Origin of the sequence: Rothia sp. HMSC061E04, from assembly GCF_001813685.1 — a bacterium.
Taxonomy (GTDB): Bacteria; Actinomycetota; Actinomycetes; order Actinomycetales; family Micrococcaceae; genus Rothia; species Rothia mucilaginosa.
In genome coordinates, this window is record NZ_KV813706.1 from 57678 (window position 1) to 115348 (window position 57671).

The 57671-nt window shown below is 60.3% G+C and carries 45 protein-coding genes and 1 tRNA gene (1 of these 46 only partly in view); 29 read left to right on the plus strand and 17 right to left on the minus strand.

Annotated elements, in window-relative coordinates:
• Nucleotides 1–41: 41 nt before the first annotated feature.
• Entirely contained in the window at nt 42–1328 is a 1287-nt protein-coding gene (hemW, locus tag HMPREF2927_RS07135) for a radical SAM family heme chaperone HemW (protein ID WP_070686748.1), read from the plus strand.
• Between the two features lie 641 nt (nt 1329–1969).
• Here hemW and HMPREF2927_RS07140 read toward each other — a convergent pair.
• Together HMPREF2927_RS07140 and HMPREF2927_RS07145 are read right to left on the minus strand one after the other, a co-directional pair.
• A complete protein-coding gene (locus HMPREF2927_RS07140) occupies nt 1970–2389 on the minus strand; it encodes a DUF4870 domain-containing protein (protein WP_070686750.1) in 420 nt (139 codons plus the stop codon).
• A gap of 265 nt (nt 2390–2654) precedes the next feature.
• A complete protein-coding gene (locus tag HMPREF2927_RS07145) occupies nt 2655–3524 on the minus strand; it encodes a DUF3097 domain-containing protein (RefSeq protein ID WP_070686752.1) in 870 nt (289 codons plus the stop codon).
• A gap of 217 nt (nt 3525–3741) precedes the next feature.
• Here HMPREF2927_RS07145 and dnaJ point away from each other — a divergent pair, with 217 nt between their 5' ends.
• The 12 genes from dnaJ to HMPREF2927_RS09350 all read left to right on the plus strand — a co-directional run bounded on the left by dnaJ (nt 3742) and on the right by HMPREF2927_RS09350 (nt 17228).
• Nucleotides 3742–4878, plus strand: a complete 1137-nt coding sequence (dnaJ, locus tag HMPREF2927_RS07150; RefSeq protein WP_005508690.1) for a molecular chaperone DnaJ — start codon at nt 3742–3744, stop codon at nt 4876–4878.
• Between the two features lie 162 nt (nt 4879–5040).
• The gene (locus HMPREF2927_RS07155) at nt 5041–5820 is read left to right on the plus strand and encodes a 16S rRNA (uracil(1498)-N(3))-methyltransferase (protein WP_070686753.1); all 780 of its coding nucleotides are present in this window, start codon (nt 5041–5043) and stop codon (nt 5818–5820) included.
• Nucleotides 5821–5946: 126 nt separating this feature from the next.
• The gene (locus tag HMPREF2927_RS07160; protein ID WP_070686755.1) at nt 5947–7074 is read left to right on the plus strand and encodes a PhoH family protein; all 1128 of its coding nucleotides are present in this window, start codon (nt 5947–5949) and stop codon (nt 7072–7074) included.
• Between the two features lie 3 nt (nt 7075–7077).
• Entirely contained in the window at nt 7078–7599 is a 522-nt protein-coding gene (ybeY, locus tag HMPREF2927_RS07165) for an rRNA maturation RNase YbeY (protein ID WP_070686757.1), read from the plus strand.
• Nucleotides 7600–7608: 9 nt separating this feature from the next.
• Nucleotides 7609–9063: a hemolysin family protein gene (locus tag HMPREF2927_RS07170; protein ID WP_070686759.1), complete on the plus strand. Its 1455-nt coding sequence runs from the start codon at nt 7609–7611 to the stop codon at nt 9061–9063.
• Between the two features lie 125 nt (nt 9064–9188).
• Nucleotides 9189–10346 (plus strand): GTPase Era, encoded by a 1158-nt coding sequence (locus HMPREF2927_RS07175; RefSeq protein WP_210399831.1) that lies wholly within the window; start codon nt 9189–9191, stop codon nt 10344–10346.
• Between the two features lie 82 nt (nt 10347–10428).
• Nucleotides 10429–11868 carry an LCP family protein gene (locus tag HMPREF2927_RS07180; protein ID WP_070686761.1) on the plus strand — a complete coding sequence of 480 codons (1440 nt, stop codon included), beginning with the start codon at nt 10429–10431 and terminating at the stop codon, nt 11866–11868.
• Nucleotides 11869–12269: 401 nt separating this feature from the next.
• Nucleotides 12270–14018: a 2-isopropylmalate synthase gene (leuA, locus tag HMPREF2927_RS07185; protein ID WP_070686762.1), complete on the plus strand. Its 1749-nt coding sequence runs from the start codon at nt 12270–12272 to the stop codon at nt 14016–14018.
• A gap of 269 nt (nt 14019–14287) precedes the next feature.
• A complete protein-coding gene (locus HMPREF2927_RS09310) occupies nt 14288–14548 on the plus strand; it encodes a hypothetical protein (protein WP_246827382.1) in 261 nt (86 codons plus the stop codon).
• A 233-nt stretch (nt 14549–14781) separates the two neighbouring features.
• Complete coding sequence (locus HMPREF2927_RS07195; RefSeq protein WP_070686765.1) at nt 14782–15630, plus strand: undecaprenyl-diphosphate phosphatase; 849 nt, start codon at nt 14782–14784, stop codon at nt 15628–15630.
• Between the two features lie 157 nt (nt 15631–15787).
• Nucleotides 15788–17104, plus strand: a complete 1317-nt coding sequence (gene mshC, locus HMPREF2927_RS07200) for a cysteine--1-D-myo-inosityl 2-amino-2-deoxy-alpha-D-glucopyranoside ligase (RefSeq protein WP_070686767.1) — start codon at nt 15788–15790, stop codon at nt 17102–17104.
• 1 nt (nt 17105) lies between these two features.
• Nucleotides 17106–17228: a hypothetical protein gene (locus tag HMPREF2927_RS09350; RefSeq protein WP_256370591.1), complete on the plus strand. Its 123-nt coding sequence runs from the start codon at nt 17106–17108 to the stop codon at nt 17226–17228.
• 108 nt (nt 17229–17336) lie between these two features.
• Here the strand turns inward: HMPREF2927_RS09350 and HMPREF2927_RS07205 are convergent, their stop codons facing one another.
• On the minus strand, nt 17337–20501 hold the full coding sequence (locus HMPREF2927_RS07205; protein WP_070686769.1) for a type ISP restriction/modification enzyme: 3165 nt from the start codon (nt 20499–20501) through the stop codon (nt 17337–17339).
• Between the two features lie 7 nt (nt 20502–20508).
• The gene (locus HMPREF2927_RS07210; protein ID WP_070686771.1) at nt 20509–20709 is read right to left on the minus strand and encodes a hypothetical protein; all 201 of its coding nucleotides are present in this window, start codon (nt 20707–20709) and stop codon (nt 20509–20511) included.
• Nucleotides 20710–20982: 273 nt separating this feature from the next.
• Between HMPREF2927_RS07210 and HMPREF2927_RS07215 the strand changes: the two genes are divergently transcribed.
• From HMPREF2927_RS07215 to HMPREF2927_RS07280, 13 genes are all read left to right on the plus strand, one after another.
• Entirely contained in the window at nt 20983–22092 is a 1110-nt protein-coding gene (locus tag HMPREF2927_RS07215; RefSeq protein ID WP_070686773.1) for a tRNA (adenine-N1)-methyltransferase, read from the plus strand.
• Nucleotides 22093–22223: 131 nt separating this feature from the next.
• Nucleotides 22224–24050, plus strand: coding sequence for a proteasome ATPase (gene arc / locus HMPREF2927_RS07220; RefSeq protein ID WP_070686775.1), 1827 nt, complete (start codon nt 22224–22226; stop codon nt 24048–24050).
• Between the two features lie 117 nt (nt 24051–24167).
• A complete protein-coding gene (gene dop, locus HMPREF2927_RS07225) occupies nt 24168–25979 on the plus strand; it encodes a depupylase/deamidase Dop (protein ID WP_070686776.1) in 1812 nt (603 codons plus the stop codon).
• A gap of 196 nt (nt 25980–26175) precedes the next feature.
• Nucleotides 26176–26370: a ubiquitin-like protein Pup gene (locus HMPREF2927_RS07230; RefSeq protein ID WP_005506016.1), complete on the plus strand. Its 195-nt coding sequence runs from the start codon at nt 26176–26178 to the stop codon at nt 26368–26370.
• 29 nt (nt 26371–26399) lie between these two features.
• Entirely contained in the window at nt 26400–27872 is a 1473-nt protein-coding gene (gene pafA, locus HMPREF2927_RS07235; RefSeq protein ID WP_070686778.1) for a Pup--protein ligase, read from the plus strand.
• 160 nt (nt 27873–28032) lie between these two features.
• Nucleotides 28033–29076: an FKBP-type peptidyl-prolyl cis-trans isomerase gene (locus HMPREF2927_RS07240; protein WP_070686780.1), complete on the plus strand. Its 1044-nt coding sequence runs from the start codon at nt 28033–28035 to the stop codon at nt 29074–29076.
• A gap of 102 nt (nt 29077–29178) precedes the next feature.
• Nucleotides 29179–29574 carry an FKBP-type peptidyl-prolyl cis-trans isomerase gene (locus HMPREF2927_RS07245; protein WP_005508667.1) on the plus strand — a complete coding sequence of 132 codons (396 nt, stop codon included), beginning with the start codon at nt 29179–29181 and terminating at the stop codon, nt 29572–29574.
• Nucleotides 29575–29710: 136 nt separating this feature from the next.
• Entirely contained in the window at nt 29711–31963 is a 2253-nt protein-coding gene (locus HMPREF2927_RS07250) for a helix-turn-helix transcriptional regulator (protein WP_070686782.1), read from the plus strand.
• 437 nt (nt 31964–32400) lie between these two features.
• Nucleotides 32401–32637: a Sec-independent protein translocase subunit TatA gene (tatA, locus tag HMPREF2927_RS07260; RefSeq protein ID WP_070686784.1), complete on the plus strand. Its 237-nt coding sequence runs from the start codon at nt 32401–32403 to the stop codon at nt 32635–32637.
• Between the two features lie 133 nt (nt 32638–32770).
• A complete protein-coding gene (gene tatC, locus HMPREF2927_RS07265; RefSeq protein WP_083311231.1) occupies nt 32771–33652 on the plus strand; it encodes a twin-arginine translocase subunit TatC in 882 nt (293 codons plus the stop codon).
• Between the two features lie 284 nt (nt 33653–33936).
• Complete coding sequence (locus HMPREF2927_RS07270) at nt 33937–37014, plus strand: DEAD/DEAH box helicase (protein WP_070686786.1); 3078 nt, start codon at nt 33937–33939, stop codon at nt 37012–37014.
• A gap of 245 nt (nt 37015–37259) precedes the next feature.
• Nucleotides 37260–38438, plus strand: a complete 1179-nt coding sequence (locus HMPREF2927_RS07275; RefSeq protein ID WP_070686788.1) for an amidohydrolase — start codon at nt 37260–37262, stop codon at nt 38436–38438.
• A gap of 135 nt (nt 38439–38573) precedes the next feature.
• Nucleotides 38574–39308 (plus strand): polyprenol monophosphomannose synthase, encoded by a 735-nt coding sequence (locus HMPREF2927_RS07280; RefSeq protein WP_070686790.1) that lies wholly within the window; start codon nt 38574–38576, stop codon nt 39306–39308.
• Between the two features lie 227 nt (nt 39309–39535).
• Here the strand turns inward: HMPREF2927_RS07280 and HMPREF2927_RS07285 are convergent, their stop codons facing one another.
• The 6 genes from HMPREF2927_RS07285 to HMPREF2927_RS07310 form a co-directional block, all read right to left on the minus strand.
• Nucleotides 39536–39874: an RNA polymerase-binding protein RbpA gene (locus HMPREF2927_RS07285; RefSeq protein WP_005506034.1), complete on the minus strand. Its 339-nt coding sequence runs from the start codon at nt 39872–39874 to the stop codon at nt 39536–39538.
• A gap of 190 nt (nt 39875–40064) precedes the next feature.
• Nucleotides 40065–41060 (minus strand): SPFH domain-containing protein, encoded by a 996-nt coding sequence (locus tag HMPREF2927_RS07290; protein ID WP_070686792.1) that lies wholly within the window; start codon nt 41058–41060, stop codon nt 40065–40067.
• Between the two features lie 80 nt (nt 41061–41140).
• Nucleotides 41141–41590 (minus strand): NfeD family protein, encoded by a 450-nt coding sequence (locus tag HMPREF2927_RS07295; protein ID WP_070686795.1) that lies wholly within the window; start codon nt 41588–41590, stop codon nt 41141–41143.
• Nucleotides 41591–42138: 548 nt separating this feature from the next.
• The gene (trpD, locus tag HMPREF2927_RS07300; RefSeq protein ID WP_070686797.1) at nt 42139–43212 is read right to left on the minus strand and encodes an anthranilate phosphoribosyltransferase; all 1074 of its coding nucleotides are present in this window, start codon (nt 43210–43212) and stop codon (nt 42139–42141) included.
• Between the two features lie 113 nt (nt 43213–43325).
• Nucleotides 43326–43679, minus strand: a complete 354-nt coding sequence (locus HMPREF2927_RS07305; protein ID WP_005506039.1) for a HesB/IscA family protein — start codon at nt 43677–43679, stop codon at nt 43326–43328.
• Nucleotides 43680–43926: 247 nt separating this feature from the next.
• Nucleotides 43927–45321 (minus strand): M20/M25/M40 family metallo-hydrolase, encoded by a 1395-nt coding sequence (locus tag HMPREF2927_RS07310; RefSeq protein WP_070686798.1) that lies wholly within the window; start codon nt 45319–45321, stop codon nt 43927–43929.
• A 126-nt stretch (nt 45322–45447) separates the two neighbouring features.
• On the opposite strand from HMPREF2927_RS07310, the gene HMPREF2927_RS07315 reads away from it, so the two are divergent.
• Nucleotides 45448–46077, plus strand: coding sequence for a DUF3043 domain-containing protein (locus HMPREF2927_RS07315; RefSeq protein ID WP_070686800.1), 630 nt, complete (start codon nt 45448–45450; stop codon nt 46075–46077).
• Nucleotides 46078–46367: 290 nt separating this feature from the next.
• Here HMPREF2927_RS07315 and HMPREF2927_RS07320 read toward each other — a convergent pair whose 3' ends face one another.
• The 6 genes from HMPREF2927_RS07320 to HMPREF2927_RS07345 form a co-directional block, all read right to left on the minus strand.
• Nucleotides 46368–47456, minus strand: coding sequence for a quinone-dependent dihydroorotate dehydrogenase (locus HMPREF2927_RS07320; RefSeq protein ID WP_070686802.1), 1089 nt, complete (start codon nt 47454–47456; stop codon nt 46368–46370).
• Between the two features lie 69 nt (nt 47457–47525).
• A complete protein-coding gene (locus HMPREF2927_RS07325) occupies nt 47526–48317 on the minus strand; it encodes an isoprenyl transferase (RefSeq protein ID WP_070643285.1) in 792 nt (263 codons plus the stop codon).
• A gap of 175 nt (nt 48318–48492) precedes the next feature.
• Nucleotides 48493–49344, minus strand: a complete 852-nt coding sequence (gene recO / locus HMPREF2927_RS07330) for a DNA repair protein RecO (RefSeq protein ID WP_070686804.1) — start codon at nt 49342–49344, stop codon at nt 48493–48495.
• A gap of 214 nt (nt 49345–49558) precedes the next feature.
• The gene (locus HMPREF2927_RS07335; protein ID WP_070643281.1) at nt 49559–49837 is read right to left on the minus strand and encodes a hypothetical protein; all 279 of its coding nucleotides are present in this window, start codon (nt 49835–49837) and stop codon (nt 49559–49561) included.
• A 387-nt stretch (nt 49838–50224) separates the two neighbouring features.
• On the minus strand, nt 50225–51184 hold the full coding sequence (locus HMPREF2927_RS07340) for an L-lactate dehydrogenase (RefSeq protein ID WP_070686806.1): 960 nt from the start codon (nt 51182–51184) through the stop codon (nt 50225–50227).
• 275 nt (nt 51185–51459) lie between these two features.
• Complete coding sequence (locus tag HMPREF2927_RS07345) at nt 51460–53079, minus strand: amidohydrolase (RefSeq protein ID WP_070686808.1); 1620 nt, start codon at nt 53077–53079, stop codon at nt 51460–51462.
• Between the two features lie 339 nt (nt 53080–53418).
• Between HMPREF2927_RS07345 and HMPREF2927_RS07350 the strand changes: the two genes are divergently transcribed.
• Complete coding sequence (locus tag HMPREF2927_RS07350; protein WP_070686811.1) at nt 53419–54504, plus strand: 2,3-butanediol dehydrogenase; 1086 nt, start codon at nt 53419–53421, stop codon at nt 54502–54504.
• Between the two features lie 192 nt (nt 54505–54696).
• On the opposite strand, the gene HMPREF2927_RS07355 is transcribed toward HMPREF2927_RS07350, so the two are convergent.
• Nucleotides 54697–54782: transfer RNA gene (locus tag HMPREF2927_RS07355), tRNA-Leu, on the minus strand.
• A 222-nt stretch (nt 54783–55004) separates the two neighbouring features.
• Here HMPREF2927_RS07355 and pepN point away from each other — a divergent pair.
• Nucleotides 55005–57671, plus strand: the 5' portion of a protein-coding gene (gene pepN / locus HMPREF2927_RS07360; protein ID WP_070686813.1) for an aminopeptidase N. It continues 6 nt past the right edge of the window; only the first 2667 of its 2673 coding nucleotides appear in the window; its start codon is at nt 55005–55007; its stop codon lies off the right edge, out of view.

Genomic DNA, 57671 nt, shown 5'->3' on the forward strand with positions numbered 1-57671 from the left:
CCCCCCCCCCCCGACCTCTACACCTAGTTCCAGGAGGCAGAATGCCCGCCCAGCCCACCGGCGCCCCCGCACCCCGCGACGGGCGCATCCCCCCCACCAGCGCGGCAGGATGCGAAACCCGCGACTTCAGCCTCTACGTACACATCCCCTTCTGCTCCGTACGCTGCGGCTACTGCGACTTCAACACCTACGCCACCGAAGACTTCGGCGACGGCATCGGCCTCGGCACCTACGCCGACGATGCCATCGCAGAAATCCTCTTCGCCGCCCGTACCCTCGAAGCATCCGGCGTCGCAAAACGCCCCATGCACACCGTCTTCTTCGGAGGCGGCACCCCCACCAAACTGCCCGCCCGCGACCTCGTGCGCATCCTGCAGGCAGCCATCGACGTATTCGGCCTCGTCGAAGGCGCAGAAGTCACCACCGAAGCGAACCCCGACTCCGTAACCCGCGAAGACCTGCAGACCCTCAAGGACGGCGGCTTCACCCGAGTATCCTTCGGTATGCAGTCAGTCGTCCCCGAGGTGCTACAGGTACTCGACCGCACCCACACGCCGTCGAACGTGCCGAAGGTCGTCGCCTGGGCTAAGGAGGTTGGCCTGCAGGTGTCCGTGGACCTGATTTACGGTTCGCCGGGGGAGAGCCTGCATCAGTGGGAGCAAAGTGTTCGCGCCGCAATTTCCTACGAGCCGGACCATATTTCGGCGTACTCGCTGATCGTGGAGGACGGCACCAAGCTCGCCGCGCAGATCCGCCGCGGCGAATACACCATGCCCGACGAAGACCTCATGGCGGACATGTACCTGCTCGCCGAGGAGCTGCTCACCGAAGCCGGCTACAACTGGTACGAGGTCTCCAACTACTCGCGCAGCGAGGACACCCGCAGCGACCACAACCTCGCCTACTGGCGCAACCAGGACTGGTGGGGCATCGGTCCCGGCGCGCACTCGCACGTCAACGGTACCCGCTGGTGGAACGTGAAGCACCCGGTACCGTACGCGCAGAAGGTGCGGGCGGGGGAGTCCCCGGCGGCGGCACGTGAGGTTCTGGACACCGCCACTCGTGCTTTTGAGACGATTATGCTCATGATCCGTGTGCGTGAGGGCTTGGCGATGCGCGAGCTGCTCGCCGTGCACGACGAGGCGCAGCTGGGTGCCTCCCTGCGTTGGCTGGTTTCTCAAGCTCTGATTGAGCCTGATGCTTTGAATTCTCAAGCTGAACCTGACCCTGAAGCTCACGTGCACCTGACCCTCAAGGGCCGTCTACTGGGCGATGCGGTCACCCGTGAGCTGCTCCCGGAGGTCCCTGAAGAGCACGAGGAGCACTAAGAAGCATTGGTCTGACAAGGGGCTTTTCAATCGGGGCGACGTTCCGGTTCTGGTCTGTCGCAGCTCCACTTGATGCTTTTCTCTAACGCTGCCTGCGAATGGCGTGCGCCCCGGCATTGCCGTAATATTTCGGTGATTTCGGGGTGTTTTTGCGGGTCTCAAAAAACTTTTAAAAAAATTTTTCGGGGCTGTTTGGAGGGGCTTTGGGGGAGCATCACACCTTACACCGGTGTGCTAATTGTTCGCATTTGTACTGGACTAGCCAAAAGAATTTTCCACTCTGTCATACCACTTTTAGAGTGCGTATTTTTCGAATACTTTCCTGAGAAAAAATTCTCTAAAACACCCAATTTCAAGTTGTGGTTGAAGGTTACGCTGTGCCATAATAGGTCATGGCAGGACGGTATATGTCTAACAGCGTGTTCTCGTCTTTGCTGAAGTTGAGTGAATACGGTTGTGGGCTCCTGGCAACAGGGGCCCACGATCGTTTAACAAAGATTATCTACAGCACCATTCGGTAGAGTTTGCAGTAATTCACGCGCACTAGGCAAAGAAGCCCCACTTAAACGTAGAACGCCCCGCACACAACGTGCGGGGCGTTCATCGTAAAAGCTATCAGCGCGGTTCTGAGACAGCGCGGTTTAGGACTCTGCGGATTCTGCGTTCTCGGTGGAGTAGAAGCGGTCCAGCAGGCGCGGGTTCACGCGGTAGCTGTACGGCTCACCGCGGTTCACCTCAATACCGGCACGCAACGACGCAATAGCCATGAATAGCCACACGAGCGCACCCAGAACCATGGCAATGTTTCCCATGCCGGGCAGGAACGACACAACCCACAGCGTCACCAGAGCAATGGAGGGCAGGAGGGTGAAGTTCATTGCCTCGCGAGCTTCCTGCTCAGCGAAGGGTGCGTTATTGCGGCTGACGTAGAAAACCGCAGCGGAAGGAATGATGCCGAGAATACCGCCGAAATGCGCGAGAGTCGCACGGTTGCGGTCCTGAATCACGCTAATCTTACGGGTTTTCTGAGGCCCGGTTGCCGGGCGAACATCGTTAGTCACGAAAATCCTGGTTCGATAGAAGTTTCTTGTGGTGATCACCTAAGCCGGTGGATATACCCTCCGAAGAGGCAAATCGTTTGAGCGGTGGTGACCTAAGAGTGTAGTGATGGTGCAACATAAACCCACAGAGGCAATGCCACACGCTCAACTATTGTACCGCTTTAGGGGACAAAACCCACAGGATAATGCCCTCGAGGGAAAGGTTCTGAGCAAATTCACACCTGCGCTCGCAGACGGGGGGCGCAATAGCGGGTCTCGGGTGCGGTTAGGCACCCGGCTCGGTGAGAAAATCGATGAGCGATTCGACCGGACCGAGCAGCGTCGGATCCAGGTCAGCGTAGGAGTCAACGCGGGAGAGAATATGCTTCCACGCCTGCGCCACATCCGCCTGCGTTTCGTGCGGCTGACCCAGACGACGCAGCGTGCCCTTCTTGAAGTCCTCACCGCGCGGCACCTGTGGCCACGCCTTCAAACCCAGCACCGAGGGCTTGACCGCCTGCCAAATATCGATGAACGGGTGGCCCACGATTTTCACGTGCCCGGCGGCACCCGGCACAGCCAGCGCATCCGCAACAATGCGCTGCTCCTTCGTGCCCTCAATCAGGTGGTCGACCAGAATACCCAGGCGGCGGCCTGGGCCCGGCGCGAACTCGCGAATAGCACCGGCGAGATCATCCACGCCGTGCAGCGGCTCCACGACAATGCCCTCAACGCGCAGATCGTGGCCCCAGACCTTCTCCACGAGCTCGGCGTCGTGCAAACCCTCAACCCAGATGCGGGAGGCGCGCGCCACCCGAGCCGGGGCGTTCTTCACCGCAATAGATCCGGAACGAGAAATCGTGCGCTTCGGCTCCTTCGCAGCCACCGGGGCGACAATCTCAACGGGCTCGCCCTCAATCAGGTAGCCAGGACCCAGCGGGAAGTTCTTCACGCGACCCTTCGCGTCCTCGAGTCCGAAGAAGAGGGCACCGCCGATGCGTTCAGCCTTCACGACCTCACCCACCCAACCGTTAATGTCCTCAATGAGCAGGCCGCGGCGCAGCGGTACTTTACGCGGGGCCGGCGCCTGGCGGCTCATGCGGGCGGCGTTTAGATCCTGGGCACCCCAGCCGTAGGGGGAGTGGTGGGTACTCAACGTATTCTCCTTTGGGGCGGTAGGGGTGAAAATCGCAATAGGACTACGGAGCCGATTTCAGGGGCACAGGCACCGCAGATTAAGCGGATAGCGGGAGCGACCCCCATTCAGCCTAGCCATTGTATCGGGTCGGGGGTAGTATCCCCTAGAATTGATACGACCATTGTTGGCGGTGCACTCATCGAGCACCGCCATCGTCTCGAGAGGAAGGAAACGCATGAGCCACTACGATACTCTCGGCGTATCGAACGACGCCAGCCCCGAAGAGATCAAGAAGGCGTACCGAAAGAAGGCACGCCAGCTACACCCCGACGTGAACCCCTCCGAGGACGCAGCCGAAGAGTTCAAGCGCGTCACCCTCGCCTACGAGGTGCTCTCCGACCCCGAAAAGCGCCGCAACTATGACACAACCGGCGACGAACAGGGCCGCGCAGGCTACCCCGGAGGCGGCGGCTACCCGGGCGGCGGATTCAGCGGCTTCGGCGGTTTTGAGGACCTGCTGAACATGTTCACCGGCGGCGCGGCAGGTGCCCGCGGCCCCGCATCCCGCATGCGTCAGGGCCAGGATGACCTGATTACCGTCTCCATCAGCCTGCAGGACGCCGTGTTCGGCGTTGAGAAGACCATTGAGCGTCGCTCCGCCGTGACCTGCAAGTCCTGTAACGGCGAAGGCACCGCAGAGGGCACCCAGCCCGAAACCTGCACCACCTGCTCCGGTCACGGTTTCATGCAGCGCCGCGTGCAGTCCATCCTCGGTACCGTCATGCAGCAGGTTGAATGCCCCGACTGCCACGGCTACGGCACCGTCATCAAGACCCCCTGCCCTGAATGCCACGGTCAGGGCCGCGTACGTGAAGACGTGCCGCTGACCTTCAACGTTCCCGCCGGCGTGCACGACCAGGCGCGTATCCGCCTGCGCGGCAAGGGCGAAGCAGGCCTGTACGGTGGCCCCAACGGCGACCTGTACGTTGACCTGAACGTCAAGCGCGACAAGTACTTTAGCCGCGAGGGCGACAACCTGGTCACCACCGTGAACATCCCCATGGTCGCGGCGGCACTGGGCACCACCATCCCGCTGAAGACCTTCGACGGCGACCAGGAAGTTGCGATCCCCGCAGGCACTCAGAGCGGTGACGTAATCACCCTCAACGGCCTGGGCGCAACCGTGCTCGGCACCGAGCGTCGCGGCGACCTGCTGGTACGTATCCAGGTGGTCACCCCCACCGACATGACCGAAGAACAGCGTGAACTGCTGCGCCAGTTCGCTGCCCTGCGCGGTGAATCCCTCACCGAAGGTTCGCAGGTCAAGCACCGCGGCGGTCTCTTCTCCCGCCTGAAGGACCAGTTCAAGTAGGATCCCTACACCAAGCTGAGGATGTGGCGGGTGCGGTACTCACCCCGCACCCGCCGCTTTCCTGTCAGCACTGCGCTGCATGCGCCCGCGCCAAGCTGCGCACCTATTTCACACACCAACCGCACACTACCCACGCTTTCAAACCGCACCTCAAGGAGAACCATGAGCGCCCCCATCTTCTACATCAGCACGGAAGAATACGACGCACTCACCCCCGGCGCCACCTGCGCGCTCAGCGGCTCCGAAGGCAAGCACGCCCTCGTCAAGCGCCTTGAGCTCGGCGAACGCATCGACCTGGGTGACGGCACCGGCCGCCGCGCACTCGGTACGGTCGCCTCCATTAACGCGGACGGCGTGAGCGTGCAGGTGCAGGAGCTACGCGAGGAACGCAGCGTGCCCTCCATCTACCTGGTGCAGGCCCTCGCGAAGGACGGCCGCGACCTGCTCGCCATCGAAACCGCCACCGAGCTGGGCGTGTACGGTGTGCTTCCGTGGAGCGCGGACCGCTCCATCGTGCGTTGGAAGGGGGAGCGCGCCTCCAAGGCACACACCAAGTGGCAGAACACCGTCACCGCCGCCGCGAAGCAGTCGCGCCGCGCGCTCATTCCCGAAGTGTACGACCTGTACAGCACCGCCGACCTGGTCGAACTCATTGAAGAAGTTGCCGGGGAGGGTTCTGAGCAGTCCGCCGCCGTGTTCATCCTGCATGAGCAGGCGACCGAACGCCTCAGCGCCCTGGCGCGCAAGCTTGTAGAGGCAGAGAACCTGCCCGAAGAAATCTACCTGCTCGTCGGCCCCGAAGGCGGCATCAGCGACCGCGAAGTGCAGCTCTTCACCGACGCTGGCGCGCAGCTGGCACTACTCGGTGACGAGGTGCTACGTTCCTCCACCGCCGGCTCTGCCGCCATGTGCACCCTGAACGTGGTGCTGGGCCGCTGGTAGAGCGCCCGCTACTGGATTTCCTCCGGTAGCACCCCTCTGCTAGAACCCAGCTGACAGGCATCCACCGGGGCGTGGTGCATCACGCGCATCTATACTTGTAAATACATCACTAGCCAAGGAGCCCATATGACTACCTCCCGACCTCTCTCGACCGCGCGCACCGTATCCTTCAAGAGCGCCGCAGAAATGATCGCCGTGCTCGGCCCGCAGGACGCGCACCTGGCAATTATCGAGGACTACTTCGAGCAGATTAGCCTGCGCCCCAAGGACCTGGACGTACTCATCACCGGCCCTTCCGAGGCAGTCAATACCGCCGCAAAGCTACTGAACGAACTGCGCGTGCTCTCCAGCCACGACACGCAGATTACCGTGCAGGTTATTCACCGCCTCATGGGCATGCTCGGTGACGAACTGAGCAACCCGGCGCACTCGCTGTCCGCCAGCATCCTCTCCACCCGCGGCACCACGATTCGCCCCAAGACTATTAACCAGAAGAAGTACGTGGACGCTATCGACGCGAACACCGTCATCTTCGGCATCGGCCCGGCGGGTACCGGTAAGACCTACCTCGCCATGGCGAAGGCTGTGCAGGCGCTGCAGAGCCACGAAGTGAACCGCATTATCCTCACCCGCCCCGCCGTGGAGGCTGGCGAGCGTCTGGGATTCTTACCCGGCACCCTCAACGAGAAGATCGACCCGTACCTGCGCCCGCTCTACGACGCACTGCACGACATGCTCGAACCCGAAACCATCCCCAAGCTCATGGAGGCGGGCACCATTGAGGTCGCACCGCTGGCGTACATGCGTGGCCGCACCCTCAATGATGCGTTCATCATCCTTGACGAGGCGCAGAACACCACCGCCGAGCAGATGAAAATGTTCCTGACCCGACTAGGCTTCGGCTCGAAGATGGTCATTACCGGTGACATCACCCAGATCGACCTGCCCGGTGGAGCGGCATCCGGTCTGAAGCAGGTGCGCAACATTCTGCAGGGCGTGGAGGATATTCACTTCAGCATCCTGGAATCCTCCGACGTGGTTCGTCACACCCTGGTGTCGAACATTGTGTCCGCCTACGACCAGTGGGGCGAAGACCAGAAGGCAATGGAACGCAAGCGCAACCGCAAGGTCAAGCGCGCCACCATCGAGGCCGCAGCAGAGAAACTGCTGGACCGCGCAGGCATCAACGGCGGCTCCGAAAAGAACGCCGAGAACAACTCCGACAACGCACAGACCACCCCGGAAGGACGCTAAACGGTGGCAGAGATCGAATTCGACTGTGAAGAACCCGCAACCGGTGCCGACCCGGCAACCGACGCCTTCATCCGCGAATCTTTCGAAGCGGTAGACACCGAGGTGCTGACCCGCCTCGTCGAGCACGCCTTCAAACGCATGCACCTTGCCGATGACACCTACCTGTCCATCGCCATCGTGAACGAAGACGAAATGGAACGCGTGCACATTGAATGGATGGACCTGCCCGGCGCAACCGACGTGATGAGCTTCCCCATGGACGAGCTGGAACCGGGAACCCCTGAAAACCCCTCCAGCGGCATGCTCGGTGACATTATCCTCTGCCCGCCCGTCGCCGCACGTCAGGGCGCAGATGCAGGTCACAGCACCCTCGATGAGCTGTACCTGCTCACCACCCACGGCATTCTGCACTGCCTCGGCTACGACCACGGCACCGCCGAAGAGGAAGCTGAAATGTTCGGCATTCAGCGCTCCATCCTCGAAGAGTTCCTGGGCCGCCCGGCACCGGTCGAAACCCGACACTAGGGGAGCGGCGTGGACATTCTACTCACAGCCCTCCTCGCCGTTCTCGCGCTCTGCCTGACCGTGGTCGCGGCAATCGCCGAAACCGCATTCACCTACTTGCCGCACAACGAGGCTGAGGAAGCGGTGGAGGCACACCCGGACACCCTCGGCGCCCGCGTCCTGCAGCGCACCCTCGACGGTGACTCCGAGGCGTACACGCACCCGCTGCGCCTGACCCGCCTCATTGCGGCAGCCGCCGCGGTGCTCGCCACCATGACCTGTCTGCTAAGCCTGGTCGAGGTGCACGCGCTCGCCGTAGTGCTGACCCTCGTGATTGTTGCGCTGGTGGGCTACCCGATTCTGCATATGCTGGCGCGTGCTCTGGGACGTAACTGCCCGGTCGCGTCGATTCGTGTGCTGGCGCGCCCGGTGCACTACCTGTCGGTTCTGCTGAGCCCGGCGACCGGTCTGCTCGATAAGCTCAGTGTGCGCCTGGCGCCGGAACGTTCGGCTGAGGCCCCGGTGGGCGTGTTCGATGAGGAGGAGCTGCGCGAGTTCCTGGACCGCGCCTCCGACGCTGAAACCATTGAGGATGACGAGGCGCAGATGGTGCAGTCTGTCTTTGAGATGGACGATACCCGCATCCGTTCGCTCATGGTTCCGCGTACCGACATGCTCACCGCCAGCCGTGACACCCCTCTGCGTGAGGCGCTGAGCCTGTTCCTGCGTTCGGGTTATTCGCGTATGCCGGTGATTGGTGATTCGAGCGATGAGATTTTGGGCGTGCTCTACCTGAAGGACGCGATGCGCGCCTTCATCCTGCACGGTGAGGCTCCCGAAGGTACCGCCCTGCCGACCGTGGTTGAGCTGATGCGCCCGGCTCGTTTTGAGCCCGAGTCGAAGCGCGCCATGGACCTGCTGCGTGAGATGCAGCGCGAGTCCACGCACGTGGCGATTATTGTTGACGAGTACGGCGGCACCGCCGGTCTAATCACGCTTGAGGACCTAATCGAGGAGCTGGTCGGCGACATTTCTGATGAGTACGACCATGAGCGCCCCGATTACACGCTGAATGACGACGGCACGTTCCGTCTCTCTGCCCGTCTGGGTATTGATGAGCTGGGCGAGATTTTCGGTCGTGAACTCGAGGATGAAGATGTTGATACGGTGGGCGGTCTGCTCGCTAAGCATCTGGGCATGGTGCCGATTGTTGGTTCTGAGATTGAGATTGACGGTATTCATATTCGTGCGATTGGTTCGTCGGGCCGCCGCCACCAGGTGGATATGCTGCAGGCGTGGTATGAGCCGCCTCGTGATGAGCAGCAGAATACTGAAGGTTCCTCGGAGCCTAATTCCGCGGAGGTTGCTGACATCCTCACCGTGGATACGGAGCCGCCCGCTGTGGCTGAGCCGCATGCGCATCCTGATCTTCCGGGAGATATTGCAGAGGCTGAACCGGCAACCAATCAGCACGGCAACCGCTAGATATCGAACATAGACGCCGCATTTTCCCTAACACACTTTGAGCCGGCCGCCCCGCCCCGGAAGGCGCAGGCAGATGAGGCTGGCACCCCATACACCCCGCACGGGGTTTGACAAGGAGAAACACAATGGACCAGGAGTACACCCCGCTCGATTTGAGCACTCTGGACTTGAGCACCCCGCTGCCGACCTACCCGGAGAATTTCCGTTCGGGCTTCGCTTCGCTGGTGGGCCGCCCGAATGCGGGTAAGTCTACTCTGACGAACGCTATGGTCGGTCAGAAGGTGGCTATCACCTCAAACCGTCCGCAGACGACCCGCCACACAATCCGCGGTATTGTGCACAAGGACGAGTACCAGCTGATTCTGGTGGACACCCCGGGTATTCACCGCCCCCGCACTCTGCTGGGTGAGCGTCTGAACGACCTGGTGGCAAGCACCCTTTCGCAGGTGGATGTGCTGGGCTTCTGCATTCCGGCGAATGAGAAGATCGGTCCGGGTGACCGTTACATTGCGTCGCAGCTGGTGGCGTCGAGCAATAAGCCGGTGGTTGCTATTGTGACGAAGGCTGACACTGTGAGCTCTGAGGAGCTGCGTGAGCAGCTGCTGGCTGTTGAGGCGCTCGGCGAAGAGGTTATGAGCGCTGAGCGTGCGGCTCGTGCTAAGCGTGCCGAGCATCGTGCGAAGCAGAAGGGTAAGGGCCCCAAGGGTAAGGGCGGCAAGAATGATGCTGTGCCTTTCGCGAAGGGTTCGGGCCCTGCGGCTACGCGCCGCGCCGGTGAGGTTGCTGAGCCGATGCCGGTTGACGGTAAGGGTGGCTGGGCTGCGATTATCCCGGTGTCTGCTGTGAAGCATTTCCAGGTGGATGCGGTTGCTGACCTGCTGGCGCAGTACACTCCGCTGTCGCCGCCGCTGTACCCGGAGGGTGAGCTGACCGATGAGCCGGAAGCAACCCTCATCGCGGAGCTGGTGCGTGAGGCTGCTCTGGAGGGTGCGCGTGAGGAGCTACCCCACTCGATTGCTGTGACGGTTGAGGAGATGGAGTTCCGTGAGGGCCGCCCGGCGGATAACCCGCTGCTGGATGTGCACGTGAACCTATATGTGGAGCGTGAGTCGCAGAAATACATCATTATCGGTAAGGGCGGCTCGAATCTGCGCAAGATTGGTACGAAGGCTCGTGAGCAGATTGAGGCGCTGCTCGGTACCCGCATTTATTTGAATATTCATGTGAAGGTTGCGAAGGAATGGCAGTCTGACGCGCGTGCGTTGAACCGCCTGGGATTCTAGTAGCTTTCCTACTCATTCGGCGCTCATAGGGAAGAGTGTTACTCTGAGAAAGCACTTGCTCACCGGCAGAAAGAGAAAAGGTATGCCCCAGGCACCTCGTTTACGAAGCACCGGTCGTCATATGCGCACGACGGTGATGACTTCAAACCGCAATAAGTGGATTGCTCTGCTTACTGCTTGCATGCTCGTCATTGTTGTTGGCTTTGGTGGCGTGTTGGCTCTGCGTATGCGCAATAATCTGCATACTCAGGAGCTGAACATCAGCAATTACAAGAACGGCCTGGAGAACGGCGCCTTGGACATTCTCGTGATTGGCTCCGATACCCGTAAGGGTAATAACGGTGCGTACGGTGATGAGGATGACCGCAATTCTGAGGCTCGCGCGGACGTGATGATGCTGCTGCAGATCAGCAAGGACCGTAAGAACGTGAGCGTGCTGTCGTTCCCGCGTGACCTGATGGTTGATGTGCCGCAGTGTACTGATCCTGAGAGCGGCACCGTGTACCCGGCTGAGGAGAACGTTCAGATTAACGAGTCTCTGTCTCGTGGTGGCCCCGGTTGTACTGTGGCAACCATTAGCAAGCTGACCGGTGTGAATATTGACCACTTCATGTTGGTGGACTTTAATGCTGTGAAGGAGCTGTCGAAGGTTGTTGGCGGCGTTCAGGTGTGTGTGGACGCTCCGATTGATGACGAGTACAGTGGCTTGAAGCTTCCTGCCGGTACTTCTTCGGTTGAAGGTGAGCAGGCTCTTGCGTTCTTGCGTAGCCGCCACGGCTTCTCGGATGGTTCCGATATTGGTCGTATTCAGGCTCAGCAGGGCTTCTTGTCTTCGCTGTTGCGTAAGGTGAAGAGCGAGGGTACTCTGTCGAATCCGAGCCGTCTGATTAACATTGCTGAGGCGATTACTCAGAACGTGACGGTGGATAAGAACCTGGGTAATATCAGCACTCTGGTGGGTGTTGGTGCGGCTCTTGGTGGCGTGGATCTGTCGAATGTTGTGTTTGCGACCGTGCCGACTGAGCCGTGGAGCCAGGATGAGAACCGCCTGCAGGTTTCTGCGGATGCTGCGAACGTGTTCCAGCGTCTGCGTGACGATAAGTCGCTGAAGGAAGAGAAGGCTCCGGAGGCACCGGCTACTGCTGCCGCTCCGGTTCAGCTGGACCGTACGGTTCCGGTGAACGTGTACAACGCGACCGGTCTGGATGGTCGCTCGGCTACAATCGCTTCGGTGATTGAGGGCCTGGGCTACACGAATGTTACTCCCGGTACTTCGGCTAACCCGACGAACTTCACCACGGTGTTCTACTCGACCGGTTATGAGGCGGAGGCGAAGGAAATCGCCGCAAAACTGAACGTAACCCGAGTGGTGGCGACTGAAGAGGTTCTGGGAGTGTCGGTGACGATTGGTACTGACTTCCCGTCCGGTGAGGCGATGGAGAAGCAGGATGCTGCGATTGCGGGTAACGCGACCGGTCAGACTGCTGATCAGCACAAGTGCCAGACTGCTTTCGCCTACTAGGTTGTAGCTAGGGCATAGCGAAGATGCGTGAATTTTGAATAAGGGGGCGTAGCGCCAGAAATGGTGGCTGCGCCCCTTTGCCGTTAATTCTTTCCAGATGATGGACGGCTTCCCGGGTGCCCTGCCGCCGCCTCCGACCCCTGTGATAGCGTGGAGGCATGACTATTGACGGTGAGAGTATGCGCGGGGTTACCCGCCAGGCAGTGAACCTGCTGCTTATTCGCCGGAACGGGGCACGCTAGAATCTGCCGCAACCGTTCCGGCTTTTTGACGCGGCATCTCACCTTTGCATCCTTTCTGATGCACCGCCTTGACCACGGCTGCCGGGGACCGATACCCGGCACGGTACGAGCCCCACACTTTGGGTAGAGCGAGACGGACCAACCAACAGGAAATTCATCATGAAAAACCACCAGAAGCCCAGCCCCATGCCGGTACACAAGTACCGCCCTTTCCAGGAGCAGATTGTTGTTGACCTGCCGGACCGCACCTGGCCGGATAAGGTCATTGAGAAGGCTCCGCGCTGGTGCGCAGTGGATCTGCGTGACGGCAACCAGGCGCTGATTGACCCCATGGACACCGACCGTAAGCTTGCGATGTTCAAGCTGCTGGTGAAGATGGGTTACAAGGAAATTGAGGTTGGTTTCCCTTCGGCGTCGCAGACTGACTTTGATTTTGTGCGCACTCTCGTTGAGGACGGCCACATTCCTTCGGATGTGACCATTCAGGTTCTGGTGCAGGCGCGTGAGCACCTGATTGCCCGCACTTTTGAGGCGATTGAGGGCGCACCGCAGGCGATTGTGCACTTCTACAACTCGACCTCCGTTCTGCAGCGTCGCGTGGTGTTCAACCAGGATCAGGAGGGCGTGCTGGATATCGCCCTGCAGGGTGCGCGCCTGTGCCGCAAGTACGAAGAGCAGATGGTCTCTGATACTAAGGTCATCTACGAGTACTCGCCCGAGTCTTTCACCGGCACTGAGCTGGAGTACGCGGCTCGCGTGGTGAACGCTGTGGCTGAGGAGCTGGAGGTTGGTCAGAACGGTCGCGAGCTGATTGTGAACCTGCCCGCTACCGTTGAGATGGCTACCCCGAACGTGTACGCCGACTCTGTCGAGTGGATGCACCGCAACCTGAACCACCGCGAGCACATTGTGCTGTCGCTGCACCCGCACAATGACCGCGGTACCGGTGTGGCTGCTGCTGAGCTGGGTTACCTGGCGGGCGCTGACCGTATTGAGGGTTGCCTCTTCGGTAATGGCGAGCGCACCGGTAACGTTGACCTGGTGACTTTGGGTCTGAACATGTACACCCAGGGTATTGATCCGCAGATTGATTTCTCTGATATTGACGGTATCCGTAAGACTGTTGAGTACTGCAACCAGTTGAAGGTGCACGAGCGTTCGCCGTATGGTGGCGACCTGGTGTTCACTGCGTTCTCTGGTTCTCACCAGGACGCTATTAAGAAGGGCTTTGAGGCTCTGGAGCGTACCGCTGCTGAGGCGGGTAAGACTGTGGATGAGGTGTATTGGGAGGTTCCGTACCTGCCGATTGATCCTCGCGATTTGGGTCGTACCTATGAGGCGATTATTCGTGTGAACTCGCAGTCCGGTAAGGGTGGTATGGCGTACCTGCTGAAGCAGGATCACGGTCTGGACCTGCCGCGTCGTGCTCAGGTTGAGTTCTCGAAGATTGTTCAGGCTCGTACTGACGCTGAGGGCGGCGAGATGACCAGCCAGAAGCTGTGGAACATCTTCGCGGATGAGTATCTGCCGGCTCCGGATCCGCAGAACCGTTGGGGTAAGTATCGTATTGAGTCGATTAATATTGATTCGGCTGATACTGGTGCGACCACTCTGCGTGTTGGTCTGAATATTAATGGTCACACGTACACTCGTTCGGCTTCGGGTACCGGTCCGGTGGACGCTCTGCAGAACATCCTGTCGGGCGAAGGCGTGGATATTCGCGTGATGGATTACTCGGAGCACACCATGTCGTCTTCGTCGACTGCTAATGCTGCCTGCTATGTTGAGGCTGCTGTTGGTTCTCGCGTGCTGTGGGGTATTGGTGTGGACAGCTCGACGACTCGTGCAGCTTTGAAGGCGATGATTTCGGCTGTGAACCGTGCGCTGCGTGATGAGCGTCAGGCGTAGGCGATAGCCGTACATGCTTTGTGCAAGGTTTGCGGGTGACCGCTGGCTGATGACCGTTGACCGTGCATGATGTGGGGGCGGGATGCATACTGGGAGTATGTATCCCGCCCTTATGCGTTTAATGTGCGCCGTCCCGGTGAGCATCGTGGTGAGGAGGAGAGCTTCAGCGCCTGGGCTTTGGCTAATCGTCAGCAGCCGCTGGATCGTAAGCTTGCTCTTGTGGGGTGGGTTCCGACGATGACCCGAATGCCGGTAAGGCCCCGAGTGATGTGTTTGAGAATGTTGACCCGCAGACTGGTTATCTGAGTCCTTTCGATTGGGACACGGAGGATTCGGCGTGGTTTGAGTGGGCAAAGCCGCTGATTGTGGTGGGTACTCACCTGGGCGGTACTCATTTTTATGCGCAGAGCCTGTCGGATGGTCTGACGGCTCGTTATATTGAGTTCGATGAGTTTGATGTGCTGAATTTTGGATGCGGTAGCGCTGTTTTTGATTTTGAGACTGGTGTTTTTGACTGGTCGTGCGGCTAGTACGCTTGCGCCGGAGAACGCGCCGTTGACGCACCTTCGACGCGCCGGAGAGCGCGCATTTGAGGTGTTTGCGCGGCCTCCTTGAACCGTGCATGAGCCTCGGATGCACCGCGGTGTACCTCCTGAAACGGCACCCTGAGCGTTTCACAGTGTGGACGGGGCGGTTTGCGGAAGTTCCACATCACCTTCGGCGAACCGCCCCGGGTGGGTGCGCCTCCTGTATCCTTGAATGCGTGGAATGGATTCAAGCAATTATTTTGGGCTTCGTTCAGGGCCTTACCGAATTTCTGCCGATTTCATCATCGGCGCATCTGAACATTGTTGGTCAGATCCTGCCGGAGAGGGCTGACCCGGGCGCCGCGTTTACCGCAATCACCCAGCTGGGTACTGAGACTGCGGTTCTGATTTTCTTCTGGCGCGATCTTGTTCGCATCCTGAAGTCCTGGTTCGGATCCTTGACCGGCCGCGTACCGCGCAACGACCCGGATGCCCGCATGGGTTGGCTGATTATTCTCGGCTCCCTGCCCATCGGTATTCTGGGCTTGCTGCTGGAAGACTACATTGACACCCAGTTCCGCAGCCTGTGGGTTGTGGCGACCATGCTGATTGTCTTTGCGGTGTTCCTGGGTCTTGCGGACCGTTTTGGTCGTGAGCAGCGTGAGCTGAAGGACCTGACTTTCCGTCACGGTATTCTGTACGGTTTCGCGCAGGCGCTGGCACTGATCCCGGGTGTTTCCCGTTCGGGCGGTACGATTACTGCGGGTCTGTTCATGGGTTACACCCGTGAGGCTGCGGCTCGTTACTCGTTCCTTCTGGCTCTGCCGGCAGTGTTCATGTCTGGTCTGTACAAGACTTTCAAGGTGTTCACTGGTGCTGAGGCGACCGGCTACTACGGTATCCCCTCGACTATCGTGGCGACTTTGGTCGCGTTCGTGGTGGGTTACCTGATGATCGGCTGGTTCTTGAAGTACGTGTCTTCGAAGTCCTACGGCGTTTTCATTTGGTACCGCATTGCGCTCGGTATCCTGATTTTCGTTGGTCTGGGCACTGGCGTTCTGAACGCTACTTCTTCGGCGTTCTAAGGCTTTAGCCCTCAGCGTGATATGACATACCCGCCCGTGAGAAACTCACGAGCGGGTATTCTTATTGGAGTAGATTTTTTGGCACCCGCATGCCTTGAGGTTGGGCAGCGGTGTGGCGCGTCCACCGGTTGTGGGCGTTTTTACGGAAAGGAAACCCATGCGAGCTTGGGATGCCCCCGCCTCTGTGACTCTGCCCGGTCAGGCTGCGTTGCCGCGTATTTTTGATACTGCGGCTGGTGAGATTGTTCAGGTTCAGGAGGATAAGGCGGCGAGCCTGTACGTTTGCGGTATCACCCCGTACGACGCGACGCATATGGGTCACGCCTCCACCTATGTTGCTTTTGACTTGCTGCACCGCGCCTGGCTGGATGCGGGCGTGCCGGTGACGTACGTGCAGAACGTGACCGATGTGGACGACCCGCTGCTTGAGCGTGCGACCGCGACGAATGTTGATTGGCGTGAGCTGGCTGAGGATCAGACGGAACTGTTCCGCACCGACATGAAGGCGCTGAACGTGATTCCGCCGGCGCACTATGTGGGTGTGGTGGAGTCTATTGAGTGGCTGTTCCCGCTGATTGAGGATTTGCTGCGCCGCGGCCTGGCGTACCGCGTGCCCGGTTTCACGGACGAGCAGGGTGTGGTGCATCCTGACGGTGACGTGTACCTGGATTTGAAGGCTGTGCGTGAGCTGCCCGCGAATGCCGAGGGCTACTCATGGGCACCGGGCGAGGTCTGCCACTTGACCTGTGATGAGATGCTGGAGATTTTCGCTGAGCGCGGCGGCGACCCGAACCGTGCCGGTAAGCGTGACGCACTGGATCCGCTACTGTGGCGTGTTGAGCGTGAGGGCGAGCCGAGCTGGGATGCCGGCGAGCTGGGCGCGGGCCGCCCGGGCTGGCATATTGAGTGCACGATGATTGCCCGCCGTTTTGTGGATGGTTCGCTGACCGTTCAAGCAGGCGGTAACGACTTGACGTTCCCGCACCATGATTTGGGTGCGGGCCATTCGTGGGCTGTGTCTGCACGCCCGCACGCGAAGCATTACGCGCACACCGGCATGGTCGGTTTGGACGGCCACAAGATGAGTAAGTCCCGCGGTAACCTGGTGCTGGTTTCGCGTCTGCGTGCGGCCGGTGAGGATGCGAACGCGGTGCGTCTGGCGATTATGGGTCAGCATTACCGTTCGGATTGGTTCTGGACTGATGAGCTGCTGGAGCACGCGAAGGCTCGCCTGGATACGTACCGTCATGCGGTGTCGGTGGCTGAGGGCCGTGAAGGTTCCGAAGGTGTCACCGATGAGGCGGCTGTTGAGCTGCTGACCACTGTGCGTGAGGCACTTGGCGAGGACCTGAACGCTCCGGCGGCGTTGGCGGCTGTGGATGCGTGGGCTGTGAAGGCTCTGGCGGACACCACCGTTGGCGGTGGCGCGCTGGTGCGTGACATCCTGGCGGCACGCCTGGGCGTGGTCCTCTAAGATGGCTTCATCGGTCATGGAGGAGCTGTACGCTTTCCGCCCGTATGACCGTGAGGCGGTCGATGCGCTCGCCGCAGAGATGTTAGCTGAGGTGCGCGCGTACGAGGCGCAGAAGGAAGCGTAGGGCTTCTGATAGCAATATGAGCCCAACAAAGGGGTGGGTGATCCTGGACTATTCCAGGATCACCCACCCCTTGCGTTTAACCGCCTGATACCGGCAGCTATTGAGCGGCTAGTCTTCGGTGTCTACAAACTCCTCACGGAAAATCTGTTCACCGGCGAGAACCTCATCAAGGAGCTTCTCCTGAGCGGGTTCCAGATGCACCAGGTGCGTAAGAGTGTAGAGCAACCGCTCATACTCTTCGCTCCAAGCTTCCGGCCATTCTCGCTGAACAATATCGTTGAGCGAGGAGCTACGGCGCACTACCGGCTTCTTGAGGCGGTATTTAGCCCATAGACCCAGTACTTGGTTACCACCGACGGTGTAGTCGAAGACACGCTTCTCCACGTTCTCACAACGTGCCTGACCGAAGGAGACGGTGCCCATGACGGGGTTATTCTCTTCCTTGGAGAGGCTATCGACCGGGTCGGGGGAGAAGCTGGGCTTCTTCTCCGGCATGGTTTTGCCCATGTCTACCGTCGGATTCGGCAGGGTGTAGTCTGCATCCTTAGGCAACTGGTGCAGATACTTTATACCCGGTAGCGGCTCACCACGCTCACCGTAGGTGTGCAGCCACACGACCTGCTTACCAAGCTGAACAGCGCGTTCCCAGAGTGCAGGGTCGGCGGTGAGGGGCACGCGGATACCCGCCTGCTGGAGCGGCTCGTCAAAGGTGCGCACGTAGCCGGGGTGTCCAGTGAGTGCCGCCAGGTAGTAGACGAGGTTGCCGGGGGCGTTATCTCCGAAACGCTCACGTAGCATCTGCGTGGCAGGTTCGGTGAGGTTCGGGGTGCCGTTGACGTTCAGTACCGGGTGGGCGCGACCACCGCGATTATTGAAGGCGTTCATGTCCGGGATGAGGGCATCGAAGTACAGCCCAGGTCCTGCTTGTGGGTGGCGCGCGTGTTGCTCCACAATAAAAATCTGCTCCGAAACGCGGTGCTCCCATAGTTTGGGTGAGGGCATGTGAAGTAAACGTGCATCAGCCAGAATATACTGCCGGTCAAAGGAGCGATACCCCACCTGCACAATATTCGGCGTATCAGGAATGAGCTCGCGTGCAATCTGGTCGTTCAGGCTTTCGAGACTTCCCTGGAACGTATCGCTCCCAGGAAGCGGCTTCTTACCCTCCGTAATTTTGGTATCACGCGTTTCCTTGAACCGCTCAGCACGTACTTCCAGATCGTTACCTTCAATGAGTTCCGCCCAGCGTTCCTGTAGTACGCTCTCTGAAGGAGCATAAACCCAGGTCTTATTGGGCTTCACACCGGGGAAGCAGCTGGCATAGAAATCAGGCAATTCAGGGTAGCTATCCCAATCACCACCCGCTTCGGGTGCAAACTTATCACCCCAGCCTGAACGCACCGGTTCAAACTCTGCGCCGTCCAGGTCGAGGGTAGCAAGAGCATGCATTTTCTCCGCAAAGGTACCGTGCAGGGCAACGTAGCGAATATCCGCGGGGGTTTCCTCATCGGTATTTTCTTCACGCAAGAACAGGGCAATAGACACCGGAGTCTCAATGGCAAAGACAGCGTTCTTCGCCGGCGGGCGCTTACCCTCAGGAGTCACATTAATAATCCAGCCACGGCTAGAAGAGCGTCGAATATACTCGCGCATTCCCGCGAAACCGGGTCCATTCAGATAGCCGTCTGCGGTAATAAAACAGACCACACCCGCACGCTGAGTGCTATCAGGCTGACCTTCCAGAGCACGGAATGAATCCTCAAAAACCTTCCAAAAAGCCCAGCGCCAGAAATAGACGTACAGATTCTTCAGCACATACTCGTACTTGCCCATACCCGGTGCACGGAAGTCATCCAGAATGGGGGAGGCAACAGCGGGTGAGCGGAAGCCCGACTCCACCCAGCCGCCCATACCCTCCGCCTTATCCTTATACGGCGGGTTACCAATGCACACCTGAATAGGCACCTCACGCTTCACCCTAGTTGCCTTATTCGACAACTGAGAAAGCAGACGCAGGGTCTGACTGTTCACCGGCTTCTGCTTAGCGTAGGGGTCGCTCAGAGTATCCGCCACATAGAGGTTCAGACCGTCCTCAGGAATTTCAGCCCCCAGCTCCTTAAGGGTCTGGTTCAGGCGAAGCTCGGCCACGGAGAAAGGACCCGACTGCAGCTCAAAGCCGTACAGGTTCTTCGCCAGACGATTCAGAGCACGAGTACGCGCAGCGGGAGCCAGGCTCTCCGCCTTCGCCACCTGATGCATGACCGACAGGGGATAGGTGCCGGTACCCATCGCCGGATCAATCACAGACACACCCTCGCTCGCCAGACCGTGCTCCTTACCCAGGTAGGTGCGTAGAGCATCGTCTACCAGGCGCACCATCTGATCCACCACCTCAACGGGGGTGTAGTAGCTACCGGTCTTCTTGCGCTGCTCGGGGTTATAGACCTTCAGGAAGTGCTCGTAGAGGTGAAGATACACATCCGACTTGCCGCCAGAAATGTATTTCCAGGAGGCTGCACCCATGACACGCACAATCACAGCCAGAGCGTTATACAGGGAGCTTTTCTCATCCAGATGCTCGGTCAGCAGACCCAGCGCATTACCCAGCAGACCGTGCTGAGAACGCAAACGACCCGCCATGGTCGAGAACGTCTCAAGGCTCAGGTCGTGACCCTCTGAGAGAGCAACCACCAGTGAGAAAACCACCGTCTGCGCAAAACTATCGGCAAACTCCTCATTGCTGGTACTCGGGGCGAGAGTATCACGCCAATCCTTACGCAGACCCACCAGCGGGGGAGGAATCACAAAATCTTCCTCACCCTTCTTCTTAGCCTTTGTCTGATCCGCTTTATATGTCTTTTCCTGTACGGCAAGACCCAAAAGCATCTCTTCACGGAGCAAAGCCGCAAGGGGAGCGAGAGTTCCCACCAACTGGTCAGCACTCGTAATCGGGGAGGGAGCCCAACGCAGAAAGTTAAGGAAGAACGCCGCGAGAGCATCCGGTGCGCTCAGCGTGCCATGGCCGCTAAAAGAGCCATGCATATGCACCGCGTCGTACCCGGTGCTCGTCAGCACTGGTTCGCCATAACGATACAGACGCCACTCGGTGCCATTGGTGTACAAAAGGTTCGGAAGGTTCCGCAGCCGCTGCCACTGCTTATACTCGTGGCTCTTCTTAGTGAAAGAAGCAGGGTCAATGTTCTTACCCGGAGCCTTCAGCTCCACGTAACCGGTTAAAACACCATCGACCATGATGGCGTAATCAGGGCGCACCAGACCCTCAGAAATTAGACCCCCCCCCCGCTGTTTTCAGCGAGGTTTCACGGACGGTCACAACCTTCATCGAATGCAAAGCGCCAAAGTCCTGCAACAGGGTAGCGACCGGGTTCGTCAGCTGAGCCTCCGGTTCGCCTTCTCCAATGCGCAGATTCTCTTGCACCTGCCTGCCGAACTTGGCAATCAGTGAGTTGAAATCAGTCACAATACTCTTTCCTTTGCCCCATAATTCGTGGGCACTAAGGTGTTTCTGCCCGCAGAGGATTTCCGCGAACTCCCCTCAAGTCTAACCAAAAATGAGTAGCCCCAATTGCTCAGTGGTCATTGCTTCATCCATGCCCCGCATTATCACGCTTGCGGGGTAATGCACCACAGCCGATTTGCAGACTCCGCTAAAATAGAACAGGACTTTTTCCGTCCACAGTTCGCCGCGACGGCGAACAGCACAGACTGACCCAAACCCGAGGAGAATCACCCCGTGAGCAGCGGCACCCACACCCCCACCGGCGCAATCAACCGCCGCGGCCCCTTCCGCCCCGGCGAGCGCGTCCAAATCACTGACGAACGCGGCCGCATCACCACCATCACCCTCGCCGAAGGCGGCGAATACCACTCCCACAAGGGCTTCCTCAAGCACGACGACCTCATCGGCGCACCCGAAGGCACCGTCATCCCCAACACTCACGGCATTCTCTACCAGGCGCTGCGCCCCCTCTACAAGGACTTCGTGCTCTCCATGCCGCGCGGCGCAGCTGTCGTCTACCCCAAGGACGCCGCCCAGATTATCGTCAAGGCAGACATCTTCCCCGGCGCACGCGTCGTCGAGGCCGGCGTCGGCTCCGGTGCGCTGTCCATCGCGCTGCTGCGTGCAGTCGGCGACTACGGTTGCGTGCACTCCTTCGAACGTCGTGAAGAGTTCGCAGACGTCGCCCGCGGCAACATCGAGACCATGTTCGGCGGACCCCACCCGGCGTGGAAGCTGAGCATCGGCGACCTGCAGGACACCCTGCCGCAGGTTGAAGAGCCCGGCAGCGTCGACCGCGTCGTACTCGACATGCTCGCACCCTGGGAATGCCTGGACGCTGTTGCGGAGGCGCTCGCACCCGGCGGCGTGCTCATCTGCTACGTTGCGACCGTAACCCAGATGTCCCGCCTGGTTGAGGGCATGCGCCTGGACGGCCGCTTCACCGAACCCGAATGTGACGAAACCATTGTGCGCGGCTGGCACGTGGAGGGCCTGGCGGTCCGCCCCGACCACCGCATGGTTGCACACACCGCGTTCCTGGTCGTGGCTCGTCGCCTGGCTGACGGTGCGGTGCGCCTGGCACCGAAGCGTCGCGCATCCAAGACTGACTTCTCTGAAGAGGATATGAACGCGTGGATTCCCATGAACGTGGGTGAGCGTGAGGTGACCGATAAGAAGATTCGCCGCGCAGCCCGCGATGCGAAGAATCTTGCCGCTCACGCCGCACGTGCGAACGAGATTGCGCTGGAACAAAACGGTACCGCGCAAAACGCCATGGATTCTGAGCAGAACAACGGCGCAGCCGCTGAAACTGACTCTGCGGCGACTGAGTCTGCTGAATAATTTGAATCACCTTTGACCTGCGGGGGCACGGGCGTTGCCTGGAGCCCCCGCAGTGCACTCACCAGGCTACTCACTGTGCCCGATACCCACCGAGTAGCCGTCGATTAGGACGAACAGCTAAAGGAGCTACCGTGTCCACCCACGAATCTGCAGATCAGGCAGGAACCCCCCAGTACGGCACCGCCCACAGTGCAGCCAGCGCGGCACCGCACTACTCGGCTGCTTTCGGGTCGACCTCCCTGCCCGGCAGTCAGCCCGTCAGCGCGCAGGAGTATGACGCCGTGTTGCGTCGACTCTCTGCGGCGGAGGCAACCCGCGACAATATGAGCCGACAGATTCGTGGTGCGGGGGAGAAGAACCGCAAGCTCGTTGAGGCAATCACCAGCATGCGCTACCAGGTGGAGCGTCTGCGCGCGTCCCTGTCGCAGAATGTTATGCCGCCGCTGAATTCGGCGATTGTGCTGGCGGTGCATGAGGGTCAGACCATGACCTACGAGCAGGTTGCGGACGATAAGACTCCCGCCGAGATTGATACCTACCTGGATGTTCAGGTGAGCGGCCGTATGATGCGTATTCCCGTGTCCCCGCTTATTGACCTGTCTACGCTGACCCCCGGCATGACCGTGCTGCTCAACGACAAGACGGAGGCGGTGCTCGCTCTGGACACCGAACCTTTCGGTGATGTGGTGACCGTGCGCGAGGTGCTGGATGAGCAGCGCGTGCTGGTTGATACGTCCTCGGGTGCTCAGCAGGTGGCGCGTGTGGCTGGTTCCCTCGACATTGAGCAGCTGCGCACCGGTGACGCGGTCACCCTTGACACGCGTACCCGCATGCTGACCTCGCAGGTTCCCGCCTCCCGCTCGCAGGAGCTGGTTCTGGAAGAGATCCCGGACGTCACCTACGAGCAGATTGGTGGCCTGGGCGCGCAGATTGAGCAGATTCGCGACGCGGTGGAGCTGCCGTACCTGCACCCCGAGATTTTTGAGCGCTACCACCTGGCGCCGCCCAAGGGCATTCTGTTGTACGGTCCTCCCGGTAACGGTAAGACCATGATTGCTAAGGCTGTGGCGAACTCCCTGGCGGCTCGTGCGGCTGCGCTGAACCCGGGTTCGGCTACTCGCGGCTACTTCTTGAACATTAAGGGCCCCGAGCTACTCGATAAGTTCGTTGGTGAGACGGAGCGCCAGATTCGCGATATTTTTGTTGCCGCCCGTGAGAAGGCGGAGGCGGGCCACCCGATTGTCGTGTTCTTCGACGAGATGGAGTCGCTGTTCCGTATGCGCGGTTCGGGTCGTTCCTCCGATATTGAGACGACCATCGTGCCGCAGCTGCTTGCCGAAATTGACGGTGTGGAGTCGTTGCAGAACGTCATCGTTATTGGTGCGACCAACCGTGAAGACTTGATAGATGCCGCGGTGATGCGCCCGGGCCGACTCGACCTGAAAATCCGTATTAACCGCCCGGATGCCGCCGGTGCGGCAGAGATTTTCGGTCTGTACCTGACCGAGGACCTGCCTCTGGACGCTGCGGAGGTGGCAGCCGCCGGTTCGACCCGCGCCGCCCTGACCGCGATGATTGCGGCGGCGGCAGGTCAGCTGTACGCGCGCACCCCCTCCACGGCGTACGCTGTGGCGACCGTGGATTCTTCCATGGTCGTTGGTTCTGGCGCGAGCGCGAACCTGTCCACTCACACGCTGTACCGTGGCGATTTTGCTTCGGGTGCGGTGATTCGCAATATTGTGGACCGCGCGAAGAAGGCCGCGATTAAGGAGCAGCTACAGGCGTTGACCGCCGGTGCGGACGCTTCGAGTGTGGGTATTGGTACCCGCCACCTGCTGGAGGCGGTACGCGCCGAGTTTGAGGATCAGGTGGACTTGCCGCCGCTGCCCGATATTGAGGATGCGCTCACCGTTGCCGGTGTGCGTGGCCGCCTGATGTCGGTGGAGCCGCCGCGCTAAGCTGCGCGCCCACTTAACTGTGCGCTCAGCCCACACCTCGCGCTTATCTCGCATCAATCCCAGCATTACCGCAGGTCCAAAGCCTTTAGATGGTATAGATTTTTTCAGGAGAGCCCCATGAACTCCACCCCCAGCTACGGCGTGCACCGCATTATGGGTGCAGAAACCGAGTACGGCGTCATCGCCCCCTCCGCGCCGGGCACCAACCCGACCGTGCTGTCGGCACTGGTGGTCAACACCTACGCCAAGTTGGCGTTCCGCCGCGGCGCCACCTTCCGCGAACAGCTGCAGCGCCGCGCCCTGGCGGATGAGCTAACCGCCGAGCAGGCACGCCAGGCGGAGAACTACTCAACCGCCACCCCCGAGGGTCAGTGGCTGGGGGAGTCTGAGTCGCCGCTGCGTGATGCGTTCGGTCAGGTTCAGGACGCCTCCACCGCCCACTCAAGCCAGATGACGCACACTCGCACCGAGCTGACCAGCGAAGATATCGCCCTGGAGATTATGCGTGAGGCGGGCGTTCAGGCACCGGGTGAACCCGCCGAGCCGCGTAGCGCCCTGGATGCGCTCGCCGGTGTGCACGGTCGCGGTGGTTTCCCGGAGCGTCTGGATTGGGACCGCGTGACCATGAATGCGATTCTGCCCAATGGGGCGCGCCTGTATGTGGATCACGCGCATCCGGAGTATTCGTCGCCGGAGGTTCTGACCCCCGCCGACGCGGTGCTCTATGACGCTGCCGGTGACGCGCTGGCGTACGAGTCGCTGGTGGAGCTGGGTAACCACGGGCAGGATTTGCCGCAGGTGAAGCTGTACAAGAACAACACCGACTCGAAGGGCCAGTCGTACGGCGCCCACGAAAACTACCTGATTAGCCGTGATATTCCGTTTGAGCAGGTTGCGGATGCGCTCCTGCCGTTCTTTGCGACCCGCGCGATTTTTACGGGTGCGGGCCGTGTGGGTATTGGTACGCACGGTGAGGTTCCGGGTTTTCAGATTAGTTCGCGTGCTGATTTCTTTGAGCGCACGATTGGTCTGGAGACCACGATTCGCCGCCCGATTGTGAATACGCGCGATGAGCCGCATGCGGATGAGTCGAAGTATCGCCGCCTGCACGTGATTCCGGCGGATGCGAACATGTCGCACTATTCGAACCTGTTGAAGTTTGGTACGGCGGCGCTGGTGATGAACCTGATTGAGTCGCATAGTGAGCAGCACCCCGCGCTGCCGGGTGTGCGCCTGTCTGATCCGGTGGCGGCGATGCACGCGGTCAGCCACGATTTGTCGCTGTCGGTTCAGTTGCCGTTGGCGCCGTCTTCGGCGACCCTGCCGAACCCGGTGTCCACGAGTGGTTCGGCGAGTGCCCTGCAGATTCAGCGCGCCTACTATGAGGCCTCCCGTGCGCATGAGGAGTCGAACCCGGCGGGTGTGGATGCTGCGACCGCGCAGATTCTTGACCTGTGGGGCGAGGTTCTGGACGCCCTGGAAACCAACCCGCTCTCGCTGGCGGATCGTCTGGATTGGGTGGCGAAGTATGCGCTGGTGCGCGGTTATGTCGCTCAGGGCGTAGATTATGCGAATCCGAAGTTGAAGGCTTTGGATTTGCAGTACGCTGATATTGACCCGTCGAAGAGCCTGTATCACCGTCTGGTGTCCCGTGGCCGCATGCGCACGCTGTTCTCTGCGGAGCAGATTGAGCGTGCGACGACTGAGCCGCCGCGTGAGACGCGCGCGTTTTTGCGTGGCACGTTGATGGCGCGTTGGCCGGAGGAGATTCTGGGTATCAACTGGGATACGGTGTCCTGCCGTGGCAGGTATTCGAAGGATTTGACTCGTTTTACGATGATGGAGCCGACCCGGTACGGTGCCGCCGAGGTGGAGCCGCTGCTGGATGAGGTGAACCATTCGGATGAGCTACTGAACCGCCTGCGCTAGTGGCACCTCATCACCCCCTAAACCCACATAAACTCATATTCTTCCCCGGGGCGAATACCCCCATTCGGAAGAGTAAAAACCACATAACCCACAGGTAGGGTGCAGGAAGGTCCGGGTACCAAAACCTTTACACCCCGCACCCGACCCCACCAAAAACTTATTTGTCCACAACCGAAAACCCCTTGAGGAGAGAACCATGAGCCGCGAACGCATCAGCGCACAGCAGACCGAAACCACCGCAGCCGAGCAGGAGCAGGAACTGACCCTCGCCGCCTCCCATGTTGTCTCTGACGTGAGCGAGGTCGACGACCTGCTCGACGAAATTGACGGCCTGCTCGCTGAGAACGCTGAGGACTTCGTCACCGGCTTCGTCCAGAAGGGCGGCGAGTAACCGGCGCACCTGCGCGCCGGGTCATCATCATGGAACACCGTATTTTCGGCATTGAAAGCGAATTCGGGCTCAGCTACGTCCCGCACGGGCTCGGTCGGCTGAGCATCGAAGAGTCCGCCGCTGCCCTTTTCAAGCCCGTCCTGGATCAGTGGCGTTCAACGAACGTCTTCCTGCCCAACGGCGGTAGGCTCTACCTTGACGTGGGTTCGCACCCCGAGTACGCCTCCGCCGAATGCGGCAGCATTGACGAGTTGCTCGCGCAGGAACGCGCTGGTGAGCTGCTTTTCGCTGATCTGGCGCGTACCGCCCGCAAGCGCCTGCTCGCAGGCTCGGAGGGCCGCCCCCTCGACGGTGAACTGTACCTGTTCAAGAACAACGTGGATTCGGCGGGCAACTCCTACGGCAGCCACGAGAACTACCTGATCAGCCGCAAACTGCAGTTCAACGACCTGATTAAGCAGCTCGTGCCGTTCCTGGTGACCCGCCAGATTCTGGTTGGTGCCGGTAAGACCCACCCGAACGGTGGCCCGGTGCCCGGTTCGACCGACCCGGCGTCCAGCACGGGTGTGCCGTCGTATTCGTTCTCGCAGCGTGCCGACCATATTTGGGAGGCGGCATCCACCTCAACCTCGCGCGCTCGCCCGCTCATTAACACGCGCGATGAGCCGCACGCGGACGCTTCGAAGTTCCGCCGCATGCACGTCATTAACGGTGATTCAAACATGGCAGAGCCGACGACCCTGCTGAAGATTGCCAGCACCGACCTGGTGCTGCGTATGCTAGAGGACCGCTTCCCGGTCACGAGCCTAGATATTGTGTCTGTTCCGGCGGCTCTGCGCGCTATCAGCCACGATCTGACCGGCACCGCAACCTTCGAAACCACCGATGGTAAGCACTACACGGCGTTGAGCGTTCAGCGTCACTACCTGGATGCGGCACGCCAGTACGTGCAGCAGTACGGCGCGCACCACCACCACGTGGCATACGCCCTGGACCTGTGGCAGCGCACCCTGGACGCTATCGAGTCCGGCGACTACAGCAGCATTGACACTGAGATTGACTGGGCGATTAAGAAGAAGCTTCTGGATGCGTATATTGCCCGCGCCCGCGCAGCTGGTCAGCCTGCCGATTATGCGAGCGCCCGCATCCGTCAGCTGGATTTGGCGTACCACGATATCGACCCGGAGCGTAGTGTCTTCCACGCGCTGGTTCGTCGCGGCGCGGTCAAGCGCATCCTGTCTGAGGGTGCTGCGGAGGCGGCGAAGACTCAGCCGCCGAACACTCGCGCTCTGCAGCGTTCGCGTTTCATTAATGCGGCGGTTGCGGCGGGGGAGCAGTTCACCGTGGATTGGGTGCACTTGAAGCTCAACGCCTACCCGCAGCACACGCTGGTGTGTAAGGACCCGTTTGCTACCGGCAGCGAGGAGCTGGAGGAGGTGCTGAGCCTGCTGGCGTCTAAGGCGCGTCAGCATCAGGAAGCGGCATTCCCGCCGCCCTGCTAAATAGCACTGCTAAAACCCCAGCTCACCCCGCGCCGCGACACAGCCTGAACACAGCTACGTGCCGTAGCATAAAACAGCTAAACCTATACCTGTAAACTGTTCTGTGGCACACGGGCACTCACACGCCCCACTCTCACAGAAAACCCCAGAGGATAACACTATGACCAAACGCTCTAAGCTCACTATTTTCGGTGCCAGCGCGGCAGCTCTCGCGCTCGCACTGTCCGCATGTGGCGCACAGTCCAGCAATGGCGATTTGTCCAAGGTGCAGTACACCTTGAAGAACGCGACCGCTGAGCCTGAGGCGTCCTTCGCGACTCCCTTCGCCGCTTCTAGCCCCTCCGCATACGTGATTGAGGAAGGTAACGGCGAGTCCATCAACGATGGTGACTACGTGCTCGTTGAGGCTGCCGTGTTCAACGGCACCGACGGCAAGCTTAACGGTTCCACTTACTCCAGTGAGCCGATTCTGCTGCCGATTAACGATCAGCTGAAGCAGGCTGCACCGCAGGTGTACGAAACCCTGAAGAAGATTAAGGTTGGCGGTTCTTTCTCGTACACCACCAACGTTCTGCAGCAGCGCAGCACCGCGGGCGTGACCACTACGACCGCATCTCCGGGTGCCGCAACTAACGTTGAGGTGTACACCGTGAAGACGAAGCTGCCCAAGTACGCAACCGGTAAGGCTGTTGAGGCTGACCCGTCGCTGCCGTCCTTCACTTTGGATGAGTCCACCGGCAAGGCTGATATTAAGCTGCCCGACACCAAGCAGGAATACACTGAGCTGGTCTCGAAGAACCTCATTGAGGGCGAGGGCGCTGAGGTCAAGGAAACCGATACCGTGTACGTGCGTTACATTGGCGTGCAGTACTCTGACGGTAAGGTCTTCGACGGCAACTATGATGCCGCCACCCCGATGGGCATCTCCCTGCAGGGCGTTATCAAGGGCTGGACTCAGGGTCTGAAGGGCAAGAAGGTCGGCTCCCGCGTTGAGCTGGTCATCCCGGCTGACCTGGCGTACGGTAACGACACCGGCGGTTCCAAGCCTTCGGGCACTCTGGTGTTCGTGGTTGATATTCTGGGCGCGGAGGAGAACCCGCAGACCCTGCAGCGTGCTCAGGCGGCTTCTAACGCAGCTGCTGCGGAGGCGAGCGCCTCGGCAACCGCAACCCCGGCAGCTACCGCTTCGGCTACCGCGCAGTAACCCGGCACCCACATTTTTATACCGCGCTCGCCGCCTATACGGCTTAGGCGGCGAGCGCACCCACTATTTCGATGTATTTCGAACCAATCAAAGGAGACACCCATGTCTTTCGGTCAGCGTAACCTCGACCGCGAAAAGCCTGAAATCGATTTCCCCGAGGGCGACGCCCCCACCGAGCTGGTCATTACCGACCTGATCGAGGGCGCTGGCGCTGAGGTTGTTCCCGGCTCCCGCGTGCTCACCCACTACGTTGGTGTGGCTTTCTCCACCGGTGAAGAGTTTGACGCGTCCTGGAACCGTGGCGAGCCGCTGCCGTTCCAGGTGGGCGTTGGCCAGGTTATCCGCGGTTGGGATGAGGGTCTGCTCGGCATGAAGGTCGGCGGCCGTCGTCGCCTGGAGATTCCCGCTGACATGGCGTATGGTGACCGCGGCGCTGGTTCGGTCATTAAGCCCGGCGAGTCCCTGATTTTCGTGGTGGACCTGCTGGACGTCCGCTAAGGACTAGCAAGGTTCTCGCGTTTTTCGCGTAAGAGACATAGCCCGGTGCTTTCTCCCGATTGTGGGAGGGGCACCGGGCTTTTGCGTACCCACACGCAAAGTAAGTGCCGCGGAACACACACGGTATGATGGAATCATGTCCACCGCAGCTCAGCTTTACATGACTCTTCACCGCCTCGCCACCGCCGCCGAGGCACCCGATACCGCAACCCGAACCCAGGGCATCAGCCGCAACGAGCTACTGACCCTGCTCGGCATTAGCACGCGCGCTAACGGCTCCCTCAGCGAGGCCCAGGAACGCGCCTTTGAACGAGCCAAGCAGACCCTGCGTGATGCCGGCGCGCGCATCACCCACGTGACCACGGACCTGGGGGAGCGCTACCGCCTCGAAACCAGCAACGCCGGAGAACTACCTGCCTGGAACCCCACCGCCGAGGATTTCCGCCTCATCAACACCATCCTGCGCGGCTGGGAAGGCACCGAATTGCAGGATGATGCCTACCGCATCCTGCGTAAGATTGCGCTGACCAGCGAGAACCTCACCGATGAGGCGCTCGCCGCCGCGAAGATCCTGGACCCGAAGACCGGCAAGCGTCAGCGCGCGAAGAACCTGTACACCTACCGCGAGCCTCTTCAGCGCATTTACTTTAGCGATAATCCGCACCTGAATGAGCTGTTTACCGCCTATGCTGAGCGTAAGACGGTCACGTTCACCTATCAGACGGCTGCCGGTGCGACCCGCGTGCAGGAGAAGGTCAGTGTCGCCGGTGTTGGGTACCGTTACGGCACCTGGTATTTTGTCGGCTACTACACTGATAGCTCGGAGCGTAAGGAGTACACGTTCCGTGCCAGCCGTATTCAGAAGCTCACGATGCTTTCGCGTATCGATTCGACCCCCATCAACGCAACGTTTAACGCCAAGAACTGGCTTGAAGACATTAAGGGCTACGAAGAGAGCCTGATTGTTGCCGAGGTCAACGCCGATTCCACGCTGTCGGAGCCCTTCACCGTGCCCTCGTACGGCACGATTGATAGTGCTGTGGCGGCGACCAGCTATAGCTGCGTGATCGAGCCGCCCGAGGAATCGGAGGATGCCTCTACCCGCCAGCGTGACAGTTACGCCGCCCAGCAGCAGCTGTTGCGCACCCTCACCGACCTGCACAGTGGCACGGTCGAGGACCCCGGTACGTGGAGCAAGATTGACCAGCGTAACCGCAATAATGTCCTTGATGCTCTCGTCGACCTGATTTTGGGTCTGCATCGTGCCGACCGCTGGGCGAGCGCCCACGGTGAAGAGCCCATGCCGTTGAATCAGCTCAACGCCCTCTACAGCGTGGACACTGACAAGAACCGCGACCTCGGCAAAACTATCATCCCCGAAATTTTCGCGCAGGTAGACACCGTTCCCTTTGAGTCTGGCCCCAAGGACCCGGACGCCCTCAAGCCCAGCTACATTAACCTGCTGCCGGACTTTGGCAGCGCCACCCCGCACACGCTACTGAACTACGCGCGCCTTACTGACACTGAGCTCGCGATTCTCGTCTTTACCCTCTCTGCCGCAGATATTCTGCACCCGGCGGATGCGCGCCTGGGCAGTATTCGTGAGGCGCTCGCCGCCGCGTACCCGAATGCGCCCGTTTATGCGCAGCACCTGTGCTTCGCCCCGGAGGAGCCTTTGCTACAGGAGGCAACTGCCGCTCTGAGTAGCGGCAACGCCGTGACCATTGGGTACGGTACCTCTGAGCGTGCCGCTGATCGCCTGGTGGACCCGTATGCGTTGGTGTTGCACCGCGACCACATGTACCTGCATGCGTGGTGCCGTACCGCTGAGGAACGCTACTATGCCGCGCGCGGTGAGGAAGTCCCCGAGTATGTACCCGAGGCTTTTGCTCACGCAGCCACCGGCGAGACTGCCGACAGCGAGGCGGGGGAGAAGACCCCCACTTTCTGGCGTAACTTCCGCCTCACCCGCATCAACCACATTCACGAGGCGGGCGCGGGTCGCACCCACCCGATCATCGGTGACACCGTCCCGCATTGGCACGCGCAGCAGCACAGCACTCAGACCAACCCCTTCGCTGAGTTGCGGATTCACCCGACCGAGCACATTCCCAGCGGTGAGCCGCTCGATACTCTCACCGCAACGTACATGCGTCGAAGCACCCACCACGTGAAGAAGGCTTCACGCACCCAGTACGTGCGCATCCACTACTACAACAACGCCCACGGCGCTGGCGATAAGAACATCCTCGATACCGTCATCGCGCACCGAGGTGCCCTCGAACTGGTCGGTCCCGCGCACCTGCGCGCGGCGTTGCTTGACCAGTTGCAAACCCTCAAAGCGAGCAGCCGCAGGGGTGCGCCCGCAGGGGTGCCCGCAGAAAAATAGAACTTCACCCACTAGCAAAAACACCCTAAAAACCCTTCCAAGGAGCCAAAACATTAACCTAAAACTTGTATAATGGTGCTCATGTCTTGGTGGTTCTGGATTTTGCTATGGGGCGCGCTCATCATCTGCTCGCTCCTCTATTTGGCATGGTTCACCTACAAAGCACTCACTCGCGGTTTCACACTCCTTGACGAAACCGTAACCTGGGTCGAGTCCATCGAGGGACAATTCGACGCAGCGCAAGCGAACGCAAGCCGAAAACTCCCGCGAGACACCACCCTCGGGGTATTCACACCCATCACCGAGGCATACAATAACTACGAACAAGGTAAGCAGACACGCAGGTCTGAGCGGATCAAGCGACGGGTCTCCCGACGAGATCGACTCGGCCAACCTCAAAACATCGGAGACCTGCTCTAACAGAAAGGCACACCACCATGGGCCAGATTTTCAGCCACCCCGCGACCATCATCGTCGTTATCCTCCTCATCGTCCTCCTCTTCGGCGCACCCAAGCTGCCCGGCATGGCACGCAGCCTCGGCCAGTCCATGCGCATCTTCAAGACCGAAGTTGAGGGCCTGAAGAACGACTCCAAGAAGGACCCCCGCGAGAAGGACGGCGAAGAGGTCGTCACCGCTGAGGTCGTAGACAACGGCAAGACCGAAACCAAGTAACGGTCCCGCCACCGACGCACCAAACCCGTGCCAGCCCACCGGCCGGCACGGGTTTTGCGGCACCACCCCATAAACACCCCACCAGACCCCCTCAGCCGAATCACACACGGCACCGACACCCAGAGGACACCACGTGGCAACACCTGACCAGGACGTGCGCAACCGCAAAGTCAATCCTGAAGCACGCATGGAACTCAAGGAACACCTGCGCGAATTCCGCGACCGCCTCATCAAAGCGGCTATCGCAACCGTCATCGCAGCCATCATCGGTACGGTCTTCCTCTACCAGCCTTTCATCGAAATGATTTCTGCGCCCCTGCAGCAGATCAACGCAGAAACCGGCCGCAACGCAAACCTGAACTACGGTAGCGTCGCATCTCCTTTCGACCAGCTGCTTAAGGTCGGTATGTACATCGGCTTGGTGATCGCCTCTCCCGTCTGGCTCTACCAGGCGCTGCGATTCCTGCTGCCGGCACTGCACACCAAGGAGAAGAGGTATCTCTTCGGCTTCCTCACCGCATCTATTTTCGCGTTTGCCTGCGGTGTCGCCATTTCGTACTTCACCCTCCCCGGCGTGGTCTACGCGCTGCTGAAGTTCACCCCCGTCAACGAAAGTAACTACATTGACGCGGGCGTGTACATCTCCTTCATCCTGAAGTTCGTTGTGACGTTCTCCTGCGCGTTCATCATCCCGGTGATCCTGGTTGGCATTAACATGCTGGGCCTGATCCGCGGCACCACCATTTTGAAGGCTTGGCGTTGGGTTGTTGTGCTCGTTGCGGTTATCGCAGCGCTGACTGCACCCGGTAGCGACATCATGATGATGTTCGTGCTCATGGCGCCGCTGCTGATTTTCTTCTTCGCAGCAATCGGCATCTGCATGATTAACGACAAGCGCCGCGACCGCAAGCTTGCCAAGCTGGCGCAGGGTTCGGATGAAGCAAGCCTGAACACCGCAACCAGCAGTGAAGACCTGGCGAAAATGGGTTACTTCGAGGACGAGAAGACTTCCTAAATTGAATAGCTCGCTTTGAGCAACCTATCCGAAAGGGGCGGGGTACAGAGAACCTGTACCCCGCCCCTTTCGCATGCCCCCAAAAAGCGGCTCGAGGCGCACGGATGAAGAGGCGCACAGACGAATTTTTACAACGCCCGCCGGTACATCCCGGCAGAAACTGAGCATAAATTGCGCCGAAACCGCGCAGCTGATGCGCTCGCTGTTCGCCCATACCGGATTAGTGCCTGTGCAGGATGCTTTCTGAAGGCTCGCGGCGGGTGAACCGTTACACTGGACATACTATGAGCAAGCACCACGCACAGCACACATCCGACGCACACGCTTCTAACGCTTCTAACGAGCAGACCCCGGCGGAGCGCACCGACTACGCTGCCGCCTACGCCGCATCCCGAGAGCGCGCCGCCTACGCGAAGACCGCCCTCGGGGCTTTTGAGGCGTCCCTTGATTTTCCGCTGGATGACTTTCAGCGTCAGGCGTGTGTCGCTGTGGAGGCGGACCGCTCCGTCCTCGTTGCCGCACCTACTGGTGCCGGTAAGACCATTGTGGGTGAGTTCGGTATCTACCTGGCGTTGCGCCGCGGCATGAAGGCGTTCTACACGACCCCCATTAAGGCGCTGAGCAACCAGAAGTACCACGACTTTGTGCGCGCGTACGGTGAGGATTACGTGGGTCTGCTCACCGGCGATACGAGCATTAACACGGAAGCACCCGTGGTCGTGATGACCACCGAGGTGCTGCGCAACATGCTCTACGCCAACTCGACCACGCTGACCGGCCTGGGCTATGTGGTCATGGATGAGGTGCACTACCTGGCGGACCGTTTCCGTGGCGCGGTGTGGGAAGAGGCGATTATTCACCTTCCCGAGCATGTGAACGTCATTTCCCTGTCGGCTACGGTGTCGAACGTTGAGGAGTTCGGCGCGTGGCTAGATATGGTGCGCGGCGGCACGGACATCATCGTTTCCGAGCACCGTCCGGTGCCCCTGTGGCAGCACATGATGGTCGGTCACCGTGTGGTGGACCTGTTCGTACCCGAGGACAACTCCGCACAGGGCAAAAACCACACCCAGGGCAAGAACCAGGAGCCGGAAGAGAAACTCTCCCGCAAGCAGGCGAAGAAGGCACAGAAAGCTAAGCAGCGCGGCGCAACCGTGGAGGTGGGCGCCAACCCTCTGCTTGCCGGTCTGCGCCTGAACCCGCAGCTGAAGGCGCTACGCCCCGGCTTCCGTTCCGCACCTGGCCGTGGACGTTACGGCGGCAAGCGTGAGCGTTTCCGTCACCGCCGTGAAGGCTGGCTCAATGAGACGTTCAGCAGCGGCGAGCGCGGCCGCTCGGACCGTCGTGACCGTTTCAGCAATGATCGTTTCAGCAACGACCGGGACTTTGATGCACGTGGTGAGCAGAAGCCTCTGCGTCCGCAGCGTATTACCCGCCCGGAGATGGTGCGCGCCCTCGACAAGCAGGGCCTGTTGCCCGCTATCTGCTTTATCTTCTCGCGTGCCGGTTGTGACGGCGCGGTCAGCCACTGCGTATCCGCCGATATTACGCTGACCACCCCCGAACAGCAGCAGACCATCCGCGCCTACATTGCGGAGGCGACCGCTCACCTGGACACCCGCGACCTGAACACCCTCGGCTACTACGAGTGGCGTGACGGCCTGATTCGCGGTATCGCCGCACACCACGCTGGTCTGCTGCCCCTGTTCAAGGAGGTCGTCGAAACCCTCTTCGCACAGGGCCTCATCAAGCTGGTCTTCGCCACTGAAACCCTCGCACTGGGCATCAACATGCCCGCACGCACCGTCATCCTGGAAAAGCTCACCAAGTACAACGGCGAATCCCACGTAGACATCACCCCCGGCGAGTACACCCAGCTGACCGGACGCGCAGGCCGCCGCGGCATCGACATCGAAGGCCACGCCGTCGTCATGTGGCGCCCCGGCATGTCCCCGGAACACGTGGCAACCCTCGCCTCAACCCGCACCTACCCGCTAAACTCCTCATTCCGCCCCACCTACAACATGGCGGCAAACCTCATCGCCTCCTACGGCGCCGAACGCACCCGCAAAATCCTGGAGTCCTCCTTCGCGCAGTTCCAGGCGGATAAGTCGGTCGTGGGCGTCGCCTCCCGCGTACGCAAAAACGAAAGCGCCCTAGAAGGCTACCGCGAAGCAATGGCATGCCACCTGGGCGACTTCACCGAATACGTCCAGCTCAGCCGCCAGATCACCGAACTGGAAAAGAAGGCATCCAAGAGCAACGAACGCCACGCACGCGCACAAGCACACCACAGCATCCAACAGCTACTGCCCGGCGACATCATCTACATTCCGCACGGCCGCTCCCGCGGCTACGCAGTCGTCATCACCCGCTCCGATTCGCACGCCGACCCGCGCATCGGCATCGTCACCGAGGACGCGCACCAGCGCACCGCCTCAACCCGCGACTTCGAAGGCGCCATCGAACCGGTCTCACGCATCAAAATCCCCAAGCGCCTAAGCCTCAAAACCGCCAAGGAACGCCGCGACACCGCAAGCCGCATGCGCCAGGCACTCTACGACGGCCGCGCCCCGCGTGCGCTCGCGCAGCAGAACATCCCTGCTCGTCAGAACAGCATTGACGCGCAGCTGGAGGCTCTGCAGGCTCAGCTGCGTAACCACCCGTGCCACGGCTGCTCCGACCGCGCGAACCACATGCGTTGGGCTGAGCGCTGGCAGAAGCTCAACTCTGAGACGGAAGGGTTGCGCCGCCAGATTGCCCGCCGCACCAACACGATCGCGCAGGTCTTTAACCGCATTGCGCGCCTGCTGGAAAGCTACGGCTACGTCGAACGCACCGAAGACGGCGAGTTGTCGCTAACCACCGGCGGCCAGGCTCTGCGCCGCATCTACGGCGAGCGCGACCTACTGACCGCTCTGTGCCTGGACGCGCACTTCCTCGACGGACTGGAGCCCGCCGCCATCGCGGCAACCGTCGCCGCACTAACCTACCAGGGCAAGCGCGACGCCGTAGAATACCTGGCACACTACCCGCATCCGTCCCTGCGCGCACCCATCGCGACGATTACGCAGCGCCTCGCCGACCTGAACGCAGCCGAAGAACAGTTCAAGGTCAACCCGACCCCCGCATGCGACTTCGGCCTGGTCGAACCCATGTACGCCTGGGCGAACGGCGCGCACCTCGCAAAGGCAATCGAGGACACCGGCCTTGCCGCCGGCGACTTCGTACGCTGGGCAAAGCAGGTACTGGACGCACTGGACCAGATCGCGCACATCCGCTCGCTGGACCCGGTCATTCGCGCCCGCTGTGAAGAAGCAATCGAGGCGGTACGCCGCGGCGTAGTCGCACTGGACGTCTAACCCGCACCTTAGTGCTACACCGTACATAGTGCTAAACCCTGCTCGACCAGCTCGGGCCACCACCCCCGCTACTGTGCATTGTTCTGCACCATCTAAGTTCCGCCTCATCTAAGGACGAACGAACTACCACAGGCAGCGGGGGTGCTTCTATACTCAAATGAGACGCTCAGCTAAGCTACGCGAGCACAATTGAAGTGCCCGCCCCGTGTGCGCTTTCGGCGCGCCTCAAAGGTGAAAGGAATCTAATGTCTACCCGTATTTTTGTAGATGGTAGCGTGTACAGCCCGGTCGACCCGTACGCAACCGCAATGCTCGTCGAAGGCGGCTTCGTCCGCTGGGTTGGTTCCGACTCCGGGGCGCATTCAATTGCCGACGAATCAGCCACCATCACCGAACTCGACGGCGCCCTGCTAACCCCCGCCTTTGCGCGCGCACTAGCACCGGTAGCAGGCAAAGAAGCACCCGAAATCCTCGACTACCTGCAGGCATACCGTGCAGCCGGCTACCACACCCACACCCTACTCGCCGGCATGGAAGACGTACCCGACCTCGTCTCCGCACTCAGCTACTACAGCGCCGAACACGGCGTACCCGACATCCGCCTCATCCTCAACGCCACCGGCGTAGAAACCGACGAACTCATCAGCGCCATCAAGGCGCTACGCCCCCTCACCGAAGGCGAACGCGCCGTCAAGGGCCTGCAGCTAGTCGGCATCTTTGTCGCACCCACCGAGGCACCCGCAGCAGCACAGGTCGCCGAAGACGCCGCACTCCTACTCTCCATCAACGCATCCACCAGCTTTGCCAACGCCGCCGACGCCGCGCTCGCCGCACGCAAAAACCGCCCCTGGCTGCCCATCCGCCTCGACGCAGCAACCAGCACTCCGCAAGACCCCATCACCGACGAACACCTCACCCAACTAGCAGAAGCACGCATCAACCTGGGCCTGAGCGTCTGCGAACCCGAAGAAGACGAAGCCACCAACGACACCGTCCAAGCACTCCTCGCACACGCCGGGGGAGAAGCGCGCGAAACCGTCGCCTCAGTCGCACGCCGCGCAAACGCAACCGGCACCTCCATCGCCCTCGGCTCCGACACCCAACTCTACGCACCCGGCGCCTGGCCCCTCATCCGCGAACTCATCAACGACGAACACGGCATCTCCGCACGCAGCGCCTTCGCCGCCCTCACCCGCGGCGTATACCGCCTAGTCCACGAAGAAAACCCCTTCACCGGCCAGCTCACCCCCGACACCCCCGCATACGTAGCACAGTGGCGCGTCGAAGCCCTCATGGTCCAAGCACCCGACTCCCGCGTCGCATCGTGGAGCACCGACCCCCGCGCTCGCATTCCGTTGCTTCCGGTTCTGGATGAGGATTCGCCTCTGCCCATCCTGGAATCTATTTACACTGAAAGTAACTAATTTTTTATCTTGTCGACACCTTTTTTAGGCGGTTTAGGGGCAGTGGAAGCCCCCGAGGATTCAGTTACCCGCATGTTTACCCGGTATACTGGATACCTACACTGCCTGTTTTATATGTACCTGTGAGGGAGTAATATGCGCGTTCTAACTGTCATCCCGACGTATAACGAGAAGGAGAACCTGCCCATCGTGGTAGAGCGTCTTCGCAAGGCAGCTCCCGAGGTGGACATTCTCGTGGTGGATGATAACAGCCCCGACGGCACCGGCCAGATTGCTGATGAGCTGTCTGCTAAGGATTCCCAGATTCACGTTCTGCACCGCACCGTTAAGGACGGCCTGGGTGGCGCATACCTCGCTGGCTTCGATTGGGGCCTTGAGGCAGGCTACGACGTTCTGATTGAGATGGACGCTGACTGCTCGCACCAGCCTGAGCAGCTTCCTTCTCTGGTTCGTGCTGTGGAGGCAGGCGCTGACCTGGCTATTGGTTCGCGTTACGTTCCCGGTGGCAAGACCAAGAACTGGCCGGCTCACCGTCAGATTCTCTCTCGCGGCGCTAACCTGTACACCCGCCTGATTCTGGGCACCTCCATCAAGGACATTACCGCTGGTTTCCGCGCGTACCGTCGTGACGCTCTGCAGCGCCTGAACCTGGACGGTATTGACTCGAAGGGCTACGTGTTCCAGGTTGATTTGGCGTGGCGTTCTGAGCAGGCTGGCCTGAATATTGTTGAGGTTCCGATTACCTTCGTTGAGCGTGAGATTGGCGCTTCGAAGATGGACGGCAACATTATCTTTGACTCCATGTCTAAGGTGACCCGCTGGGGTATGGCTAATCGCATTCAGAAGCTGAAGAAGGCTCTGGGCAAGTAAGACTTCTTGCTCAGACGCTTCTCGCACCTGAGATTTATACGAAAGACCGGGGCGGATACGTAACGTATCCGCCCCGGTCTTTTTATGCTTTCTGTAACGCTCTTTCTTGGCTCACGCCTGGCTCACGTACCGACGGAAGCCAGCACCACAACAAGAAGGGCCCGCTAAGAGCACGAGTGGCGCTTAGCGGGCCTTCTACAGCGTTCTACGGAGCCTCTACGGTACTTTTAGAGCGCGTAGTGCTTGCGGTAGTATTCCAGGCGGTCTTCCAGGGTCTTTTCCAGCTCTTCGATGCTACGGCGTTCCATGAGCATGTCCCAGTGGGTACGTGCGGGCTTCTCTTCTTCGGCGTCTGCGGTGGAGTCGCCGTTGACGAGGTATGCTTCCTTGCCGGACTTTGCGGTCCATACCGAGGGGATCTCTGCTTCTGCCGCGAAGGTCACGAAAACGCGGTCACCGTCAGCGGTACGGTATTCGACGCGCTGGCGGGGCGCGGGCTGTACGTTCGATTCGGTTTCCATCGACTGGGAACCCAGGCGCATACCGCGCAGGCTACGATCGCTCATTTTTCCTCCAGTGTCGTCGGGTGCGCTCTTTGGCGCTTTAGGCATAACGTTGGGCGGGGGAGAGCTATTCCCTCGAACGTTTTACAAAACATCCATTATATCGGTAATAGTCTCCACCCGCCCAACGTGGTGGTGTTTATTCGGCGTGATTTTTGGTGATTCACGCCTTTTTATGCGTTAGATTTCGCGTTTAGCCGTTGATGCCGTAGCTTCCGGGTGCCTGCGGTGCGCTCTTGGGCGCCTCTGTTGCAGGCTTCTTCGGCGCGTCCGCAAGGTCGGATGCGGGCAGGGTGCCGAAGGCGTTGCCCAGGCCGCGCAGTGCATCGCCGAGTTCGGTCGGGATGAACCAGAGCTTATTGGCGTCGCCTTCGGCGAGCTTGGGCAGGGTCTGCAGGTACTGGTAGGTGAGCAGCTGCTGGCTGGGGTTGGATTCGTGGATTGCTGCGAAGACCTTCTGCACGGCTTCTGCTTCACCGTTTGCGCGCAGGATTGCGGACTGTGCGTCACCTTCTGCACGAAGGATCTGTGCCTGCTTTTCACCCTCTGCACGCAGGATGGCTGCGCGGGATTCACCTTCTGCGGTCAGAATGTCGGACTGCTTCTGGCCTTCTGCGGTGAGGATTGCGGCGCGGCGGTCACGCTCTGCACGCATCTGCTTCTCCATGGAGTCCTGGATGGATACCGGGGGCTGGATTTCCTTGATGTCCACGCGGGAGACGCGCAGGCCCCAGCGGCCGGTGGTGGAGTCGAGTACGCCTCGCAGCTCCGCGTTGATCTGGTCGCGGGAGGTGAGGGTCTGCTCCAGGTTCAGGCCACCGACGACGTTACGCAGGGTTGCGCTGGTCAGCTCGTCTACGGCACGAATGTAGTTGGTAATTTCGTAGGTTGCAGCCTGGGGGTCGGTGACTTGGAAGTACACGACGGTGTCGATGCCGACCACGAGGTTATCTTCGGTAATCACGGACTGCGAGGGGAAGGAAACGACCTGTTCACGCAGGTCGATGAGGGGCAGCACGCGGTCAACTACGGGGATGACGATGTGCAGGCCGGGCTTGAGAACGGCGTGGAACTTACCCAGTCGTTCGACGATGCCGGCTCGTCCCTGCGGGATGACGCGCACGGTCTTTGCGAGCATCGTCAGCACGAAGAGGATGAGTAGGACCGTCAGAATAAGGCTGATAGGCATTGTTTCTCCTTATCGGTGAGTTATATGGTGTGTTTTTTTGGTATCTGAACCTGCTTTTGGAGCCGGTATTCAGATGGGTCTCAGTCGTGGGGGAGAGGCTCTACGATTGCAGTAGCACCTTCAATGGCTCGTACCCTCGCGTGTGATCCTGCTACGAGCGTTCCGGAGGCGGTGCGCGCCGTCCAGGTGTCGCCAGCTAGTACAACCAAACCAGTTTCACTAGTCACATCTTGAGTGACGCGCACCTCAGCACCAACGAGTGCTTCAGCATTAGTGACAGCACCGGTGGCTGATTTATTGAGCTTTTTCAGCAGCGGCGGGCGCAGACCAAGAACCAGAATCAGGCAGATTACCACGAAAATAACGGCTCGAATCAGCATGTTATCCACGAAGGGCGATATTGCTGCGGTGATGCCTGCGCTAATCGCCAGCATGAGAAAGAACAGGTCGAGGCTGAGCATTTCTATGACGGCGAAAACGAGGGCGAGTGCAACCCAGAGTGTCCAGGGTGTCTCAAAGAGCCAATCCACGAGTTTTCTCCTTTGGTGTACATCAAACCGGCGTGGTTGACGTTGAATCTGCACACGAGGCGACAGCACCTTCGTGATGCGGGGTATATCCATTATTTCAGGTGGATTGAGTACTGGTGACAGTTCTGGTGACCGAGTGAGGTTAATACATAAACTGTTAAGACTTTATTTAGATACGGGGAATCTTTGGTTCATTCTAGACCTCCCTAAAAAGCCGATAATATACATTATGTAAAGTAGACCTATTTTTCACTACCCCACCGGCTGCTCACCGGTGCTTTCTACTCTCAGGCTGGCACGGATCAAACCTGTGCGCTCCTCGCAGGGCGACTACACTGTTCCATCCGCGGTTCTGAGCTTCCGCTATTCTGCGCTCCACGCACCTTGCGTCTTCCTCGGTACTCAGCCGCACGCTCACATGCCCCGAACCTTCGGGCTCCTCAGTATGTCCCTCAACGCATCCCGTTAAACGACAAGCACCCGAGACGAGCTCACACCATTCGGTGCGCTCTGTTCGTCTCGGGTGCCTGCCATCAATTTCTAGAGCTTTACGCTTCTGCGTGCTTTTCGCTGAACTCTACCCATGCGTTGAGCACACGCTCCGCTGCGCCGGATGCAATAGATTCGCGCGCATCAGCCAAAGCCTGAGTGAAACGGGTCTCAAAGCTCTCCCCGTTGACCGGGCGGTACGCGACCAGGCCAGCCGCAGCGTTCATCACCACAGCGTCGTGAATGGCGCGCAGCGGGCTCTTCGGGGCCTCGCCCTCCCCCGCCAAAATTGCACGGAAAACGCCCGCATTGTACTCGGCGTCGCCGCCACGCAACTGCTCCAGCGGTGCGTTCTGCAGACCGTACTCGGTCGGATCAAAACGATACTCGGTCAGCTCGCCGTCGACAGCCTCCCACAGGCGGCTCGTGGTGGCGATGGTCAGCTCGTCCAGGCCGTCATCACCGCGGAAAATCAGGGCGTGGTCGCCGCGCTCCGCGAAGACGTGAGCCATCTTCTCAGCCATGATCGGGTTAGCAACGCCGATAGCCGAGGACTTCACGCGAGCCGGGTTGGTCATGGGGCCCAGGTAGTTGAACGCGGTCGGAATACCGAGCAGGCGGCGGGTCGGGCCCACATGGCGCATTGCCGGGTGGAAAGTCATCGCAAACAGGAACGTGATGCCGGTCTCGCGAGCGCATTCGGCGACTGCGGGAATGGGCATGTCGAGGCGGATTCCGAGGGCTTCGAGGACGTCTGCGGAGCCGGATTTGGAGGTGGAGGCGCGGTTGCCGTGTTTGACGACGGTGGCGCCGGTGCCTGCGATGACGAGGGCTGCCATGGTGGAGATGTTGACGGTGTTTTGCTGGTCGCCGCCGGTGCCGACGATGTCTACGGCGTGGGGGTTGATGTCGACGGTTTCGGCTTTGGCGATCATGCCGGCTGCGAGGGCGCCGAGTTCTTCGGGGGTTTCGCCTTTGGAGTGGAGGGCGGTGAGGAAGGATGCGAGGATCGGCTGTTCGGTTTGGCCGGTCATGATGTGGTCCATTGCCCAGGCGACTTCGGTGTCGGTGAGGTTTTGGTGTTTGACGAGCTGGTTGAGGATGTGTTTCCAGGTGATTTCGTGCGTAGTCATGTGTTAAGTGTAAAACCCCCGCCGCGTATCTGCATGGTTGGGTGCAGTATGCGAGACGGGGGTTTATGAGGCGTGTTGCACCGTGGGGTGCTTAGCGCTGGGGTGTTTTCGGTTTAGTGGAAGGAGTCACCGCATGCGCAGGAGCCTGCTGCATTGGGGTTGTCGATGGAGAAGCCCTGCTTTTCGATGGTGTCTTCGAAGTCGATGGTGGAGCCGTCGAGGTAGGGTGCGCTCATCTTGTCGACGATGACTTCTACGCCGTCGAAGTTGCGGACTGCGTCGCCGTCGAGGACGCGCTCGTCGAAGTAGAGCTGGTAGATGAGGCCGGAGCAGCCGCCGGGCTGGACGGCGATGCGCAGGCGCAGGTCGGTGCGGCCTTCCTGTTCGAGGAGGGTGCGGACCTTGGTCTGTGCTACTTCGGTGAGGTTGACGCCGTGGGTCGGCAGTTCGGTGGTGGTTTCACTCATTGGTGTTGTCCTTTTGTTTGGTTGGTTGCCCGTGTGCGCCGCGTGTGGGTGCGTGTGGGCGTTTTAGCCTTCACGATACGCGCCTGGGTGTTTGATGTACAACCTAGGGTGTGCATAGTTCGCCGGGGGCGTGAGTGTTGGTGTGGGGGCTTGACATGTAATTCTGCTTCTAGGATACCGAAAAAGTGGGGGTTGGGGTTTGTGACCCTTCTCCCCCACTTTTTGTGGATGTTCCTAGCGAGCGCGTTTAGCGAGCGCCAAGTGCGCTCAGAAGCAGTGCCTCCGCGAGGATTGCGTTCTTGAAGTCCGGGATGTAGAGGGACTCGTTGGCGCTGTGTGCGCGGGTGTCGGGGTCTTCTACGCCGGTGACGAGAATCTGTGCCTGCGGGAAGAGGTCCTTCAGGTCGGAGATGAACGGGATGGAGCCGCCCATGCCGGTCTGTACGGGTTCTACGTCCCAGGCGGCGCGCATTGCGTCGAGGGCGGTTTGTGCGCCGTCTGCGTCGACTTCGGTGGCGAAGGGCATACCGGAGTCGACGGCGGTGTAGTTCGCCTGGGCACCGTGGGGTGCGTGTGCCTTGATGTGTTCGGTGAGTGCGCGGTGTGCGTTTTCGGGGTTGTCGCCGGGTGCTAGGCGGGTGCTGATGCGTGCGCGGGATACGACGGCGAGGGTGTTGGAGGAGGTTGCGATGGAGGGGATGTCCATGCCGATGACGGAGATTGCCGGCTGGGTCCACAGGCGGGATGCAACACTACCGGTGCCTGCTAGGGGTACGGTGTCGAGGATGCCGGAGTCGTTGCGGAAGTCTGCTTCGGCGTATTCGAGTTCGGGTTCGGGGGCGCGGTGCAGGCCTTCGACGGCTACGGCGCCGGTGGCGTCGTGCAGGGTGGCGAGTAGCTGCGCCATGAGGGTGTGTGCGTCGAGCATGGGGCCGCCGAACATGCCGGAGTGGATGGCGTGGCTGCCGACGCGTACTTCGATGTCGCCGGATGCGACGCCGCGCAGGCTGGTGGTCAGTGCGGGTACGCCGGCACGCCAGTTGGCGGAGTCTGCGACAACAATGTAGTCAGCGGACAGTTCCTCACGGTAGGTGTTGAGGAAGGAGACGAAGGAGGGCGAGCCTGCCTCTTCTTCACCCTCAATGAAGAGCTTCACGCCGAGCTTGAAGTCATCGCCGAGAGTTTCGTTGAGAGCTGCGAGCGCGGCGAGGTGCACGAGGATGCCTGCCTTGTCGTCTGCTGCGCCGCGGCCGTAGAGGCGGTCGCCCTTGCGGGTTGCGACGAAGGGTTCGATGTCCCACAGGTCGAGGTCGCCGGCGGGCTGCACGTCGTGGTGGGCGTAGAGCAGGATGGTCGGGTAGCCTTCTGCGGCGGGGCGGGAGGCGATGACGGCGGGCATGCCCTGCTTTTCGGTGCCGTCTGCGGTGGTGTAGGTGGCGCGTTCGATGCGTACGTTGTTGAAGCCTGCCTTGGTTGCGAGCGCGGCGACTGCCTCGGCGCTGCGGTCTACCTGGGTGAGGTCGTGCGATTCCCAGGCGATGGAGGGGATGGCGACGAGCTCGGTGAGAGTCTGCAGGGTTGCTTCGAAGTTTTTGGTGACGGCGTCGCTGAGGGCGCTGTGGTGGGTGAATTCAGTAGTCATGTTTCTACCTTACCCCCACCTTGACCCCGTCTTGGCCCGAACCGTCGAGTGGTTGGGGTTGTTTCAGTTGCTGGTGTGGGCTTGTGGGGGCGGGTTTGATGTGTACCGTTCGGGTATGATGGGAGGGTGTTTGGTCGTAAGAAAGAGAAGGCTGAAGCGGAAGCTGTTCAGCCGCAGGTTGTAGAGGAGCCTCAGGCTCCGGTTAATCCGAAGTTCACCCCGAAGAAGGGCCGTCCTACTCCTTCGCGTAAGGAGCAGCAGGCGGCTCGTCGTCAGCCTCTGGTTGTTAATGACCGTAAGGAGGCGAAGGCGCGTGAACGAGAGGCGATGGCAAAGGCTCGTGAGCGTCAGAATGATGCGTTGATGGGTGGCGATCAGCGTTACCTGCCCGCCGTGGATCGTGGTTCGCAGCGCCGTTATATCCGTGATTATGTGGATGCGCGCCGTAACCTTGGCGATTTTATGTTGGCTGTGCTGCTGGTTCTGCTTATTGGTGGCTGGATTGCTCAGGGTGTGTCGGGTACGTCTAGCGTTGGTGCACCGATTTATTACGGTTCCGTGTACGCGATGTATGCGCTGATGATTCTGTGGGTTGTTGACTACTTTATTTTGTGGCGCAGCCTGAAGAAGAAGCTGATTGCGAAGTTCGGCGAGGTTCAGCGTGGTTCTGGCATGTATGCGTTTAACCGTGTGATGATGATTCGTCGTATGCGCCGCCCGGTTCCGATGGTGAAGTACGGCGAGTACCCGCACTAAGTCGTTAGTGCCTTATAGGTGCTTGGGGAGAGGTCCTGAAGGTTCAGGCCTCTCCCCTATTTTTATGCCCGCTAATCCTCTATACGCGAGAAGCCACATGTGTTTCGAGAAGCTACTTCTTTGGTGGCTTTTCGAAACACATGTGGCTTTTCGGCAGAATAGAGGGCACACAAAGGGGGGGCACCGACTCCACCCCCTACGGGTAGAGAACGGTGCCCCCTTTTCAGCACGCAGAGTCGACACGCCAAGTCAGCGTGCCGGGAAGCATAACGCTCCCGCCTGCAAACCTTCTAGCGGCGAGCGCGGCGCAACTTCACCAGGCCACGGTTAATGTGTGCCGCCCAGAGTGGACCCTCATACAGGAACGCGGTGTAGCCCTGCACCAGGTCAGCGCCAGCGTCCAGGCGCTCCTGCACATCCTCAGCGGTGGTCACGCCGCCAACGGAGATGATGGCGAGGTCATCGCCGATTTCACGCTTGAGCAGTCGCAGCACCTCCAGGGAGCGCGGCTTCAGCGGCGCACCGGAGAGGCCGCCAGCACCGATTTCCTTGACCTTGGTCATGTCGCTGGTCAGGCCCATGCCGTCGCGGGCGATGGTGGTGTTGGTGGCGATGATGCCGTCCAGCTTCAGCTCCTTAGCCAGGGCTGCCACCTCGATCACGTCCTCATCGACCAGGTCCGGCGCGATCTTCACGGTCAGCGGTACGTGGCGGTTGGGGCATGCGCGGTCTGCCTCTTCACGCACGGCGGCAAGCAGCGGGCGCAGCGACTCGATAGCCTGTAGGGTGCGCAGACCCGGAGTGTTCGGGGAGGAGACGTTGACGACCAGGTAGTCTGCCTGCGGTGCCAGGGTGCGGGTAGAGATCAGGTAGTCCTCGATAGCGTTCTCGAGTTCCACGATCTTGGTCTTGCCGATGTTCACGCCGATAACCGGGCGTACAGCGCCGCGGTATTCAGTTTCGAGGTCTGCACGGGCGGCGGCTACGCGCGGGCCTGCCGCTGCGGCGCCGTCGTTGTTGAAGCCCATGCGGTTGATGACCGCCTTATCTTCCACGAGGCGGAAGAGGCGCGGCTGCGGGTTGCCGGGCTGCGCCTGGCCGGTGATGGTGCCGATCTCGACGTGGCCGAAGCCGATACCAGCCAGCGCGGCAATGCCCTTGCCGCCCTTGTCGAAGCCTGCAGCCAGGCCGAACGGCGAGGGGAAAGTAATGCCCATGACGGTGGTTGCCAGTTCGGGGGCGGGCTGGAAGTACTTGCGCAGCGCGCGGGTGATGCCGACGTTGCGCAGGGTCTGAACGCCCCAGAAGCCGACGTGGTGTGCCTTCTCGGGGTCCATGCCCTTGAAGAAGATGTTGAAGAAGGTCGGGTAGATGCGCATTTGTTCTCCCTAGTGTTGGAGGGTGTGGGTGGTTTATGGGGCTATGAGCCGGGACTGTATGCCGGGCCGCTACTTGTCGTTGGTGACGGCGTCGACAGCGCCACCGTAGCGGCGGTCGCGGCGCGCATACTCTTCGACAGCTTCCCAGAGGGTGCGGCGGTCAACGTCGGGCCAGAGCACGTTCATGAAAATCATCTCGGCGTAGGCGCTCTGCCACAGCAGGAAGTTCGAGATGCGCTGCTCACCGGAGGAACGCAGGAACAGGTCAACGTCGGGCAGGTCAGGCTCGTCCAGGTACTTCTGAATGGTCTTTTCGGTAATGTTGCCGGGCTTGATCTTGCCCGCCACAGCGTCCGCTGCGATAGCTGCCGCCGCGTCAGCGATTTCTGCGCGGCCGCCGTAGTTCACGCACATGGTGAGGGTGCAGACGGTGTTGTCGATGGTTTCGCGCTCGCAGTGTTCGAGCTCTTCGATGACGTTCTTCCACAGCTTGGGTCGGCGGCCAGCCCAGCGGATGCGCACACCCCAGGTCTTGAGGGTTGCCAGCTGACGCTGCAGCACCTCGGTGGAGAAACGCATGATGAACGCGACTTCGCTGGGTGAGCGTTTCCAGTTTTCGGTGGAGAACGCGTAGGCGGTAACGTACGGGATGCCCATTTCGATAGCGCCCGCAACAACGTCCAGCAGTGCCGCCTCGCCGGCGCGGTGGCCCTCGGTGCGGGGCAGGCCGCGTTCGTTCGCCCAGCGGCCGTTACCGTCCATGACGACGGCGACGTGCTGCGGAATGAACTTCTTCGGGATCGGCGGCGGGGTTGCCCCGGTGGGGTGTGCGGGCGGGGGTACGGGCTGGGTGCGTGCCATATGTGCCTTTCTTCCCTGGCGGGTTCTCCCCCGGGGTCGTTTGCCTAGATATGCGCCAGATATAAACCTGGCGTGCTGTTAGCTATTTTACCGTGACACAGCGCGCATGGGCGGGTGCTTCGGGGGTTATTTTGCGTCCTGGTTGGCCCATGTTTGACGCGCCGGCGTGCATCTTTTACGATGCAGGAATTTCTGCTTCGAGGGCGCTCGCCGTTTTCAGGGGGTGTTCGAGCAGGTTTTGGGTGGTTTTCAGGTAGAGTCCCAGAATTTTGGAGGCGACCGGTACCGGTGCTGCGTCAATAGTTGCCCAGGCCCGCGGATCCGCCGATGCGGTAGCGAGCGCATAGCCGAGCTCTTCGGCATGCAGACCGGTTAGGGGCGTGTCGGTGGCGGGTGCGCATTGGGGGCAGAGAACCGTGTGGTGCCCGTAGGTGTGGGCGGTGTGGAAGGCAATGTACCTGCCGCTTCCGCTTGTAGCGACGGGGGTGCTACTGTCTGCCCCGTTATCGCCCCGGCTATCGGTGCTGACAAGCGGGTTGCCGCATCGAGTGCAGTTCTCACCGATGAGCGGCCAGCCGGCGGCGTTCATGCTACGCGCCAGGTAGCGGGTCAGGATCCTCTGCGGCACGTGCTGCCCGTGCGCGAGCACGGCAAGCGCCCCGTGGGTGAGGGTGTAAATATCGGCGGTGCTGTCGGTGTCTTTGGTGAGTGCTTCTGCCAGTTCGGCGATGGTGGAGGCACACGTGTACGCATCGTAGTTCGCCATGATGGGTGCGGTGTAGGCGTGCAGGGTTGCCGCCTGGGTGATGGTGTGCAGGTTGGTTCTGCCGCGGCTGAAGGACAGGTCGGTGTGCATGAACGGTTCGAGTCGTCCACCGAATTTGGAGGTGGGTTTGCGTACGGCTTTGGCGACGGCGTGGGTGATTCCTCCGTCGCGGGTGAGCATGATGATGATGCGGTCGGTCTCGCCGAGTTTTTGGGTACGGAGGATGAGGGCGGCGTCGCGCCAGGTGCGGGGTTCGCTCACGGGTGTCTCCGTTCTCGGTACATGCTCGGTGGGTATCGGGTGGGCAGGTGTTCGGCGGGTGCTTGGTAGACGTTGCACTCAGTAGGCGCTGAGGAGCGGTCGCTGAGGGCAGGGGCTGCACGGGTGTTGCGGGTACGGTTCGACCCCTGCCTCGTTACCCCGCGTAGGGGGTACCGGTCAGGGGTCGGTCCGTAACGTATGGGCGAGGTGCTAGTTAGTCCTCGTACTCGATATCGTCGTCGTCTTCATCTTCTTCGTCGTCGACCAGTTCGTCGAGGTCGTCTTCGTCTTCGTCACCGTAGACGCTCAAAGGAGTGACCTCGTTGTGAGCCTCGAAGAGGGCATCTTCGTAGGCTTCGAAGGCGTTGGCGATTTCTACGTACGCCTCATCGACGGCGGGGTCGTGCTCGCCGGTTCGGTTTACGACGGCGGTCAGGTGCGCCTCCAGCGCGTCAAGGAGGCGGGTGAGTTCGGTGCGAGGATCAATGCTCATGCCATTATTCTACTACCTACGCGCCTATAGTGTGCGCCGGGCGGTCATACAGCGGTTTAAAATGCGGAACTGTGAACGGGCGCGGCAGGTAAATCGGCGGGTAAATTCGGTGCCGTGAAGAGAACGCCAAAGCCAGAGCGGTAAGCCCGGTTAGTCAAGCCAGGCTGGGCGATTCAGGCTGGGCAAGCAAAGCATGCACGCGGCACATCAAGCCCCGCATAGAAGACCTTACAGACACAGCGAACCCGCCGTCCCCGGCTCCCCCACTCCTCAAGGGAGCAGGTGCCGGGTGCGGCGGGTTCTTCTGTCGGTTAGCTCAGCTTGACGCTGCGCCTACTGAATGTTTGCTTCTTGCGGGTTGAGCCGAGAGAATTAGAAGCCGGGTTTTTAGAAGCCCAGGGATGCTGCTGATGCGCGGATTGCCTCAGCGGACGCCTTCAGCTGTGCCAGCTCAGCCTCGTTCATGGGAACCTCGAGCACGCGCTGGATGCCCTCACGGTTGACGATGGTGGGCAGGGACAGTGCAACGTCCTTGAAGCCATACAGCTCGCCTGCAATGGTGGTGGAGACGGGCAGCACTGCGTTCTGGCCGCCGAGGAATGCCTCAGCGATACGTGCGCCGGAGATACCGATTGCGTAGTTGGTGGAACCCTTGCCCTCGATGACCTTGTATGCTGCGCGCATAGCTTCGGTTGCCAGTTCTGCACGGACCTCTTCGGTGAACAGCAGCTTGCCGTCCTGCTTCCACTCGGTCAGGGGAACCATGCCGATGTTTGCTGCGGACCAGACGGGGAACTCGGAGTCGCCGTGCTCGCCAACAACGTTTGCGTGGACGCTCTTGATGGAGACGCCAGCCTTGTTAGCGATCAGCCAACGCAGGCGGGAGGAGTCCAGAACGGTACCGGAGGACAGCACGCGGTTTGCGGGCAGGCCGGTGATCTTCTGGGCAACGATGGTGAGAACGTCACAGGGGTTGGTGACGAGCATGATAATCGCGTTGGGTGCTACGGACAGAATGTTCGGCAGCAGCTTCTCGAGGATTGCAACGTTTGCACCTGCCAGTTCGAGGCGGGGCTGGCCGGGCTTCTGGCGAGCACCAGCGGTGATGATGACCATGTCGCAGTCGCGCAGCAGTTCGATGTCGTCGCCACCGGTTACGGTTGCTTCGTGTGCGAACATTGCGCCGTGTGCGATGTCCAGTGCTTCAGCGTGTGCGCGCTTGCCGTCGATGTCGTACAGGACGATTTCGTCTGCGGAGCCGCGGACCATAGCTGCGTATGCGGTTGCGCTACCGACGCCACCTGCACCGATGACGCCGAGCTTGGTGGGGTTGTTGACACCGTTCATTGCTGTATGCCCTCTTTCGTGAGAGTTATCCGTGTGGTGCGAGAGGATTCTCGCGTGGTTTATCGGGAAGCGGGTGTGTGCCTCGGGGTTGAATTTCCTTGGGTGAGCGTTCTTCCCCGGTGGGCTCGCTTCGTTACTTTCTATTATGCCGCAGATTCTGCGTTTTGTGTTGGATTATTTTGCTTTTTTCGATGGGTGCTGGTGACTTTATGGGCTATGCGGGGTGTTTTTCACTCACAAAACCAAATAATGACGTTCTGACCTTTTGAGCAAGCTCACATGTTGCTAAAGTAGCCCTCCACATCCACAGCACCGCCGGAAGCCTCAAAATCAGCACGAACCGCATCCGCCAGCTCGTCGTCGACCAGGAAGTCCAAAGCCACAGAAGCCAGACCGAACGCCGCATCCAGGGCAGCATCCACCGCCGCCGGAGTGTCAGCACAGTGCGCGAACTCCACCGTGTGCATACCGGTACCCTCGGGCGCAATCTGAATCAGCGGGTGAATACCGGGCACGCGCAGGCTCACATTACCGAAATCAGTAGAAGCCGCCAGGGTGTCACTGACCGTTCCGGGCGGGTACGGGTGGCGACCCACCGAACGCTGAGCCGAAACCCAACGCTTGAGCAACGGACGGTTCGTACGCACCGGCATGGTCATCGGCGAAGAATCCCACGTCACCTCCGCACTCACACCAACCATGAGCGCCGCACCGCGCAGCACTTCCTCAACCCGTCGCGACAGCGCACGCAGAGTCGGCGCGTGCTTAGAACGGATATTAATATGCAGGCTCGCGGAGGCAGGAATCAGGTTCGGGGCGTCCCCGCCGTGGTCAATAATCGCGTGAATACGGTCAGAACCGGGAATCTGCTGGCGCAACAAACCCAAACCCTGATACGCCAGGTTCGCCGCATCCAGCGCGTTACGACCCATAAACGGGTGCGAGGAAGCGTGCGCGCTCACGCCCGTATAGGTCACGCGACATTCACGGCGACCCAACCACGCCTGATCAGCCACATCCATAAAGTAGGGGTGCACCATAATCGCGGCATCCACCCGCTCGAATGCGCCGGCGCGCGCCATCAGCTCCTTACCGGCATCGGACTCTTCGGCGGGCGTGCCGTAGTAGAGGACCCTGCCGCTGAACGCCTCGGGGCCGGTAGCGAGCGCATCCGCCAGGGCAAGGAAAGCGCCCAGCCCGGATACCGCGATGACGTTGTGGCCGCAGCCGTGGCCAATTCCCGGCAGCGCGTCATATTCGGAGAGAATCGCGATGGTGCGGTGTGTGGCGGGGTCGTAGTCGGCGCTGGTGAGCTCCACCTTGAACGCGGTATCCAGACCGAAGGCGGGGTACTCGATACTGAGGTTCGGGTTACTGAGGTTCGGGCAGGCTTCGCGGACCGCATCAACGAGCGTGCTGGAGGCGAAATACTCCTCGTAGGCAGTCTCAGGATGCGCGTGAATCGCCTTGAGAATTGAGGTCAGGGAGTCCGCGCGGGTGGCGACGGATTCGGCGAGGTCGCGGCGAATATGCGCCAGCCCGCTGTCTTCGTCGAGGCGGTGACCGTGATGCGCACCGTGGCCCTTTCCGTGACCGCGCCTCTTTCCATGACCGTAGCGCTCGCCGTGGCTACGTTCCTGCTCGGGCTGACCGTGGTCAGCATGTTCCCGCTCGGGATGCGCATGCCCGCGCTTGCGACGGTGGTCAGCCGCACGCTTACGCTGCTCGGTTTCGAGGGCGAGGATTTCGGAGTACTCGCTACCGCGCACGCAATCAGCGTCGGGCGCGTCATAGTGGCGAGTTATTGCGGCGGGTCGGTTCGGTGCCGTTCGACCGGAGCTGTCAGAAGTGGGCTGGGTGTGGGCGGCGGTGCCCTGTGCGTTCGCGTCAGTCATACTTCTACGCTACCGTCTGCGCTCGCCGGTCGCTAGAGGGTCGGGTGTGATGGAGTCGAAAACACCCAAAAAGAAATTTGTGTCACATAAAAGAAAATTTGTATATATCCTAGGAATCTTTGATTCAGTGGAGTAGCGTTAAGCACATGGGAGCGACAATCCAGCCGTACCCATCACCATCCGGCGCTAGCGATGCGAATGCCGGCAGGACAGTTCACAACCGGTCCAAGCCATGTCGTTTGGGCCCCTGTCAACGCTGTGACAGACCCATGGATGCGAACCGTACCGGCAAGCACACACCGCTGCGAGCGCCACAACCACGCTAAGGAGCTCCATCCCATGAAGGCAGCACGCTTCTACGACCGTAACGACATCCGCATTGAAGACATCCCCGCACCCGAAGCCGCTGCGGGCGAGGTTCTGGTCAAGGTCGCATGGTGCGGTATTTGCGGTACCGACCTGCACGAATACCTTGACGGCCCCATCTTCTGCCCCCAGCACGGTCATCCCCACCCCATTTCTGGTGAGGACTCCCCCGTCACCCTCGGTCACGAATTCTCCGGTGTTGTTGAGGCACTGGGCGAAGGCGTAGACGACCTGCAGGTTGGCGACCACGTTGTCGTCGAGCCCTACATCATTCGTGATGACGTCTACACCGGCCCCGACTCCAAGGACTACCACCTGTCCAAGGACATGAACTTCATCGGTCTGGCAGGTCGCGGTGGCGGTCTGTCCGAGAAGGTTGCCGTCAAGCGCCGCTGGGTTCACAAGATTCCTAACAACATTCCCCTGGACGAGGCTGCACTGATTGAGCCCCTGAGCGTTGGCTACCACGCTGTTGAGCGTGCAGGCGAGTTCGAAGAGGGCGCATTCGCACTAGTGACCGGCGCTGGCCCCATCGGCCTGCTGACCTCCGCAGTTCTGAAGGCTAAGGGCGCTAAGGTCATCATCTCTGAGCTGTCCCCGCTGCGCCGCCAGAAGGCTCTGGACTCCGGCGTTGCTGACTACGCTTTCTCCCCCGCTGAGGTTGACGTCCTGGCTGAGATTCACAAGCTGACCGACGGCCGTGGCGCTGACATCGCGTTCGAGTGCACCTCCGTTCAGCCCGCACTGGACCTGATTCTGGATGCTCTCAAGCCCACCGGTAAGGTCGTCATCGTCTCCATTTGGGGTAAGCCCGCTTCCCTGGATGTTCAGAAGGTTGTGCTCAAGGAGCTCGATATCCGCGGCACCATCGCATACGTGAACTCCCACCCGGAGACCATCAAGCTCGTTGAGTCCGGCAAGATTGACCTCAAGCCCTTCATCACCGGCAAGATTGCTGTGGAAGACCTGATTGACGAGGGCTTCGACACCCTGATCAACCATAATGAGACCGCTGTGAAGATTCTGGTCACCACCGACCCGGAGCGTCTGGCTGAGTAATCTCTCTGAACGATACTGATTCATTCAGTTTCAGCTGATGCAGCTGTTCTTCTAGCTTCCTTAGCGTAGCTAGTGTGGGGTGAGGTTCCATTCAAGGAGCCTCACCCCACTACTTTTTTTGTGTACTTTTTACCGGGCATACTTTACCGGGCATACAAAAATCCCCGGTTCCAAAGAACCGGGGATTATCTGTGCGCGAGGGGGGACTTGAACCCCCACCCTCTAATACGAGGACTAGCACCTCAAGCTAGCGCGTCTGCCTATTCCGCCACCCGCGCAGGTGACTTTCGAACGTTTTCCTTTCGGTGCCGTTCGAAGCAACACGTAATACTATACGGACTTTCTGAGCACTCCGCAAATCGAATAAGTATGTTCTGCATCACATATTCGAGGTTGGTTGGTTCCCCACACCCCGGGCGATCTTCTCGCACCTTGAGTAATATGACCGGCACGCCCACTCGACTGCCATATTTTCGGTCATAACGACTAGAATAAAAAGCATGAATAATGAGAACCTCTCCCGCGAAGAAGCCGCAGAACGTTCGGCTCTCATCAGTGTCGACACCTACGACGTGCATGTCGACCTGACTAACGCCAAGGACCCCGAATTCGAGTCCTACCCCACCGTCACCACCGTCCGATTCTCCTGCAACACCCCCGGTGCAGAAACCTTCATCGACTACATCCACCACAGCGTCGACTCCGTTAAGCTCAACGGCACCGAACTGACCCTGGCTGATGTCGTCAACGGCGCACGCATCACCCTGCCCAACCTGCAGGCAGAAAACGTACTCACCATCCACGGTCGCTCCTACTACTCCCGCTCCGGCGAAGGTATGCACCGCTACTTCGACCCCTCCGACGGTCGCGTCTACCTGTACACCCAGTACGAGCCCTCCGACTGCCGCCGAGTCTTCCCGAACTTCGAGCAGCCCGACCTGAAGGCAGTCTTCAACTTCCGCATCACCGCACCCAAGGACTGGGTCGTCAGCTCCAACGGCGTACTCGAAAGCCAGGTCGTAGACCCCACCGACGACTCCATCACCAAGCGAGTCTTCTCCCCCACCGCAAAGATCTCCACCTACATCACCGCAATCGTCGCCGGCGAATACTTCACCGCAACCACCACCTACAAGCCCAAGAGCAAGGTCAACAGCAGCGACATCCCCCTGGTCGCATACTGCCGCCAGTCCCTCAAGCCGCACTTCGACTACGACCATATCTTCATGGTCACCAAAAACGGCCTGGATTTCTTCCAGGATCTCTTCGACTACCCCTACCCGTACCCCAAGTACGAGCAGGCATTCGTACCCGAATACAACATCGGCGCAATGGAGAACCCCGGCCTGGTCACCTTCACCGAAGACTACATCTTCGTCTCCGGCGCAACCGAGGACGACCTCGAAGGCCGCACCAACACCATCTGCCACGAAATGGCACACATGTGGTTCGGCGACCTCGTCACCATGAAGTGGTGGGACGACCTGTGGCTCAAGGAATCCTTCGCAGACTTCATGGGCACCCTCGGCGCTAAGGAAGCCAACAACTTCAACGACGCATGGGTCACCTTCGCGAACAACCGCAAGGCATGGGCATACATGCAGGACCAGCTGCCCACCACCCACCCCATCGTTGCTGACATCCCTCACCTGGAAGCAGCCTCGCAGAACTTCGACGGCATCACCTACGCAAAGGGCGCATCCGTGCTCAAGCAACTGGTCGCCTACGTCGGCTTCGACACCTTCATCGAGGCAGCACGCGTGTACTTCAAGCGCTTCGAGTGGGGCAACACCTCTCTGAATGACTTCCTGCAGGTACTCAACGAGGTGTCCGGCCGCGACATGCAGGCATGGGCTAACGCATGGCTGCAGACCTCCGGCGTGTCCGCACTGGGCACCAAGCGCGTCTACGGCGAAGACGGCCAGCTCACCGACCTGATCCTCACCCAGGAACTGCCCGCACAGCAGCCCGCAGGTCTGGGCCGCCCCCACGTGGCAAAGCTGGAAACCTTCGCGCTGACCGACGGCAAGCTCACCTCCACCGGCCTGCTCTCCCTCGAGTACCCGGCAGAGCCCGTCTCCGAGCACCGCGTGGAGCTCACCGACGAGCAGAAGAAGCTCGTTGGCGAAGCTGACCTGCTCATGCTCAACGCAGAAGACCACACCTACGCCAAGGTCGCCCTGACCGACGAAGACGGCCTGCAGGCAGCTATCGAAGGTGTCTCCACCCTCGAATCCGCGCTCTCCCGCGGCCTCATCTGGGGCTCCCTCTGGGAGAACGTGCGCGATGCACGCCTGCCCGTCACCACCTACGTCGATGCAGTCGTACGCAACGTCTCTAAGGAACCGAGCGCATCCCTGCTGGGCACCATGGTCAACAATGCACAGGTCGCTATCGCAACCTTCTCCGCACCCACCGGCCGCGAGCGCCTCTACGACGCTCTCTACGACGCATTCGCAGCCGCACTGGCGCAGGCTAAGCCCGGCTCTGACGAGCAGCTGATTCTGCTGCGCGGCCTGATTTCGGTCTCCACCAACGCGACCAAGGGTGAAGAGCTCTGCCGCGATATTGCCCGCGGTGCTTTCGAAGACACCACCGGCGATATTGCTGACGCAACCGGCATTCCTTACGACCAGAACCTGGGCTGGAGTGCACTGGGTGCGCTTGCAAGCCGCGACCTGGTGACTGTTGAGGATCTGGACCGTGCGGCGAAGTATAGCCCCTCCTCGATTTCTTCGAATGGTTACGCGTACGCGATTGCTGCCCTGCCCTCTGCTGAGCGTAAGGCTGCCGCGTACAAGACCATCATGGAAGACGAGTCGCTGTCGAACGACGCTCTGGCTTCGACCATTAACGGTTTTGCTCGCGGTCCGGTTGAGCTGCGTGAGTCCTACTACGACTCCTACTTTGAGGCTCTGCTGCCCATTTGGGCGTCCCGTTCGATTGGTATGGCGACCCGCATTGTGCGTGGCCTGTACCCGAAGGCTCCGTACAACACCGGCTCCACCGAGGGTCTGGGCGTTGAGGGTAACCCCTCCGTTGCGTTGGCTCAGCGTTGGCTGGAGGCGAACCCCGAGGCTCCTTCGGCTCTGCGTCGTCTGGTTCTGGAGGCTCAGGATCACGGCCACCGTTCGATTGTGGCTCAGAAGTTCAACGCTTCTCTGCAG

Coding starts and splice junctions, on each gene's coding strand:
- HMPREF2927_RS07310 (WP_070686798.1), bottom strand. CDS start 45,321: ATGACTACTGAATTCACCCACCACAGCGCCCTCAGCGACGCCGTCACC.
- HMPREF2927_RS07280 (WP_070686790.1), top strand. CDS start 38,574: ATGCGCGTTCTAACTGTCATCCCGACGTATAACGAGAAGGAGAACCTG.
- mshC (WP_070686767.1), top strand. CDS start 15,788: ATGCGAGCTTGGGATGCCCCCGCCTCTGTGACTCTGCCCGGTCAGGCT.
- pafA (WP_070686778.1), top strand. CDS start 26,400: ATGGAACACCGTATTTTCGGCATTGAAAGCGAATTCGGGCTCAGCTAC.
- tatA (WP_070686784.1), top strand. CDS start 32,401: ATGGGCCAGATTTTCAGCCACCCCGCGACCATCATCGTCGTTATCCTC.
- dnaJ (WP_005508690.1), top strand. CDS start 3,742: ATGAGCCACTACGATACTCTCGGCGTATCGAACGACGCCAGCCCCGAA.
- HMPREF2927_RS07290 (WP_070686792.1), bottom strand. CDS start 41,060: ATGCCTATCAGCCTTATTCTGACGGTCCTACTCATCCTCTTCGTGCTG.
- HMPREF2927_RS07230 (WP_005506016.1), top strand. CDS start 26,176: ATGAGCCGCGAACGCATCAGCGCACAGCAGACCGAAACCACCGCAGCC.
- dop (WP_070686776.1), top strand. CDS start 24,168: ATGAACTCCACCCCCAGCTACGGCGTGCACCGCATTATGGGTGCAGAA.
- HMPREF2927_RS07335 (WP_070643281.1), bottom strand. CDS start 49,837: ATGAGCATTGATCCTCGCACCGAACTCACCCGCCTCCTTGACGCGCTG.
- HMPREF2927_RS07320 (WP_070686802.1), bottom strand. CDS start 47,456: ATGCGCATCTACCCGACCTTCTTCAACATCTTCTTCAAGGGCATGGAC.
- HMPREF2927_RS07240 (WP_070686780.1), top strand. CDS start 28,033: ATGACCAAACGCTCTAAGCTCACTATTTTCGGTGCCAGCGCGGCAGCT.
- HMPREF2927_RS09350 (WP_256370591.1), top strand. CDS start 17,106: ATGGCTTCATCGGTCATGGAGGAGCTGTACGCTTTCCGCCCGTATGAC.
- trpD (WP_070686797.1), bottom strand. CDS start 43,212: ATGACTACGCACGAAATCACCTGGAAACACATCCTCAACCAGCTCGTC.
- HMPREF2927_RS07340 (WP_070686806.1), bottom strand. CDS start 51,184: ATGAACGGTGTCAACAACCCCACCAAGCTCGGCGTCATCGGTGCAGGT.
- HMPREF2927_RS07350 (WP_070686811.1), top strand. CDS start 53,419: ATGAAGGCAGCACGCTTCTACGACCGTAACGACATCCGCATTGAAGAC.
- HMPREF2927_RS07250 (WP_070686782.1), top strand. CDS start 29,711: ATGTCCACCGCAGCTCAGCTTTACATGACTCTTCACCGCCTCGCCACC.
- HMPREF2927_RS07285 (WP_005506034.1), bottom strand. CDS start 39,874: ATGAGCGATCGTAGCCTGCGCGGTATGCGCCTGGGTTCCCAGTCGATG.
- HMPREF2927_RS07270 (WP_070686786.1), top strand. CDS start 33,937: ATGAGCAAGCACCACGCACAGCACACATCCGACGCACACGCTTCTAAC.
- HMPREF2927_RS07275 (WP_070686788.1), top strand. CDS start 37,260: ATGTCTACCCGTATTTTTGTAGATGGTAGCGTGTACAGCCCGGTCGAC.
- HMPREF2927_RS07175 (WP_210399831.1), top strand. CDS start 9,189: ATGGACCAGGAGTACACCCCGCTCGATTTGAGCACTCTGGACTTGAGC.
- leuA (WP_070686762.1), top strand. CDS start 12,270: ATGAAAAACCACCAGAAGCCCAGCCCCATGCCGGTACACAAGTACCGC.
- HMPREF2927_RS07325 (WP_070643285.1), bottom strand. CDS start 48,317: ATGGCACGCACCCAGCCCGTACCCCCGCCCGCACACCCCACCGGGGCA.
- HMPREF2927_RS07345 (WP_070686808.1), bottom strand. CDS start 53,079: ATGACTGACGCGAACGCACAGGGCACCGCCGCCCACACCCAGCCCACT.
- HMPREF2927_RS07160 (WP_070686755.1), top strand. CDS start 5,947: ATGACTACCTCCCGACCTCTCTCGACCGCGCGCACCGTATCCTTCAAG.
- HMPREF2927_RS07245 (WP_005508667.1), top strand. CDS start 29,179: ATGTCTTTCGGTCAGCGTAACCTCGACCGCGAAAAGCCTGAAATCGAT.
- HMPREF2927_RS07305 (WP_005506039.1), bottom strand. CDS start 43,679: ATGAGTGAAACCACCACCGAACTGCCGACCCACGGCGTCAACCTCACC.
- HMPREF2927_RS07180 (WP_070686761.1), top strand. CDS start 10,429: ATGCCCCAGGCACCTCGTTTACGAAGCACCGGTCGTCATATGCGCACG.
- HMPREF2927_RS07155 (WP_070686753.1), top strand. CDS start 5,041: ATGAGCGCCCCCATCTTCTACATCAGCACGGAAGAATACGACGCACTC.
- hemW (WP_070686748.1), top strand. CDS start 42: ATGCCCGCCCAGCCCACCGGCGCCCCCGCACCCCGCGACGGGCGCATC.